Source organism: Brevundimonas bullata (genome assembly GCF_003350205.1).
Lineage (GTDB): Bacteria > Pseudomonadota > Alphaproteobacteria > Caulobacterales > Caulobacteraceae > Brevundimonas > Brevundimonas bullata.
The window spans coordinates 1-43,305 of the sequence record NZ_QLLC01000026.1 but is presented as its reverse complement, the minus strand read 5'-3'; the positions used below and the strand labels follow the sequence as shown (position 1 = coordinate 43,305).

The 43,305-nt window shown below is 67.0% G+C and carries 44 protein-coding genes and 2 tRNA genes; 32 read left to right on the top strand and 14 right to left on the bottom strand.

Annotated elements, in window-relative coordinates; genetic code table 11:
• Positions 1–62 precede the first annotated feature (62 nt).
• On the top strand, positions 63–725 hold the full coding sequence (trhA, locus tag DXK21_RS12425) for a PAQR family membrane homeostasis protein TrhA (protein ID WP_245945212.1): 663 nt from the start codon (positions 63–65) through the stop codon (positions 723–725).
• Between the two features lie 123 nt (positions 726–848).
• Here trhA and DXK21_RS12420 read toward each other — a convergent pair whose 3' ends face one another.
• The 6 genes from DXK21_RS12420 to DXK21_RS12395 form a co-directional block, all read right to left on the bottom strand.
• A complete protein-coding gene (locus DXK21_RS12420; RefSeq protein ID WP_211306028.1) occupies positions 849–2,840 on the bottom strand; it encodes an AsmA family protein in 1,992 nt (663 codons plus the stop codon).
• A gap of 353 nt (positions 2,841–3,193) precedes the next feature.
• Positions 3,194–3,484 (bottom strand): hypothetical protein, encoded by a 291-nt coding sequence (locus tag DXK21_RS12415; RefSeq protein ID WP_114818094.1) that lies wholly within the window; start codon positions 3,482–3,484, stop codon positions 3,194–3,196.
• 113 nt (positions 3,485–3,597) lie between these two features.
• Positions 3,598–4,593: a sensor histidine kinase gene (locus DXK21_RS12410; RefSeq protein ID WP_114818093.1), complete on the bottom strand. Its 996-nt coding sequence runs from the start codon at positions 4,591–4,593 to the stop codon at positions 3,598–3,600.
• 577 nt (positions 4,594–5,170) lie between these two features.
• Positions 5,171–5,245: transfer RNA gene (locus DXK21_RS12405), tRNA-Val, on the bottom strand.
• Positions 5,246–5,331: 86 nt separating this feature from the next.
• Entirely contained in the window at positions 5,332–6,621 is a 1,290-nt protein-coding gene (locus DXK21_RS12400) for a dicarboxylate/amino acid:cation symporter (RefSeq protein WP_114818092.1), read from the bottom strand.
• 254 nt (positions 6,622–6,875) lie between these two features.
• The gene (locus DXK21_RS12395) at positions 6,876–7,565 is read right to left on the bottom strand and encodes an HAD-IA family hydrolase (protein WP_114818091.1); all 690 of its coding nucleotides are present in this window, start codon (positions 7,563–7,565) and stop codon (positions 6,876–6,878) included.
• 72 nt (positions 7,566–7,637) lie between these two features.
• Between DXK21_RS12395 and glmU the strand changes: the two genes are divergently transcribed.
• The 17 genes from glmU (at position 7,638) to DXK21_RS12310 (ending at position 24,383) form a co-directional block, all read left to right on the top strand.
• Positions 7,638–8,987, top strand: a complete 1,350-nt coding sequence (gene glmU / locus DXK21_RS12390; RefSeq protein WP_114818090.1) for a bifunctional UDP-N-acetylglucosamine diphosphorylase/glucosamine-1-phosphate N-acetyltransferase GlmU — start codon at positions 7,638–7,640, stop codon at positions 8,985–8,987.
• Entirely contained in the window at positions 8,984–9,667 is a 684-nt protein-coding gene (gene rpiA / locus DXK21_RS12385; protein ID WP_114818089.1) for a ribose-5-phosphate isomerase RpiA, read from the top strand. The genes glmU and rpiA overlap by 4 nt, the downstream gene beginning before the upstream one ends.
• 252 nt (positions 9,668–9,919) lie before the next feature.
• Positions 9,920–11,305, top strand: a complete 1,386-nt coding sequence (gene gor, locus DXK21_RS12380) for a glutathione-disulfide reductase (protein WP_114818088.1) — start codon at positions 9,920–9,922, stop codon at positions 11,303–11,305.
• A 77-nt stretch (positions 11,306–11,382) separates the two neighbouring features.
• Complete coding sequence (locus DXK21_RS12375; RefSeq protein ID WP_245945211.1) at positions 11,383–12,138, top strand: class I SAM-dependent methyltransferase; 756 nt, start codon at positions 11,383–11,385, stop codon at positions 12,136–12,138.
• Between the two features lie 232 nt (positions 12,139–12,370).
• Positions 12,371–13,270 (top strand): 3-hydroxyisobutyrate dehydrogenase, encoded by a 900-nt coding sequence (gene mmsB, locus DXK21_RS12370; protein WP_114818087.1) that lies wholly within the window; start codon positions 12,371–12,373, stop codon positions 13,268–13,270.
• Positions 13,271–13,659: 389 nt separating this feature from the next.
• A complete protein-coding gene (gene hemA / locus DXK21_RS12365) occupies positions 13,660–14,886 on the top strand; it encodes a 5-aminolevulinate synthase (protein ID WP_245945210.1) in 1,227 nt (408 codons plus the stop codon).
• Entirely contained in the window at positions 14,886–15,068 is a 183-nt protein-coding gene (locus DXK21_RS12360; RefSeq protein ID WP_114818085.1) for a DUF6898 family protein, read from the top strand. The genes hemA and DXK21_RS12360 overlap by 1 nt, the downstream gene beginning before the upstream one ends.
• Before the next feature lie 208 nt (positions 15,069–15,276).
• The gene (gene glyA, locus DXK21_RS12355; protein WP_114818084.1) at positions 15,277–16,560 is read left to right on the top strand and encodes a serine hydroxymethyltransferase; all 1,284 of its coding nucleotides are present in this window, start codon (positions 15,277–15,279) and stop codon (positions 16,558–16,560) included.
• A 12-nt stretch (positions 16,561–16,572) separates the two neighbouring features.
• The gene (nrdR, locus tag DXK21_RS12350; RefSeq protein WP_114818083.1) at positions 16,573–17,052 is read left to right on the top strand and encodes a transcriptional regulator NrdR; all 480 of its coding nucleotides are present in this window, start codon (positions 16,573–16,575) and stop codon (positions 17,050–17,052) included.
• A complete protein-coding gene (locus DXK21_RS12345; protein ID WP_114818082.1) occupies positions 17,052–17,819 on the top strand; it encodes a RibD family protein in 768 nt (255 codons plus the stop codon). The genes nrdR and DXK21_RS12345 overlap by 1 nt, the downstream gene beginning before the upstream one ends.
• A gap of 60 nt (positions 17,820–17,879) precedes the next feature.
• On the top strand, positions 17,880–18,482 hold the full coding sequence (locus DXK21_RS12340) for a riboflavin synthase (protein ID WP_114818081.1): 603 nt from the start codon (positions 17,880–17,882) through the stop codon (positions 18,480–18,482).
• Complete coding sequence (gene ribB, locus DXK21_RS12335) at positions 18,479–19,615, top strand: 3,4-dihydroxy-2-butanone-4-phosphate synthase (protein WP_114818080.1); 1,137 nt, start codon at positions 18,479–18,481, stop codon at positions 19,613–19,615. Before DXK21_RS12340 ends, ribB begins: the two co-directional genes overlap by 4 nt.
• The gene (gene ribH / locus DXK21_RS12330) at positions 19,609–20,073 is read left to right on the top strand and encodes a 6,7-dimethyl-8-ribityllumazine synthase (RefSeq protein WP_370523734.1); all 465 of its coding nucleotides are present in this window, start codon (positions 19,609–19,611) and stop codon (positions 20,071–20,073) included. Before ribB ends, ribH begins: the two co-directional genes overlap by 7 nt.
• A gap of 41 nt (positions 20,074–20,114) precedes the next feature.
• Entirely contained in the window at positions 20,115–20,609 is a 495-nt protein-coding gene (gene nusB, locus DXK21_RS12325; RefSeq protein ID WP_114818098.1) for a transcription antitermination factor NusB, read from the top strand.
• A complete protein-coding gene (thiL, locus tag DXK21_RS12320; RefSeq protein ID WP_114818078.1) occupies positions 20,596–21,585 on the top strand; it encodes a thiamine-phosphate kinase in 990 nt (329 codons plus the stop codon). Before nusB ends, thiL begins: the two co-directional genes overlap by 14 nt.
• 39 nt (positions 21,586–21,624) lie before the next feature.
• The gene (locus tag DXK21_RS12315; RefSeq protein ID WP_114818077.1) at positions 21,625–22,050 is read left to right on the top strand and encodes a hypothetical protein; all 426 of its coding nucleotides are present in this window, start codon (positions 21,625–21,627) and stop codon (positions 22,048–22,050) included.
• 182 nt (positions 22,051–22,232) lie between these two features.
• The gene (locus tag DXK21_RS12310) at positions 22,233–24,383 is read left to right on the top strand and encodes a sodium-translocating pyrophosphatase (protein WP_114818076.1); all 2,151 of its coding nucleotides are present in this window, start codon (positions 22,233–22,235) and stop codon (positions 24,381–24,383) included.
• Positions 24,384–24,440: 57 nt separating this feature from the next.
• On the opposite strand, the gene bamE is transcribed toward DXK21_RS12310, so the two are convergent.
• The gene (gene bamE, locus DXK21_RS12305) at positions 24,441–24,920 is read right to left on the bottom strand and encodes an outer membrane protein assembly factor BamE domain-containing protein (RefSeq protein WP_114818075.1); all 480 of its coding nucleotides are present in this window, start codon (positions 24,918–24,920) and stop codon (positions 24,441–24,443) included.
• 87 nt (positions 24,921–25,007) lie between these two features.
• On the opposite strand from bamE, the gene DXK21_RS12300 reads away from it, so the two are divergent.
• From DXK21_RS12300 to DXK21_RS12270, 7 genes are all read left to right on the top strand, one after another.
• Positions 25,008–25,535: a ubiquinol-cytochrome C chaperone family protein gene (locus tag DXK21_RS12300; RefSeq protein WP_114818074.1), complete on the top strand. Its 528-nt coding sequence runs from the start codon at positions 25,008–25,010 to the stop codon at positions 25,533–25,535.
• Positions 25,532–26,065, top strand: a complete 534-nt coding sequence (locus DXK21_RS12295) for a YceD family protein (protein ID WP_114818073.1) — start codon at positions 25,532–25,534, stop codon at positions 26,063–26,065. The genes DXK21_RS12300 and DXK21_RS12295 overlap by 4 nt, the downstream gene beginning before the upstream one ends.
• Positions 26,066–26,163: 98 nt before the next feature.
• Positions 26,164–27,237, top strand: a complete 1,074-nt coding sequence (plsX, locus tag DXK21_RS12290) for a phosphate acyltransferase PlsX (RefSeq protein ID WP_114818072.1) — start codon at positions 26,164–26,166, stop codon at positions 27,235–27,237.
• Complete coding sequence (locus tag DXK21_RS12285) at positions 27,234–28,211, top strand: beta-ketoacyl-ACP synthase III (RefSeq protein ID WP_114818071.1); 978 nt, start codon at positions 27,234–27,236, stop codon at positions 28,209–28,211. Before plsX ends, DXK21_RS12285 begins: the two co-directional genes overlap by 4 nt.
• Positions 28,212–28,283: 72 nt before the next feature.
• Entirely contained in the window at positions 28,284–28,592 is a 309-nt protein-coding gene (locus DXK21_RS12280) for an integration host factor subunit alpha (protein ID WP_245945209.1), read from the top strand.
• Positions 28,593–28,599: 7 nt separating this feature from the next.
• Positions 28,600–29,016, top strand: coding sequence for a MerR family transcriptional regulator (locus DXK21_RS12275; protein ID WP_114818069.1), 417 nt, complete (start codon positions 28,600–28,602; stop codon positions 29,014–29,016).
• A gap of 71 nt (positions 29,017–29,087) precedes the next feature.
• A tRNA-Pro gene (locus DXK21_RS12270) sits at positions 29,088–29,164 on the top strand.
• Positions 29,165–29,229: 65 nt separating this feature from the next.
• Here the strand turns inward: DXK21_RS12270 and DXK21_RS12265 are convergent.
• Positions 29,230–29,436 carry a DUF2842 domain-containing protein gene (locus DXK21_RS12265; RefSeq protein WP_114818068.1) on the bottom strand — a complete coding sequence of 69 codons (207 nt, stop codon included), beginning with the start codon at positions 29,434–29,436 and terminating at the stop codon, positions 29,230–29,232.
• Positions 29,436–29,690, bottom strand: a complete 255-nt coding sequence (locus DXK21_RS12260) for a transglycosylase (RefSeq protein ID WP_114818067.1) — start codon at positions 29,688–29,690, stop codon at positions 29,436–29,438. Before DXK21_RS12260 ends, DXK21_RS12265 begins: the two co-directional genes overlap by 1 nt.
• 131 nt (positions 29,691–29,821) lie before the next feature.
• Here DXK21_RS12260 and DXK21_RS12255 point away from each other — a divergent pair, with 131 nt between their 5' ends.
• A complete protein-coding gene (locus DXK21_RS12255) occupies positions 29,822–30,889 on the top strand; it encodes a COX15/CtaA family protein (RefSeq protein WP_114818066.1) in 1,068 nt (355 codons plus the stop codon).
• On the opposite strand, the gene DXK21_RS12250 is transcribed toward DXK21_RS12255, so the two are convergent.
• Positions 30,858–32,279: an alkaline phosphatase PhoX gene (locus tag DXK21_RS12250; protein ID WP_114818065.1), complete on the bottom strand. Its 1,422-nt coding sequence runs from the start codon at positions 32,277–32,279 to the stop codon at positions 30,858–30,860. The two genes, DXK21_RS12255 and DXK21_RS12250, sit on opposite strands and share 32 nt — an antisense overlap.
• 200 nt (positions 32,280–32,479) lie before the next feature.
• On the opposite strand from DXK21_RS12250, the gene DXK21_RS12245 reads away from it, so the two are divergent.
• Both DXK21_RS12245 and recO read left to right on the top strand, forming a co-directional pair.
• Positions 32,480–32,965 (top strand): nuclear transport factor 2 family protein, encoded by a 486-nt coding sequence (locus DXK21_RS12245; protein ID WP_245945208.1) that lies wholly within the window; start codon positions 32,480–32,482, stop codon positions 32,963–32,965.
• Positions 32,965–33,696: a DNA repair protein RecO gene (gene recO, locus DXK21_RS12240; protein WP_114818064.1), complete on the top strand. Its 732-nt coding sequence runs from the start codon at positions 32,965–32,967 to the stop codon at positions 33,694–33,696. The genes DXK21_RS12245 and recO overlap by 1 nt, the downstream gene beginning before the upstream one ends.
• Here recO and DXK21_RS12235 read toward each other — a convergent pair whose 3' ends face one another.
• Positions 33,697–35,424 (bottom strand): cytochrome c biogenesis protein DipZ, encoded by a 1,728-nt coding sequence (locus tag DXK21_RS12235; protein WP_114818063.1) that lies wholly within the window; start codon positions 35,422–35,424, stop codon positions 33,697–33,699.
• Positions 35,425–35,489: 65 nt separating this feature from the next.
• Complete coding sequence (locus DXK21_RS12230; RefSeq protein ID WP_114818062.1) at positions 35,490–36,560, bottom strand: NAD(P)H-dependent flavin oxidoreductase; 1,071 nt, start codon at positions 36,558–36,560, stop codon at positions 35,490–35,492.
• A 113-nt stretch (positions 36,561–36,673) separates the two neighbouring features.
• Here DXK21_RS12230 and parC point away from each other — a divergent pair, with 113 nt between their 5' ends.
• From parC to DXK21_RS12215, 3 genes are all read left to right on the top strand, one after another.
• Positions 36,674–38,875 carry a DNA topoisomerase IV subunit A gene (gene parC / locus DXK21_RS12225; RefSeq protein ID WP_114818061.1) on the top strand — a complete coding sequence of 734 codons (2,202 nt, stop codon included), beginning with the start codon at positions 36,674–36,676 and terminating at the stop codon, positions 38,873–38,875.
• 103 nt (positions 38,876–38,978) lie between these two features.
• Complete coding sequence (locus tag DXK21_RS12220; RefSeq protein WP_114818060.1) at positions 38,979–39,548, top strand: LemA family protein; 570 nt, start codon at positions 38,979–38,981, stop codon at positions 39,546–39,548.
• A gap of 6 nt (positions 39,549–39,554) precedes the next feature.
• Positions 39,555–40,577, top strand: coding sequence for a M48 family metallopeptidase (locus DXK21_RS12215; protein ID WP_114818059.1), 1,023 nt, complete (start codon positions 39,555–39,557; stop codon positions 40,575–40,577).
• A gap of 164 nt (positions 40,578–40,741) precedes the next feature.
• Here DXK21_RS12215 and DXK21_RS12210 read toward each other — a convergent pair whose 3' ends face one another.
• Both DXK21_RS12210 and DXK21_RS12205 read right to left on the bottom strand, forming a co-directional pair.
• Positions 40,742–41,479 (bottom strand): arginyltransferase, encoded by a 738-nt coding sequence (locus DXK21_RS12210; protein ID WP_114818058.1) that lies wholly within the window; start codon positions 41,477–41,479, stop codon positions 40,742–40,744.
• Between the two features lie 100 nt (positions 41,480–41,579).
• Positions 41,580–42,479: a flagellar motor protein MotB gene (locus tag DXK21_RS12205; RefSeq protein ID WP_114818057.1), complete on the bottom strand. Its 900-nt coding sequence runs from the start codon at positions 42,477–42,479 to the stop codon at positions 41,580–41,582.
• Between the two features lie 132 nt (positions 42,480–42,611).
• Here DXK21_RS12205 and DXK21_RS12200 point away from each other — a divergent pair, with 132 nt between their 5' ends.
• On the top strand, positions 42,612–43,106 hold the full coding sequence (locus tag DXK21_RS12200) for a flavin reductase family protein (protein WP_114818056.1): 495 nt from the start codon (positions 42,612–42,614) through the stop codon (positions 43,104–43,106).
• Positions 43,107–43,305 lie beyond the last annotated feature (199 nt).

Below are 43,305 nucleotides of genomic sequence, written 5' to 3'. Positions count from 1 at the left end.
CCTCGTCGCTTCAATCCGCTTGTGGGTCAGGCACTTTGTCCACACCACCTAGGCTGACCGCCGTGACCCAACTCGACCTGTCGCCGAAGCACTACCCGACGTCTCGCGCCAAATGCGCGGATCTAGTGGTGCATGTGGTCGGCCTGACCCTGGCCCTGTTCGGCGGCGGCGTCCTCCTCGGTCTTTCCGTCGCCAAGGGGAGTCTCGGTCTCGTCCTCGCCGTTAGCGTCTACACGGTCGGCTTGCTGGCGATGCTCGGCTTTTCGACGGCCTATAATTTCGCCGCGGCGCGGTGGCGTCCGCTGCTGCGTCGCCTGGATCACGCAGGCATTTTTCTGATGATCGCCGGGTCCTATACGCCCTTCACCACGCATAATCTTACGGGTGCCTGGGCGTGGGGCATGACGGCGACTGTCTGGGGACTGGCGGTCCTCGGGGCCTTGGGGAAGCTCTTCCTTCCGGGTGTCGGCCGCCGATTCTGGATACTTCTCTATATTGCCTTGAGCTGGCTCGTGGTGATCGCCTTCAAGCCGATGATCGCCCACGGCTCCTTGATCGCCCTGGTTCTGCTGGCGGCGGGAGGCGTCCTCTACATGTCCGGCGCCGTCTTCTACGTGCGCAAGAAGCTCACCTGGTTCAGAGCCGTCTGGCATGGCCACGTGGTGGCCGCCGCCGGGGTGCATTGGGCCGCTGTCCTGGTCGGCGTGGTGCTGACGAACGCCTGATCGCCGACCGAGCCGACGTGGAATAGCTCACGCGGTGCTCGCGATGCATGCGGCGACGCGACAGGGCCGCGTGCCGCGCCAGGCTCTGGCCTACCTCGTGGGTTCGAACGCGGGTCAAGGCGTTCAACGGGCGCCGGCGATCAGGCTGCCGCAGTCGGCGTCTTCCGCCAGGCCGGGGTCCACGAAGCCCAGCAGAGCGGCGACCGGATTGACCAGGGTCGCCAGGGCGCCGACGATCCCGCCCTGGGTCGCCACGGCCGAAACGTCCACGCCAAGGCTCGGGGAGACGAGCGGGCCCTTGACCGTGATCGGGGCCCAGACCCGCAGGAGACGAGGCTTCTTGGTTTCGCCGTCGATCCTCAGGTTCATCGTCTCGGCCCCCAGGTCGATGGTCCCCGATCCCTGGGCGAGGACCACGTCCGTGTCGATCACAAGGGTGCGCGAGGTCGCCACGCCGCCGGCGACTGTGAAATCCGCCACGGCGCAGCGGATGCCGGACGTGGACTGATCGCCGGACAGCAGCTTGCGCAAGCCGGCGCCGACATTGATGCCCAGCAGTTCGGCGAAGGCCGACCGCATCCGCCCTTGGGGGACGACCAGGCTGATGGTCCCCTTGGAATTGGCCGCCAGATCATGGATGGAGGCCCCAGGCCCTTCCAGCTTCGCCCGACCCAGGGCGCGGCCCGTCACCGTCGGCGCGCCGCCTCGTGCGGGGATGATCGATTCCAGCGGATAGCCGCTCAGGCGGAAATCTACGGCGCTGTAAGGCGTGCTCCGGCGGGCGTCGATCCGCGCTGTCCCGTTGAGTTCGCCGCGATTGAAGGTGAAGGACACCGGGTTGAGCTTCAGTATCCCGTCCTTCAGGTCGGCGCCGAGCCGGACCTGCCGGATGTCGAGGGTGTTGGCCTTCACCGAAGCGGCCCGATAGGACAGGGACCCGTCCATGGCGCGAAGCCTTTCGGTCCGCAGCGGCGCATCGGGCAGGAGCTTGCCCGGCGCGCCAGAGCTGGCCACCGTCCCGCCGCTTGTGACCCTTGGCCGGGCGCCCAGGACGGCCGCGAGATCATCGATGTCTAGCGAGCGAGAGGCCAGTTCCGCATCAACGCGGCGGCGTGCGCCGATCTTATTCACCTCCAGCGTCCCCGACAGGTCTGACGATCCGACCCGTCCGCTGAAATCGGCGAAGCGGAACAGGGTGCCGTCGCGGCTCAGGCGGCCGCTCAATCTGTAGGGCGGCGTGTTCGGCGTGGTGATGCCCGTCAGCAGATAGAGGTCGGCCAGGTCCTGTCCTTCCAGTTCCAGCACGGCGTTGAAACGCCCCAGGTCGAAGGGGCGAGTGACGGCGCCCTCTGCCTTCAGTCTCGACCCGGCCCCTGACAGATCGGCGGTGAAGGCGTAGGGCCGGTCGCGGCGGATATTGACGAAGGGGCCGCCCGTGACGCGAAGGGTGAGCGGCGCGCCGTTCATCGTCCCCTTGCCGTCAAGCTGGAAACCGCTTTCACCCTCCTCGGGAGACCGCGCCTCGCGCGCGGCGACTATGGCGTCGAGCTTCATGCCGCGCCGCTGCTCGTCCAGCGTCAGGCGGCCGCCCTTGATGACCAGGCGCTGGATGACCGGCAGCTTTGCCCCGCGACCGTCGTCCGGTCGATCCGGTTTCAGGTCCCAGCTGCGCCGGCCCTCCGTATCCACGATCAGATGAACCGTCGGGCGCGTCATGGTCAGGGACGATACCTCCATCTGGCCCAGGAACAGCCGACGCAACCGAACCGAGACGTCCAGCTGTTCGACCTCGGCCGTATTCCGACCGCGCGCCCAGGCGGGGCCGCCGACAGTGAGTCTGCGCACCGTGGCTGACGGGGTCCAGCTGAACAGCCTGACATCCAGATCGCCGTTCAGCAGGACCTCGCGGCCGGTCGAGGCCGACGCCGCGCGGCTGATCGGTCCGCGCAGCCAGTTCCAGTCGAACAGAACCAGGAACAACAGAAAACCGACCGCCAGGGCCAGGGTTATCCCCGCCGCGACGGCCTCCGGCTTTCCGGGATGTCGAAACGCCCGCCAGACAGGGTCTTCGGCGACGACGTAGGTCCTTAGCCTGTCCGCCCGAGTTTTCGCCACACGCCAGACGGAGGTCGCGCCCGCCCGCAAGGATTGACGGACTGATTTCGGGCCTGGTCTGTTGATCAAGGTCGCCTCCGGTGAAGCTGATCAACGCCCGAGACGGCAAAGGGCGCCACGGGTTTTAAGCCGGACCAGAAGGCGCGCCAGGGTTGTAGGCGAGAACGGGGCTGGCCGTCGCGCAGATAGCCCGTTTTTGTTTTGATCGCGCTCTGGCTGCTTTTCACGGCCGCCGCCCGGCCAGCAAGCCTTCGGTAATCGAGAACGGTAAGACCGACGACGTGAACGCACGGTCGGATCGCGAGCCTGGTTTTTTGGCCGACTATCGCGAGGTCCTCAGGCGGCTTACGACTTCACGATTTGCCGTCGTCGATGGCCTGCCGCTCCGTCCTGACCGCGCGACGGTTTGCGCGAGCCACTTTTTTGTATCCGATCACACCGGCAAGGAAGCCGACCGCCGTGGCGACGGCGGTCAGCACCAGATGGTCCTCGACGTCATGTCCGTAGAAGCCTGAAACCACGAAGACGCCGAGCAGGCTCACCGTACCGGCGCAGAGGCCGGCCATGGTCGATCCGCCCGTGGGCGCCGGGGCGTAGAGCTCGGCGCGCTCGCCGGCCAACTTCTGCTTGCGTTCATCCGTCATGGATCAGGTGTCGCACAGAGATGAGGCCAGGCCGAGGCCCAGCTTCATTTCATCAGCCCGGCCTTGCGCAAGGCCTCCTCAGTAACCCGGAGGGCGGAGGCGAGTCCGGGTCGTCAGCTCAGGAGTTTCGCGACTTGCACGCGCACTGTGGCGATCAGGCCTTCGGGATTCCATTGATACGCGATGGACCCCCGCAGCTTCCGGGTGACGATCCGGTCGAGAAGACGGCTGCCGAAGCCCAAGGCGTCGTTCGGGGGCGTGACGGCCGGGCCGCCGCGCTCGGTCCAGACCATGACCAATTCGTCGTCTGCTACAGTGCAAGCCACATCGAGCAGCCCGCTCCCGCAGGACAGGGCTCCATACTTCAGGGAATTCGTCGCCAATTCATGGAGGACAAGCGCCAGGTCCGTGGCGGCGCTCTCACCGACGCCCATGCGGGGCGCGGTCACGCGAACGCGTCCGCTGAACGCGCCTAGATCATCATAGGGCGCCAGCAGGATTGAAAGAAGATCCGCCAGAAGGGCGGCGTTTTCCGTCTGGCCGGGTACAGGACGGACAAGGTCGTGCGCGCGGCCCAAGGCGGTGAGACGACTGGTCAGTTCGCTCGCCATTTCCTCCTTGGTGCCCGGCGCCCTGGACGACATGGAGGTGAGGGCGCCGGCGATGGCGATCAAGTTCTTGACCCGGTGGCTCATTTCCCCCGCCAGCAGCTCATGCGCTTCTTCAGCCTGCTTGCGGCCTGTCACGTCAAGGAAGACGCCATACATGACGTCGCCGACTATGCCTTCGTCGTCGCCCCGGCCACGGGCGGAAATCCAGCGCACCTCGTCTTCGATCAAAATCCTGAAATCGATCTCATAGGGTCCGACGATGCCTCGCGTCGCATTGAAGGCCGCCCGGACGCGGTCCCTGTCGGCGGGGTGAATGTGCATGGAGAGGTCTTCGAAAGTCACCCCTGCGTCCTCTGGAAGGTTCCAAAGCGCATACCCGATCGCGTCCATGGTCAGGCGGTCCGTCTCGACGTTCCACGACCATAGAGCGACGCCCGCGGCTCGTATGCCGAGCCGAAGGTGTTTCTCGTGCCATACAGGCGCGTTCGGCTGGTTCATGGCGCGACATCCAGAGTCCCTCAGGACGGTCACGTTCACTGGACCTGATCCATGCCTCAGATCAAGCGCCAAGCCCGGCGTGCGAAAGTGGTCTGACACTGTGGTGGAAGGCTGGCGCCGGCGAAGCAGAGCGGGACAATAGAGGGGAGGGCCGCCGACCTGCTGGGCCGGACATCAGGACGAGGGCGGGGGGACCTCCTTGTCCCGTCTTGCCGCCTCTTCGCGGTAGCGCAGGGCGATCCGGTTGAATCGGTCGCGATCCGCGGCGAAGGGCGAGAGCCTCGCCATCCTCTCGGCCTCCTGTTCTAGAACGCGAAGAGAGGCCGAGGTGTCGGTGGGACGGTTCATGCGTGTCTACTCGGGAACTGAGGTATGTCGCTCGCGCGAGAACGCGCGGCTCTACAGACCTTCAAAGGGGGCGGGAGCCCGGAATGGTTCCGGCCGCCGGCAGCCGCAGGTCCTTAAACCTGTAGCCGCTGATCTTCCCAATGCCCCATCCATCGCTTCAGGCCAGACGTGAGCCATCCGGCCGCGCGCAGCAGGGCGCTTGCATGGGCGTGAAAATATTCAAGGAAAGTGGTGGACGCGACAGGGATTGAACCTGTGACCCCCTCGGTGTGAACGAGGTGCTCTCCCGCTGAGCTACGCGTCCAGCGCAGTAACGACCAAATCAGAATGGCTTGGGCCGTCGGGAGGCGCGATGTAGCCCGCGATTCCGACGACGGCAAGCCTCTTTGATCAAATACCGGCGGCGCGGACCCCTTCCGGCGTTTCCGCCTCGGGATCGCCCGGCAGCCAGGCGACATGACCGTTGTAGATGTCCTCGTTCAGGATGCCTTCCTCCTTGGCGACCAGGACGGGGACCAGCATCTGGCCGGTGACATTGGTGGCCGTCCGCATCATGTCGATGATCCGGTCGATGGCGACGATATAGCCGATGCCTTCCAGCGGCAGGCCCGCCGTCGACAGGGTCAGTGTCAGCATAACGATGCTGGTGCCGGGCACCCCCGCCGTCCCCAGCGAGCCCAGAACCGCCGTCAGGCCGATCAGCACGTACTGGGTCAGCGACAGGTCGATGCTGAAATACTGGGCGATGAAGATCGAGGCGATGGCCGGATAAATCGCCCCGCAGCCGTCCATCTTCACATTGGCCCCCAGCGGCACCGCGAAGGCGGCATAGGCTTGCGGCACGCCCAAACGCTCGACCGTCTGGCGCAGGGTGATGGGCAGGGTGCCCAGCGAAGACGATGTGGCGAAGGCCGTCTGCTGGGCCGCGAACGCGCCGCGGAAGAAGCTGGTGATCTTCAGCCCGTGCAGCTTCAGCAGACCCGAATAGACGATCAGGATATGGAACAGGCAGGCCGCGTAGATGGCGAAGATGAACTTGCCCAGCGGCAGCAGCGCTTCCCAGCCATAGCCGCCGACGACCGAGCCGATCAGGCCGAACACCCCGAACGGCGTCAGCTGGATCACCCAGCGGGTGATGCGAAACACCAAAGCCGCGCCTTCATCCACCAGCCGCCGCGCCGTCTGCGCCCGGTCGCCCAGCGCCACCAGCGCCGCGCCCATCAGTGCCGAGAAGAAGATGATCTGCAGCACCTTGCCCTCGCTCAGCGCCGCAAAGGGGTTGGTCGGCACGATGCCCAGCAGGACGTCCAGCGGCGTCGGGATCACCCGTTCCTTCACCTCGCCCAGCGGCAGGTTGGACAGGCCGACGCCCGGATTGATCAGATGCCCGAACGCAAACCCGACCAGCACCGCCAGCAGCGAGGTGATCGCGAACCAGACCAGGGTCCGCACCCCCAGCCGCACCGCCCCGACCCCTTCGCCCAGCTTGGCGATCGAACTGGCGATGGTGAACAGCACCAGGGGCGCCACCACCATGCGGATCAAGTTCAGATAGACGTCGCCGATCGGCTGCAACCAGACCACGGCCTGCTCGCGCAGGATCAGTCCGGCGATGATGCCCAGGGCGAAACCGGCGGCGGTGCGCTGCCAGAGCGGGATAGCGAAGAAGCGACGAAACATGACGACCTTTGGGGAGGAGCGGTCGATCTATGTGTTTCCCACGCGCGCAGACGGCAACCGCGACGGGCGCAGATAGGGCGTAGAAGTTCTGTCGGATCGTTTAGTTTTATTGCGCATTATTCGTCATCCCGGCCAAGTCTCTCGTCAGAGAGACGCAGAGCCGGGACCGCCCAAGGCTCGACGGTCGGCGCTTCCTGCGGTCCCGGATAGCGGCTGCGCCGCTTCCGGGATGACGTCAGATGGGCATGAGGGGTCTACCCTGGCATCACTTCAGCCAGCGCCGCCTCGAACCCGTCGTAGTGGTCGATCACCACATCTCCGCCCAGCTCTTCGCGCGGCACGTCGTTGTAGCCGAAGCCGACGACGATGCAGGCCACGCCCGCGTCTTTCGCAGCCTTAGTGTCCGTCGTGCTGTCGCCGACCATGACGCAGCGCGCAGGATCGCCGCCCGCCTTCTGCACCGCCTCATGAATATGCGCCCCGCTCGGCTTGCGCGCCGACACCGCATCCGGCCCGGCGATGAAGGCGAAATGCTTGGTCAGGTCCAGCGCCTCGATCAACGCGACCGCCAGGTCTGTGCGCTTGTTAGTCGCCACGCATAGGATGGCCCCCCGCGCGGCCAACCGCTCCAGCGCCGGGACCACGCCGTCAAACACGGTGCTCTCGTCGGCGATGTGGGCCAGGTAGTCCTCGATGAAGCGGTCGAACAGGCCGGGCGCATGGGCCTCGTCCCAGGCGGCGCCCGCCTCCATGAAGCCGTGGCGCAGCAGGGCCATGGCCCCATGCCCGACCAGATGCCGGGCCGAGGACAGGGGCGTCGGCGGCAGTTCGTACTGCGCCAGCATCCGGTTCAGCGTGCCGATCAGATCGGGCGCCGAGTCCACGAGGGTCCCGTCCAGGTCGAAGGCGATGGTCCAGCCCTGCAGATCGCGTTCAGTGCTCATGTCGTCTCCCGGCTCGCGCAGGCCCCGGCAATGGGCTAGATCGCGCTAGACGACAAGCCGCCGGATCGATTCATGACCGCACACCATCCTCGCGCCGCCATCATCCTTGCCGCAGGCCAAGGCACGCGGATGAAGTCGCCGCTGCCCAAGGTTCTGCACCCGGTCGGCCAGCGCGCCATGCTGGATCACGCCATTGACGCCGCCGAGGCTCTGGGCTGCGAACGCATCGTCGTCGTCGTCGGCGCCCATTCGCCGGAAGTCCGCGACCACGTCGTGCGCCGTCTGGGCGAGGACTCCATCGCCGTTCAGGACCCGCCGCTCGGCACCGGCCACGCAGTCCGCGCCGCCGAGGCCGTGCTGGGCGACTTCATCGGCCATGTGGTCGTGACCTACGGCGATGTCCCCCTGCTGAAGGCCGCTGACATCGAGCCGGTCTTCGCTGATGTGCATGAAGGCGTCACCGTCATCGGCTTCGAGGCCCGCGACCCCGGCGCCTACGGCCGTCTGATCCTGCAAGGCGACGACCTGCTGGCCATCACCGAGGCCAAGGAGGCGTCCGAGGATGTTCTGGCCATCACCGCCTGCAACTCCGGCGTCATGGCCGCCCCCGTGGGCCTGCTCTTCGACCTGCTGGCCCAGGTGAAGAACGACAACGCCAAGGGCGAATACTACCTGACCGACGTGGTCGAGCTAGCCCGCAAGCGCGGCGCCCCGACCCGCGCGGTCTTCGCTGCCGAGGACTCGGTCATGGGCGTCAACGCCCAGTCCGAACTGGCCCAGGCCGAGGCCCTGTTCCAGTCGGTGCAGCGCGAGCATTTCCTAGCCGAGGGCGTGACCATGTCGGCCCCCGACACCGTCCACTTCGCCTGGGATACTGAAGTCGGCGCCGGCACGACCATCGAGCCCTTCGTCGTCTTCGGCCCCGGCGCGGTTGTGGCCGAGGGCGCGCGCATCCGCAGCTTCAGCCATATCGAAGGCGCCCGCGTCGCGACCAAGGCCGAGGTCGGCCCCTACGCCCGCCTGCGCCCCGGCGCGGATCTGGGCGAGGGCGTCAAGGTCGGCAACTTCGTCGAGGTCAAGAACGTCCGCATGGACGCGGGGGCCAAGGCCAACCATCTGGCCTACCTCGGCGACGGCCATGTGGGGGCGAAAGCCAACATCGGCGCCGGCACCATCTTCTGTAACTACGACGGCTTCTTCAAACACCGGACCACGGTGGGCGAGGGGGCCTTCGTCGGGTCGAACTCGTCGCTGGTGGCCCCTGTCGTCATCGGCGCGGGCGCCATGGTCGGCTCCGGCTCGGTGGTGACGAAGGACGTCGCGCCCGGCGATCTGGCGCTCGGCCGCGCCGAACAGACGACCAAGTCGGGCTGGGCCGCCCGCTTTATGCAAACGATGCGCGCAAAGAAGGCTGCGAAATGAGCGACCTGCAGAAGAAGAACGCCGGCGAAGCCGCCGCCGCCCATGTGGAGGCCGGCATGGTCGTCGGTCTGGGCACCGGCTCCACCGCCGCCTGGTTCGTCAAGGCGCTGGCGGCGCGCAACCTGCCCGACCTGCGGTGCGTCCCGACGTCGGAACGCACGGCCGATCTGGCGCGCGAGCTGGGCCTGACCCTGTCGACGCTGGAAGACACCCCGCGCATCGACCTGACCGTCGACGGCGCCGACGAGATCGGCCCAGGCCTCGCCCTGATCAAGGGCGGCGGCGCGGCCCTGCTGCGCGAGAAACTGGTGTGGGAGGCGTCTGAACGCTGCATCTGCATCGCCGACGCGGCCAAGGTGGTGCCGGTGCTGGGGACCTTCCCCCTGCCGATCGAGGTCGTCGCCTTCGGTCACAAAACCACCGCCAACCGCATCGCCGACGTCCTGGCCGACCACGACATCCCCATGCCTGCCCGCGTCCGTCAGGCCGACCGAGGCCTGATCCGCACCGACGGCGGCAACCTGATCTACGACGCCGCCTGCAAGGTCATCGCTGACCCGGCCCGCCTCGCCGCCGACCTCAAGAGCCTGACCGGCGTGGTCGAACACGGCCTCTTCCTCGACCTGACCGACCTGGCCATCATCGGCACGGACGCCGGGTTCGAGACGATCAATCCCTAAGCCCTCCGTCATCCCGGCCGAAGCCTCGCTTCGCGAGGCGCAGAGCCGGGACCGCCACAAACACAACCTTCAGCGTTTCTTGCGGTCCCGGATAGCGGCTGCGCCGCTTCCGGGATGACGGAAGCGCGGGATCGCCTTGCCCCCTCGCGCCCCGGCGCCTAAGTCGGGTCAGCGCTGCGGTTCAGCCGCACAGATTTCAGACGATTCAGACGAATTGGACTCATCTTTTCGAGTCCATTCCCGGAGCCCTCGATGACCCAGTACGACTACGACCTCTTCGTCATCGGCGCCGGCTCCGGCGGAGTGCGCGCCGCGCGGCTGACCGCCTTGGGCGGCAAGAAGGTGGCCGTGGCCGAGGAGTATCGCGTCGGCGGCACCTGCGTCATTCGCGGCTGCGTGCCCAAGAAGTTCATGGTCATGGCCTCGGAGGTCAGCCACGCGCTGGAGATCGCCGAGGGCTATGGCTGGTCCTTCGATAACGCGAAGTTCGACTGGCCGACCTTCCTGCAAGCCAAGGACGTCGAGATCGCCCGCCTATCGGGCATTTACGCCGCCAACCTGGGCAAGGCGGGCGTCGATCTGGTCCACGGTCGCGCCGTGATGAAGGACGCCCACACCGTCGAGATTGTCGGCAAGAATCAGACCTTCACCGCCGAGAAGATCCTGATCGCCACCGGCGGCCGTCCGTGGAAGCCCGAGGACCTGCCGGGCATCGAACACGCCATCACCTCCGAAGAAGCCTTCCACCTGCCGGAACTGCCGAAACGCATCCTGATCGCAGGCGGCGGCTATATCGCGGTTGAGTTCGCGGGCATCTTCGCCGGTCTGGGCGTCGAGACGACCCTGATCTATCGCGGCCCCAACATCCTGCGCGGTTTCGACGACGACGTGCGCGCCCATCTGGCGGGCGAGATCGAGAAACGCGGCGTCAAGGTCATCCTGGGCTGTCAGCACGCCTCGATCGAGAAGACCGAGACCGGCCTGGTCAACCATCTGGAAAACGGCATGACGCTGGAAACCGACGTGGTCATGTTCGCCACCGGCCGCGTCCCCCACGTCAAGGATCTGGGGCTGGAGAAGGCGGGCGTCGAACTGAACGAACAGGGCGCGATCAAGGTCGATGACTATTCGAAGACCTCGGCCGACAACATCTGGGCCATCGGCGACGTGACCGACCGCATGAACCTGACCCCCGTCGCCATTCGCGAAGCCGTCGCCTTCCACGAGACGGTCTACAAGAACAATCCTCAGCACTTCGACTACGAAGCCGTCGCCAGCGCGGTCTTCAGCCAGCCCCCGGTCGGCGTCGTCGGCCTGACCGAGCATGACGCGCGCCGCGCCTGTTCCGGCGAAGTGGACGTCTATGTGACCCGCTTCCGCCCGATGAAGTACGCCTTCACCGGCTCGGACGAGCGGGTGCTGATGAAGCTGGTGGTCGACGCCGACAGCCAGCGCGTCGTCGGCGTTCACATCGTCGGCCCGGAAAGCCCGGAGATGATCCAGTTGGCCGCCATCGCCGTGAAGGCCGGCCTGACCAAGGCTCAGTGGGACGCCACCTGCGCCGTACACCCGACCATGGCCGAGGAACTGGTCACGCTGAAAGAAAAGCAGTCCCCGGCGTCGATGTCGGCGGGCTGATCATTAAGGCTAGAGGCGGCTTGTCAGTCGCCTCCAGCTCACGCCTTATGCAGCCCAGCTTTTTCGGAGGTCGTCTCATGAAGTCCGCCCTGCTCGCCGCCGCCCTGTCCGCCCTGATGCTCGCCGGTTCGCCGGTTCTCGCCCAAAGCACAGACCAGACCATCCCGTCGTCTCTGGTTCAGAGCGCGCTCGCCGACACCCTGCGCCCCGCTGACGAGGTCGCCCGCGATCCGCTGCGTCACCCGGCTGAAATCCTCGCCTTCGCTCAGCTTCAGCCGGGTCAGCGCGTCGCCGACATCCGTCCCGGCGCGGGCTATTTCACCCGCCTGTTCGCTCGCGTGGTGGGCGAGGGCGGTCACGTCTACGCCTTCGTGCCGAACAAGACCGCCGAGCGCGAGAACCCGCGCGCCGACGCCCTGGTCGCCGCCTATCCCAACGTCAGCCGCGTCAACGGCGACCTGGACGCCATGACCTTCGACCAGCCGCTGGACGTGGTCTTCATGAGCCAGGAATATCACGACTTCCACATCCCCCGGTTCGGCGTGGATGTGACCAAGATGAACGCCGACATCTTCAAGGCGCTGAAGCCCGGCGGACTGTTCGTGGTCATCGACCACCAGGCCGCGCCCGGCGCCGGCAACACCGCCGTCGAGACCCTGCACCGCATCGAGGGCGCGCAACTGCGCAAGGAGGTCGAGGCCGCCGGCTTCGTCTTCGACGGTGAAACCGCCGCCGTCGCCAACCCGGCGGACGACCACAGCCTGAACGTCTTTGACGAGGCCATTCGCGGCAAGACCGACCAGTTCGTCTATCGCTTCCGTAAGCCGGGCTGACGTCATCCCCGCTGCGTCATTCTCGGCCTTGTGCCGAGAATCCAGAGACGCGGCTTTTCCGGTCTGGACGGAACGCCTAGCTGCCGTTGGTGGAGTTTCTGGATCCCCGGCACAAGGCCGGGGATGACGGTTGAGGCAGGGGCATCGAGATGATCTCTGTCTCGAACTGGTGACTGGCGAAGCGGGGCAGGGGGCGCTAACCCTGCCGCAAAATCCATAAGGGAACGCTCAGATGACTCGCATCGCCTTCATCGGTCTCGGCAACATGGGCGGCGGCATGGCCGCCAATCAGGCCAAGGCCGGGCATGACGTCGCCGCCTTCGACCTGTCGCCCGCCGCGCTGGAACGCGCCGCCGAGGCCGGGTGCCGCACGGTCAGCTCGGTCGCCGAGGCCGTCAAGGACGCCGAGATCGTCATCACCATGCTGCCCGCCGGCCCGCACGTGCTGAGCGTCTATTCCGAACAGATCATCGGCGCGGCGCCCTCCAGCGCCCTGCTGCTGGACTGCTCGACCATCGACGTAGAGACGGCGCGCAAGGTCGCAGGCCTGGCCAAGGAGGCCGGCTACGCCTTCGCCGACGCCCCCGTCTCGGGCGGCACAGCCGCTGCCGACGCCGGCACCCTGGCCTTCATGGTCGGCTGCGACGAGGCCGATTTCGCCCGCGTCGAACCCGCCCTCGATCCCATGAGCCGCATCACCATCCGCGCGGGCGACCATGGCGCCGGCCAGGCCGCCAAGATCTGCAACAACATGCTGCTGGGCATCAGCATGGTCGGGACCTGCGAGGCCATCGCCCTGGCCGAGAAGCTGGGTCTGGAGCCGGAACGCTTCTTCGAGATCGCGTCCAAGTCTTCGGGCCAATGCTGGAGCGTCAGCAACTACTATCCCTGGGCCGGTCCGGTGCCGACCGCGCCGTCGAATCGCGACTACGAAGGCGGCTTCGCCACCGCCATGATGCTGAAGGATCTAAAGCTGGCCCAGGACGCCGCCGCCAAGGCCGGCGCCACCACCCCGCTCGGCGCCCAGGCCGAGGCCCTCTACGCCCTGTTCAACGGCCTCGGCTACGGCGGCAAGGACTTCTCCGCCATGGTCCAGATGCTGCGTGGACGCCTCGATACGCTGGCGAACTGACATCTGCCTGGGATGACGGCGGCGCGAATCCCGCGCCGTCATCCCGGCCGTAGCGGAGCGGAGAGCCGGGACCCAGGCGTTTGATTTTGGCTGGACGGCGACTGTGATCCACCGCTTGGGTCCCGGGTTCGGCTACGCCGCCCCGGGATGACGGCAGGCTGTGCCAGCCCGCGTCGGGTCGAAAAGGCGGAGCGTTTTGACCGCGGGCACACTCACCCAGCCCGCGTCGGGTCGGGAGGTCCCGCAGGGCCGACGACCGCGGGCAACTCAAAATGAGAACCGTTATCAATTAAGGGGTTGGGACGTTTTGTCCGGCTCTGAACATGGACAACGCTGAGCGGCGAGCGCAATTAGGCGCGGAAAGCTGTATAAGCGAAAGAACTAGCGCCTTGTTCGACTATAAGTCTGCCTTTCAAAGCTCTGTCGAGCAGGTCCGCAGCGAAGGTCGCTATCGCGTCTTCGCCGATCTGAAACGCGTGCGCGGCCAGTTCCCGCAGGCGGTTCGCCGCCGAGACGACGGCTCCGAACAGAATGTCGTGGTCTGGTGCTCCAACGACTATCTGGGCATGGGCCAGCATCCCCTGGTGCTGGACGCCATGAAGGCCGAGATCGACGCCGTGGGCGCCGGCGCCGGCGGCACGCGCAATATCTCGGGCACCACCCGTTCGGCGGTCGATCTGGAAGCCGAGCTGGCCAGCTGGCACCAGAAGGAAGCAGCCCTGCTGTTCACCTCGGGCTATGTGGCCAATGAGGCGACGCTGGCGACCCTGCAGAAGATTCTGCCCGGCCTGATCATCTTCTCGGACGCCCTGAACCACGCCTCGATGATCGAGGGCATCCGCCACGGCGGCGGCCCGCGCCACATCTTCCGCCACAACGATCTGGAACACCTTGAAGAACTGCTGGCCGCAGCCCCGCTGGGCGCGCCCAAGCTGGTCGCCTTCGAGAGCGTCTATTCGATGGACGGCGACATCGCCGACATCGCCGGCACCATCGCCCTGGCCAAGAAGTACGGCGCCATGACCTATCTGGACGAGGTCCATGCGGTCGGCCTGTATGGCGCGACCGGCGCCGGCGTCGCCGAGCGCGACGGCCTGCTGGACGGCATCGACATCGTCGAATGCACCCTGGGCAAGGCGATCGGCGTCATGGGCGGCTATATCGCCGCCGACGCCGTGATCGTGGACGCCGTGCGCAGCTGGGCCTCGGGCTTCATCTTCACTACCAGCCTGCCGCCCGCCCTGACCGCCGGGGCCCTGGCCTCGGTGCGTCACCTGAAGGCCCACTCCGAACTGCGCGACGCCCATCAGGAACGCGCCGAGACCCTGAAACGCCGCCTGACCCAGGCCGGCATCCCGGTCCTGCCCAGCGTCAGCCACATCGTCCCGGTCCATGTCGGCAACCCGGTCCACTGCAAGCTGATCTCGGACATGCTGCTGGAGGACTTCGGCATCTACGTCCAGCCGATCAACTACCCGACGGTGCCCAAGGGCACCGAGCGCCTGCGCTTCACCCCGTCGCCGAACCATGACGACGGCATGATCGACCAACTGGTCGACGCGATGGACAAGCTCTGGTCGCGCTGCAACGTGGCCCGACAGCCGGTCGCCGCCTGATGCAGGACGGTGAACTTGGCGAAGTCATCGTCGAGTTCGTGCGCAACGGGACCTATGTGAAGTGCAACGCCGTCCACACGGCGACGGGCATTGAGGTCTCCGCCATGGGCCCCGCGCTGGAGCCGCGCGCTGTCGAACGCGTGGCCATCGCCAAACTGAAGCGGGCTTTGTCACAGCGCTGACCATCGCCGTCATCCCGGCCGAAGCGCAGCGAGAGCCGGGACCGCCCAAGACGCCGCGTTTGTGCTTCCTGCGGTCCCGGATAGCGGCTGCGCCGCTTCCGGGATGACGGGGATGAGCGGCATCCTACCCCCTAGATGTTGTGGTGTTCGGCGGCGCGGCCTAGATAGGTCCCGCCGTTTCAGCCTTCAGCCTTCGGGATGCCCGCCAGTGACCGCCTTCACCCACGAATCGTACTTCTCCAAGAGCCTTGCTGACGCCGATCCGGCGATCTTCAAGGGCATTCAGGGCGAGCTTGGCCGCCAGAAGGAGCAGATCGAGCTGATCGCTTCTGAAAACATCGTCTCCCAGGCGGTGCTGGACGCGCAAGGCTCCGTCCTGACCAACAAGTACGCCGAGGGCTATCCGGGCCGTCGCTATTATGGCGGCTGCGAGTTCGTGGACGTGATCGAGGACCTGGCCCGCGAGCGCGCCAAGGAGTTGTTCGGCGCCGCCTTCGCCAACGTCCAGCCCCACTCGGGCGCCCAGGCCAACCAGGCGGTCTTCTTCACCCTGCTGCAGCCCGGCGACACCTTCCTGGGCATGGACCTGGCCTGCGGCGGGCACCTGACCCACGGTTCGCCCGCCAACCAGTCGGGCAAGTGGTTCCGCCCCGTCACCTACAAGGTGTCGGAAGACACCCACCTGATCGACTATGACCACGTCGCCGAAATGGCCCAGAAGGAGAAGCCCAAGCTGATCCTGGCCGGCGCCTCGGCCTACAGCCGCCACATTGACTTCAAGCGTTTCCGCGAGATCGCAGATTCGGTCGGCGCCTATCTGATGGTCGACATGGCCCACTATGCCGGCCTGATCGCCGGCGGCGCCTATCCCGACCCGGTGCCGCACGCCCACGTCGTCACCACCACGACGCACAAGACCCTGCGCGGTCCGCGCGGCGGCATGATCCTGTCCAACGACGTCGATCTGGGCAAGAAGATCAACTCGGCCGTCTTCCCCGGCCTGCAGGGCGGCCCGCTGGAGCACGTCATCGCCGCCAAGGCCGTGGCCTTCGGCGAGGCGCTGAAGCCCGAGTTCAAGGGCTACGCCCAACAGGTCGTGAAGAACGCCCAGGCCCTGTCCGGCGTCCTGATCGAGCGCGGCCTGGCCATCGTCTCGGGCGGCACCGACAGCCACCTGGCCCTGGTGGACCTGCGTCCCAAGGGCGTGACCGGCAAGGCCACCGAGCATGAGCTCGAAAAGGCGCTGATGACCTGCAACAAGAACGGCGTGCCGTTCGACACCGCGCCCTTCACCGTCACCTCGGGCGTCCGTCTGGGCACCCCGGCGGGCACGACGCGCGGCTTCTGCGAGGAAGAGTTCAAGCAGATCGGCCACTGGATCGCCGACGTCGTCTCGTCGATGAACGGCGGCGATGAAGCCGATCCGGCCGTCGTCGCGGGCGTCGCCGCCCAGGTGCGCGAACTGACCGCGCGCTTCCCGATCTACCGTTAAGGGACCGACTGGATGAAGTGCCCCTTCTGCGGCAACGCCGACACCCAGGTGAAGGACAGCCGCCCGTCTGACGACGGCGCGGCCATCCGCCGCCGTCGGTCCTGCCCGCAGTGCAACGGGCGCTTCACCACCTTCGAGCGGGTGCAGCTGCGCGAACTTGTCATCCTGAAACGGAACGGCCGCCGCACCCCCTTCGACCGCGACAAGCTGGAACGCTCGCTGGGCATCGCCCTGAGGAAACGTCCCGTGCAGCCCGATCAGGTCGAGCTGCTGGTCAGCCGCATCGTGCGCCAGCTGGAAAGCCTGGGCGAGACCGAGATCCCGTCCAGCATCGTCGGCGACTTCATCATGAAGGCGCTGAAGTCGGTCGATGAGGTCGCCTACGTCCGCTACGCCTCGGTCTACAAGGACTTCCGCCATACCGACGACTTCGCCAAATTCCTCGGCGCTGAGGGTTTTGACGGGAGCTCCGACGACTCCGGCAAGGCCTGATGCGCCCGCGCGTCACCTTGAAGCTGGCGACCTCGCTGGACGGCCGTATCGCCACGGCCTCGGGCGAGAGCCAGTGGATCACCGGGCCTGAAGCCCGCCAACAGGGCCACCGCCTGCGCGCGACCCATGACGCCATCCTGGTCGGCGTCGAGACGGTGCTGGCCGACGATCCCGAACTGACGGTCCGTCTTTCCCCTTCTCCCCTCGGGGGAGAAGGTGTCATGCGGAGCATGACGGATGAGGGGGCGGGTTCAGCGCACTCATCGTCCGACGAGGCTGCTGGAGCCATGGTCCCCCTCATCCGAGCGGCTTCGCCGCCCACCTTCTCCCCCGAGGGGAGAAGGAATCCCCTTCGCGTGGTCCTCGACAGCCGCCTTCGCACCCCTGCGACGGCCAAGGTCGCCAGCGGCCACACCCTGATCCTGACGACCGCCGCGCCCCACCCCATCGGCCAGGCTGACGTCGTCGCGGTCGCCGCCGACGACGGCCGCCCCGCCATATCGGCTGTGCTGGAGGTCCTGACCGCGCGCGGCGTCGGCTCCCTGCTGATCGAGGGCGGGGGGCGTGTCGCCGCCTCCTTTCTGCAGGCGGGCGTGGTGGACGCCATCGAGTGGTTCCGCGCCCCGATCCTGCTGGGCGGGGAGGGGCGGCCCTGCGTCGCCTCCCTGGCGCTTGCAAAGCTGGCCGACGCCCCCAAGTTCCGTCGTCTGGGCGTCGAGCCTGTCGGAGACGACCTGTGGGAACGCTACGCGCGCTTCGACGGCTGATTTCAGACGAATTAGACTAATTAGACTCTGTTTTTTGGGTCCGAAGGGACCGGAGCTTTTATGTTCACCGGCATCGTCACCGACATCGGCCGCGTCCGCAGCGTCCGCCACACCGACCGCGACCGTCGCTATGAGATCGAAACCGTTTGGGACACGGCGACCATCGACCTGGGCGCCTCCATCAGCCACGCGGGCTGCTGCCTGACCGTGACGGAGAAGGGCCATGACGAGCGGGGAGGCTGGTTCGCCGTCGAGGTCTCGGGCGAGACCCTGTCCAAGACCAAGCTGGGCGACTGGACTGAGAACACCCGCGTCAATCTGGAACGCGCCGCGAAACTGGGCGACGAACTGGGCGGCCACATCGTCTCGGGCCACGTCGACGGTCTGGGCGAGGTGATCTCGATCACACCCGAGGGCGGATCGCACCGCATCGTGGTCGAGGCGCCGGCGCCTCTGCACCGTTTTATCGCGCCGAAGGGCTCAATCACTGTCGATGGGGTTTCCCTGACGGTGAATGGGGTGCAAGAGCGCCGCTTCGACTTGAACATCATTCCGCATACGTGGGATGCGACCACGCTCGGCGGCCTGAAGGTCGGCGACAAGGTCAACCTGGAGATCGACATGCTGGCGCGCTACCTCGCGCGGTGGCAGGAGACCGCATGATGAAACTGGCCGTCCATAATACCGACAGTCCGATCAGCCCGATCGAGGACATTCTCGAGGACGCCCGCAACGGCCGCCCCTACATCCTGGTGGACGCCGAGGATCGCGAGAACGAGGGCGACATCGTCATTCCGGCTCAGTTCGCCACGCCGGATCAGATCAACTTCATGATCCGCTATGCGCGCGGCCTGGTTTGCCTGGCCGTGACCGGCGACCGCGCTCGGCAGCTGCGCCTGCCGCCGATGGCCGCTGACAATCGTGAGAGCATGAAGACCGCCTTCACCGTCTCGATCGAGGCCAAGGAAGGCGTAACCACGGGCATCTCCGCCGCTGACCGTTCGCATACGATCCAGGTTGCGACCGACCCGACGCGCGGCGTGGACGACATCGTCTCGCCGGGTCACATCTTCCCCTTGGTCGCACGCGACGGCGGCGTTCTGGTCCGCGCCGGCCACACCGAGGCCGCCGTCGATATCAGCCGCATGGCCGGCCTGAATCCGTCAGGCGTGATCTGCGAGATCATCAAGGATGATGGCGAGATGGCGCGGATGCCCGATCTCATCGCCTTCGCCCAACTGCACGGCTTGAAAATCGGCACCATCGCCGACCTGATCGCCTATCGCCGCCGCACCGAGCGCTTTGTCGAGCGGGTGCTGGAGACGCCGTTCGAGAGCGTCCACGGCGGGCCGTTCAAGCTGATCCTCTACCGCAACACCATCGAGGGCGCCGAACACATCGCCCTGGTACGCGGCGACATCGACCCGACCAAGCCGACCGTGGTGCGCATGCACCAGATCGACTTCGCCGCCGACCTGCTGGGCCATGTCGAGGCGCGCCAGAACTATATTCCCAAGGCGATGCAGGCCCTGGCCGCCAGCGACGGTCCCGGCGTCGTCGTCTTCCTGCGCGACCCTGGCCTGCATGGCCTGGCCGAGCGCCTGGGCGGGGCGGACAAACCGACCGCGGTGGATCGTTCGCTGAAAGCCTATGGCGTCGGCGCCCAGATTCTGCTCGACCTCGGCGTCAAAGATATGATCGTGATGAGCTCGACGCGGCCCAATCCGACGGCGCTTGAAGGCTACGGCCTGCGCATCGTGGGCTGGCGCGACATGGACGGAGAAGACCAATCCTGAACGACCCCACCCGCGTCCTGATCGTCGAGGCGCGTTACTACGACGATCTGGCCGACGCCCTTCTGGAAGGGGCCAAGGACGCCCTGCGTGCGCAAGGCGTGCAGTTCGACGTCGTCACCGTGCCCGGCGCCCTGGAGGTTCCGACCGCCATCGCCCTGGCCGAGGAAGCCGGTCGCTACCCGACCGCGCCGCGCTATGACGGCTATGTCGCGCTCGGCTGCATCATCCGCGGCGAGACCTATCACTTCGAGATCGTCTCGGATCAGTCGGCTGCCGGCTTGATGCACCTGGGCCTCAAGGGTCTGGCCATCGGCAACGGCATCCTGACGACCGAGGACGAAGAACAGACCTGGGCGCGCGCCCGGATGAGCGAAGGCGACAAGGGCGGCGGCGCCGCTCGCGCCTGTCTGGACCTGATCGCGCTGCGCAAGCGCCTGCGCGGAGGACTGGCCTCGTGACCGAATCGATCAAACCCACCCCGGCGACTGTCGCCGAAGTCATGGCTCAGCTGGCCGAGGCCGACAAAGCCCGCGCCGAGCCGCAACTGACCAGCCGTCAGCGTCGCGCCCGCACGGTTGCCCGTCTGGCCGCCGTCCAGGCCCTGTATCAGATGGAGCTGGCGGGCGAGGGCGTGGACGTCATCGTCAAGGAATTCCGCGATCACCGCTTCGACGGCGACATCGACGGCGCCCCCCTGGCCGAGGCCGACGAGCAATGGTTCTCGGACATCGTCCACGGCGTGGTCGAGGACCAGCGCGACATCGACGAGGCGGTCAAGGCGCGTCTGGCCTCCAACTGGCGGCTGGAACGTCTGGACGCCACGCTTCGCGCCCTGCTGCGTTGCGGCGCCTGGGAGTTGAAGTCCAAGCCCGACGTGCCGCGTGAGATCGTCATCGACGAGTATGTCGAGCTGGCCAAGGCCTTCTTCGACGAGGCAGAGGCGAAGTTCGTGAACGCGGCGCTCGACGGCGTGGCGCGCGATGCCCGCGATTGACGTCGTTGGCGAATTCGAGACCATCCAGCGGCTTCTGAAGCCGCTGGCGCACCCGGAATGGGCGAGGGGGCTGGCCGACGACGTGGCCGTGCTGCCCTCGCGACCGGGTTATGACCTGATCCTGACCAAGGACGCCATCATCGAGGGCGTCCATTTCCTGCCCGACGACCCGCTGGACACGGTGGCGCAGAAGCTGCTGCGGGTGAACCTGTCCGACCTGGCCGCCAAGGGGGCTGAGCCCTTCGGCTATCTGCTGGCCTGCCACTGGTCCGAACGCTGCGGCTGGCCCGAGCGCGAGGCCTTTGTCGCCGGGTTGCGGCGCGACCAGGCCATCTTCGACATTTCCCTGCTGGGCGGCGACACGGTCAAGACGCCGGGACCGGCCAGCTTCTCCGCCACCCTGCTGGGCTGGGCGCCGTCCTCCTCGACTGTCAGCCGGGGCGGGGCGAGACCGGGCGACCTGGTCTTCGTGACGGGCACCATCGGCGACGGCTGGCTGGGGCTTCAGGCCGCGCAAGGCGCCCTGTCGCTGGAGCCCGAGCGCATGGACGCGCTGGAGGCCGCCTATCGCACCCCCATGCCGCGTGTCGAGTTCGCCCCCGTCGTGCGCGGCCTGGCCACCGCCAGCGCCGACGTCTCCGACGGCCTGCTCGCCGACGCCGGCCATATCGCCGAGGCCAGCGGCGTGGGCATGGAGCTCGACCTGGAGGTCCTGCCTCTGTCGGCGGCGGCCCAGGCCTGGCTGGACAGTCGCGTGGACCCGCAAGGCGCGCTTGAGCTGCTGGCCACGGGCGGCGACGACTATGAGATCGTCCTGACCGTTCCGGCGGGCGCCGAGAAAGCCCTGCGCCGCGAGGCGGAACGCCGCCACCTGCGTCTGACCCGTATCGGCCGTGTCGTCGAGGGCAAGGGGGTGATCGTGCGTCACCTCGGACAGGAAATCACGCCGACCCGGATCGGCTGGACCCACGACTAGGCAACGGAATCCTAACCGGAACCGGGCAGGGTGAGTCTCATGCAACGTCGCGCCCTGATCCAGGCTGGAGCCCTTCTGACCGCAACAGCCGTTGCGGGGACGGCCGGCGCGTCGGACAAGGCGGAGCCCGGCGCCGCCGTCCTGAACCTGCCCGGCATGGGACTGCCGATTATCACCGATGGCAGGGTGCGCAACTACGTCTTCATCGTGCTGAAGCTGCATCTGGGGGCGGGCCATACGGTTGAGGCGGTGCGGGCCAAGGAGGCCCATCTGCGGGACGTCCTGGTCCGCGCGGGGCATCGTACGCCCTTCATCCTGCCGGACACCTGGGTGGCGCTGGATACGGCGGCCCTGAGCGCCAGCCTGATCCGATCGGCGGCGACCCTGGTCGGGCGCGGCTCCGTGACCCGCGTCGAGGTCGTCAGCCAGACGCCGCGCCGCCGCACGGGCATGCAGGGCGTCTGAAATCAGGCTTTAGAAACCGCTGTTGCTTCACGGCGAGGCTTTTGACACAGTTGAGCCGCAATTCCCGGGGGACGTAAGGTTGCGTTCGTAGGCGCACGGGGGGACCGGAAGGCGGAGACGAGGCGAAACGCCCGCCCGCGCCAAGGATCCGTGTGCTTGTTGCACAAGGGCTTGGAAACGCCATGACGAACTATCTATGGCTGGTCATTGCGGCCGGCGTACTGGGGGTGCTCTACGGCGCCGTCCAGACTGCGGTCCTGATGAAGGCCGGAACAGGTAACGACAGGATGCGAGAGATCGCCGCGGCGATCCAGGAAGGGGCGTCAGCCTATCTGAAGCGTCAGTACATAACGATTGGTATGGTGGGGGTCGTGATCTTGGTCGCGGCCTTTTTGCTTATCGGGCCCTGGGCTGCGCTCGGGTTCCTGATCGGGGCGGTGCTGTCAGGCGCGGCCGGTTTCGCCGGGATGCTGATTTCGGTGCGGGCCAATGTACGCACGGCCCAGGCGGCGTCTGAAAGTCTGGCCAAGGGGCTGGACCTGGCCTTCCGTTCCGGCGCCATCACCGGGATGTTCGTGGCGGGCGGCGCCCTCTTGGGCGTGTCGGGCTACTACGCCTTCATGACCCAGGGCATGGGGTTTGAATCCACCAGCCGCACGGTCGTCGACGGCCTGGTGGCCCTTGGCTTCGGCGCCTCGCTGATCTCCATCTTCGCGCGACTGGGCGGCGGCATCTTCACCAAGGGCGCCGACGTGGGCGGCGACATGGTGGGCAAGGTCGAGGCGGGCATCCCCGAGGACGATCCCCGCAACGCCGCCACCATCGCCGACAACGTGGGCGACAACGTCGGCGACTGCGCCGGCATGGCCGCCGACCTGTTCGAGACCTATGCCGTCACGACCGTGGCGACGATGGTCCTGGCGGCCATCTTCTTCCGCGATCAGCCCTATGTCGAAGTGATGATGCTGCTGCCGCTGGCGATCTGCGGCATCTGCATCGTGACCTCGATCATCGGCTCCTTCTTTGTCCGACTGGGCAAGGGCGGCAACATCATGGGGGCCCTGTATCAGGGCCTGATCGTCACGGGGGTCCTGTCTGTCATCGCCGTCTGGTGGGTCATCAACCAACTGGTGCCGGGCGCGGTAGAGACCTCTAGCGGGCTGCTGATCCAGCCCATGAACCTGTTCTGGGCCGGCGTCGTCGGCTTGCTGGTCACGGCGGCCATCGTGGTCGTCACCGAATACTACACCGGCACCGGCTTCCGCCCGGTGAAGTCGGTGGCCAACGCCTCGGTCTCGGGGCACGGCACCAATGTGATCCAGGGTCTGGCGGTGTCGCTCGAGTCCACGGCCCTGCCGGCGCTGACCATCATCGTCGGCATCATCGCGGCCTTCCAGCTGGCGGGCCTGTTCGGCATCGCCATCGCCACCACGACCATGCTGGGCGTGGCGGGGATGATCGTGGCGCTGGACGCCTTTGGACCTGTCACCGACAATGCGGGCGGCATCGCTGAGATGGCGGGTCTGCCGTCCGAAGTCCGCGTCTCGACCGATGCCCTGGACGCGGTGGGCAACACCACCAAGGCCGTGACCAAGGGCTACGCCATCGGTTCGGCGGGGCTGGGCGCGCTGGTCCTGTTCGCCGCCTATGTTGAAGACCTGAAGCACTTTGCGGCCGAGGCGACGCCGGGCAGCTTCTTCTACGGACTGGGGGCGGTCGCCTTTGACCTGTCCAACCCCTATGTCGTCGTCGGCCTGCTGTTCGGGGGGGCGCTGCCCTTCCTGTTCGGCGGGATGTCGATGACGGCGGTGGGACGCGCCGCCGAGGCCGTCGTGGCCGAGGTGCGCCGTCAGTTCCGCGAGAACCCAGGCATCATGACGTTCGAGACCAAGCCCGAATACGGCAAGGCCGTGGACATCCTGACCAGTGCGGCCATCCGCGAGATGATCGTGCCAAGCCTGTTGCCGGTGCTGTCGCCGATCGTCCTGTTCGTGGTGGTGCTGTTCATCCAGCCGGACAAGGCCAACGCCTTCGCCGCCCTGGGCGCCATGCTGATGGGGGTGATCGTGACCGGCCTGTTCGTGGCCATCTCGATGACCTCCGGCGGCGGGGCCTGGGACAACGCCAAGAAGCTGATCGAGGAAGGCTTCACCGACAAGAACGGCGTGGTCCACGGTAAGGGCTCGGAAGCGCACAAGGCCGCCGTCACCGGCGACACTGTGGGCGATCCCTACAAGGACACCTCTGGTCCGGCGGTGAACCCGATGATCAAGATCACCAACATCGTGGCGCTTCTGCTGCTGGCGGTGCTGGCGAGCGGGAAGATCGTCTAACGATAAAGGCCCCGGAGATTGCTCTCCGGGGCCTGATCTTTTGTGGCCGCTGAGGCCTTAGTCCGGGCGGCGCTGGCCGGGGACGTCGTCTTCGGTGCGCGGCAGCTGGCCACGGCCGACGTTGCCCAGCAACTGCTCCAGAATCGTCAGTTGGCGACCGCGCGTCGGGGTCTCGCGACGCTCCATGGCGACTTCGCGACCGTCGGCCAGGCTGAGGGTGCGCACGGCGGCGACCTTGCCGTCCGCCTTGTCAAAGGTGATCTCAGTCACCGTCCGCTGCGACACCTGCGGCTTGTTGTAGGTGTAACGCTCGGTCGTCTGGGTCAGGTAGTACCAGACGGTCTCGGGCTCGAAGGTCGAGGTGGTCGAGGGCGACCCCAGTCGCGCCAGGACGGTTTCCCGAGTGTCGGTTCCAGCCACGACATCCTGAGGCTTGGCGTCGATCGCCTGGAAGCCCTGGGTGGCGACGGTCGGCGCACAGGCGCCTGCAGCGGCGGCCAGCGCAACAGCAGCGAAGATCGGTGTAATTCGGGGCATCCGCGTCCGCCTCAGCATAACAAGGTCTTTGACCTAACCGGCGCTGCGTCCTAGTGCAACGGCGCGGCGAAAAAGGGGCTGTTGCTCATGCTTAGAAATCTCTTCCGACAACGACCCGATGAGCGCCAGGGCGACGCCCTGTATGCCGTTGCGGTCGAACAGGCCCGTCAGCCGGCTTTTTACACCGCCCTGGGCGTGGCGGACCGGATCGACGCCCGTTTCGAGCTCTACACCCTGCACGTGCTGATTCTGTTTCTCCGGCTCAAGCAGGACGGCGAGCGCGGCGAGGTCGCGGCCCAGAAGCTGTTCGACACCTATATCTCTTCGCTGGACAACACTCTGCGCGAACTGGGCGTCGGCGACGTCTCGGTCGGCAAGAAGATGCGCAAGCTGGGCGAGTCCCTGTATGGGCGCATGAACGCCTATGAAGGCCCGCTGCGCGCCGAGGACGTCGACGCCCTGGCCGCCTCCCTGGCCAAGAACATCTATGAAAGCGCCGACGCGGAGACCGGACGCGCCCTGGCGCGTTACGCCGTGGCCTCGCGTCAGAACCTGACGGCGCAGTCGTTTGAAACCGTGTCCAAGGCTCCGGCCTGGGCGGAGATCACCGCATGAACGACCTTCCCCCCTTGCCCTATAGCGAGCCGCTGAGGCTTCACCACATCGGCGCCGGCGTGCAGCGCCGCCTGAAGCCGGATGCGGAGGCGATCAAACGAATCGTCCGCGCCCTGGACCTTCAGGCGCTCGATATGTTCGAGGTCGATATCAACCTGGTCCCGACCGTGTCCGGCTGGCGTCTGGACGGGCGGGTCATAGCCGACGCGGTTCAGACGTGCGGGCTGACGCTGGAGCCGCTGCCAGTCCGCATCGATCGCAAGTTCTCGGTTCAGATGGTCGAGGCGACTGAACACGAAGCCGACGAGAATGCTGAAATCGATCTGGAGCTGGACGACGATTCGGCGGATCAGATCGAAGGCGGCAGCCTCGACCTGGGCCAATACGCCGTTGAGCAGCTGGCGCTGAGCCTGGACCCCTTCCCGCGCAAGCCGGGCGCGGTCTTCGAGCAGCCGCCGGAACCCGGCGAAATCTCGCCTTTCGCCGTGCTGAAGGGTCTGCGTCCGACGGACGGTTCCGGTGAAGGTTGACCTCGCGTTGACCTGGTAGCATCCCATGGGTGCGACATTTGCGTCCCGCATCCCTATATGAAGCGCCGCGACAAGACGGCGACGGAGTCCATTTCCACTTGGCATCCCCAACACTGATCTCGCTTGACGCCATGGGCGGGGACCACGGTCCCTCGGTCGTGGTCGGCGGCGTGAAAGACTATCTCTCGCGGCATGACGGCGAGGGCGTGCGTTTCCTGCTGCATGGCGACGAGGCGGCGATTCGCGCCGAGATGGCGCGCTGCGCCCTGACCGACGCCGTCTGCGACGTGCGCCACACCGACAAGGTCGTGGCCATGGACGAAAAGCCGGCCCAGGCCATGCGTCGGGGCAAGGGCTCCAGCCTGTGGAACGCCATCGAGGCGGTGAAGACGGGCGAGGCCAAAGCGGCTGTGTCCGCCGGCAACACCGGCGCCCTGATGGCCATCTCAAAACTGCTGCTGCGCATGGCGGCGCCCGGCCTGGAACGCCCGGCCATCGTCGCCAGCTGGCCAACGACGCGCGGCTATACGGCGGTGCTGGATGTCGGCGCCAACATCGGCAGCGACGCCAAGCAGTTGATCGAATTCGCCATCATGGGCGAGGCCTTCCAGTCGGCGGTGCATGGCGTGGCCAAGCCTACGGTCGGTCTTCTGAACGTCGGCTCCGAGGACATGAAGGGCCACGACGAGGTGCGCGAGGCCCACGCCATCCTGCGCGAGGGCGGCATTCCTTTGAACTATCACGGCTTTGTCGAAGGCGATGACATCGCCAAGGGCACGGTGGACGTGGTCGTCACCGACGGTTTCACCGGCAATATCGCCCTGAAGACCGCCGAAGGCACGGCGCGCTTCATTTCGGGTCTGCTGAAAGAGGCGCTGACCTCGGGGCCGGTCGCCAAGCTGGGCGCCCTGATCGCCATGCCGGCGCTGAAGCGCATGGCCGCCAGGATCGACCCCAACGCCATCAACGGCGGGCCTTTGCTGGGGCTGAACGGAATTGTCGTGAAAAGCCACGGCGGCGCCACGCCGCGCGGCTATGGAAACGCCATCCGCATCGCCGTCGATCTGGCGCGCAGCGACTACATGGCCAAGGTCGGGGCCAACCTGGGACGGCTCGCCGCCCTGGAGCAGCCCGCGCCGGCCGCCGAAACCCTTGGGGAGACCCACCAGTGAGCGTCATCCGTAGCGCCGTGACCGGCGTCGGCTCCTTCCTGCCGGAGAAGGTCGTCACCAACGCCGACCTGGCCAAGTTCGTTGATACCTCTGACGAGTGGATCGTCGAGCGCACCGGCATCCATCAACGCCATCAGGCCCGCGACGACGAGCCGACCAGCGACCTGGCGGTCGAGGCCGCGCGCCGCGCCCTGGCCGACGCCGGCAAGACGGCGGCTGACGTCGACCTGATCATCGTCGCCACCACCACTCCGGATCAGACCTTCCCGGCCACCGCCGCCATCGTTCAGGCCAAGCTGGGCGCGCCGGTCGGCATCGCCTTTGACGTTCAGGCGGTCTGCTCGGGCTTCGTCTACGCCATGAGCGTGGCCGACGGCTTCGTCGCGCGCGGCATGGCCAGGTGCGCCCTGGTCATCGGCGCCGAGGAAATGACCCGCTTGATGGACTGGAACGACCGGACCACCTGCGTCCTGTTCGGCGACGGCGCCGGCGCCTTCGTGCTGGAACCGCGCGAAGGGCAGGGGACCAAGGCTGATCAGGGCGTGCTGGGCTTCGCCCTGCGCTGCGACGGCACGAAGACCGACATGCTCTATGTCGATGGCGGTCCGTCCACGACGGGCACGGTCGGCCATCTGAAAATGCTGGGCAATCAGGTCTTCCGCCACGCGGTCGTCAACATCGCCGAAGCGATTGTCGGTGCGACCGAGGCGGCGGGCGTCGAGATCCCCGAGATCGACTGGTTCGTGCCTCATCAGGCCAACCAGCGCATCATTCGCGGGGTCGGTGAACGTCTGGGGCTGGACGAAAACAAGGTCGTCTCGACCGTGGCCCTGCATGCCAACACCTCGGCGGCGTCCATCCCTCTGGCCATGGATGCGGCCATCAAGGACGGGCGGATCAAGCGCGGCGATCTGGTGGTGATCGAGGCCATGGGCGGCGGTCTGACGTGGGGCGCCTGCGCCTTCCGTCTCTAGATTTGCATTCAGGGCTTTGATTCGGGGCGACTTTGCCCTTCTATGCGTGCGAATTGGCAGCGGAGAGACGCAGTGACGGGACAAGAGACCCTGACCCGGGCGGATTTGTGCGATGCGGTGCATGACGAGGTGGGGCTTTCCCGCCAGGAATGCTCCGGTCTGGTCGAGCGCACGCTCGAACTGGTCGTCGAATCGCTCGAGCGCGGCGAGACAGTCAAACTGTCGGGATTCGGCGTCTTCCAGGTGCGCGAGAAGCGCGCCCGGATGGGCCGCAACCCCAAGACCGGCGAACCGGCGGCGATCAACCCACGTCGGGTGATCAGCTTCCGCGCCTCGCAAATCATGAAGAGCCGGGTCCACGACGCGGTCGTCGAGGACTGAATAGACTGTGGCCAAAAGCCCGAACGCCTTCCGCACCATTTCCGAGGCCGCTGACGAAGTCGGCGCGCAGCAGCACGTGCTGCGCTTCTGGGAAACCAAGCTGGACTTCATCGTCCCGGTGAAGCGCGCGGGCGGCCGTCGTTTCTATCGGCCCGAGGACATCACGGTGCTGAAGGCCGTGCGGCGTCTGCTGCACGACGAGGGGCTGACCATTCGCGGCGTCCAGCGTCTGCACAAGGAGCAGGGGCTGGCCCGTCTGGCCGCCTACGGCGATCCGGCCACGGCGCTGGAGATCGACGCCGACGTGGAGCGTGAACCCGTCGCTTCGGCCGCCGCCGCGCCGTTCGAGGCCGCCCGTTTGGGCGCTGTTTTGGCCGACCTGGAGTCGGCGAAGGCGCGTCTGGACGCTGTTCTGCAGCGCTGAGGCGAACTTGTTGTTCAAAGAGCGTTTTAGGGTTTGCGGACTGCGGAATCGCCCTCTATAGGGAGCGTCTTCGGAGCGTGGCGCAGCCTGGTAGCGCACTTGACTGGGGGTCAAGGGGTCGCAGGTTCGAATCCTGTCGCTCCGACCATTTCCTCAGGGAAATCGGTTGGTTAAAGGGGTCGCTTTCGAGCGGCCCCTTTTGCAATTCCAGCTCTATTTCGCGCCGGGCTCGCGCTCGGCCCAGCGGAGCATCGGGATCAGGGGGATGCCCCAGCCGATGCCTGCGACGGCGAAGAAGATCAGGTCCAGCCACCAGATGTCGGGCAGGCGGTCGTTGATCGACACCGCGCCCCAGACCCAGAAGGTCAGGAACAGCACAACGCCGACCGTGGCGACGAAGCGGCGGGTCCGGGCGCCCATCAGCGCTTGCTCCGGAACAGGAAGAAGGCGACCAGGCAGACCACGGCGGCGATCATCGACCAGACGACCCAGGTCCAGTCGCTGAGCGTGGCCACGGCGAAGACGCGGATGGCCAGGAAGGCGCCACAACCGGCGCCGACGGCGGCGACCAGGATGGTTCCGCCGAGACCCCGGCGGCCGGTCAGCAGGTCGGCGATCCAGGCCAGAACCAGGGCGCCGACGACGGCGATGGCGATATCCGCATATGGCGCCACGGGCGCTCCTTCAGAATGGTGCGACGCCTTGGCGTCGAAAGCGACTCGATCTTGCCGCGCTGGGGGGGCATACCGCCCCGGTCGCCCGACTTGTAAGGCGACAGTGTATCGGGGCGAACGGCAGGCGTCGAATGAAGCGTTTCGTGAATCAGGATCAAAGCCGCGCGGTCGCGCTGTGGCTGTTCTTCAGCGCGGCGATGGTCTTCGCCATGGTGGTGATCGGGGGCGTGACGCGCCTGACGGGCTCGGGTCTGTCGATCACCGAGTGGAAGCCCATCATGGGCGCCATCCCGCCGATGAACGCGGCCGACTGGGCCGAGGCCTTCGACAAGTACAAGGCTATCCCGCAGTACGCCCAGGTCAACGCCGGCATGAGCCTGGGCGAGTTCCAGGGCATCTTCTGGTGGGAGTGGCTGCACCGTCTGTTCGGGCGGCTGATCGGGGTGGTCTTCGCGGTTCCCTTCGTCGTCTTCCTGGTGATGCGGCGGCTGCCTAAGCGGCTGATCGGGCGTTGTCTGATCCTGCTGGGACTGGGCGGGATTCAGGGCCTGATCGGCTGGTGGATGGTGTCCAGCGGCCTGTCGGAGCGGGTCGATGTGGCGCCGGAGCGGCTGGCGACCCACCTGGGTCTGGCGTTTTTGATCTTCGCCGGTCTGATCTGGACCGGGCTGGAGGCCTGGAGCGGATCGGACCATTCGCGGTCGCCGCGCGGCTGGACCTGGGGCGCAGGGCTGCTGCTCGGGGCGATCTTCGTTCAGTGCCTGCTGGGCGGGCTGGTGGCCGGGGCCAAAGCGGGGCTGATCTACACCGACTGGCCGATGATGAATGGGGCGGTCTTCCCGCCGGTGGAGTGGGGCAAGGGGGCGATCGCCTTCCTGCACGATCAGGGACTGGTGCAGTTCAATCACCGCATCGGCGCCTATCTGCTGCTGGCGGGCGGCACGGCCTATGCGATCCACGCCTGGCGCTGGCGGCTGGCCGAGGGGCTGGGACTGTCGGCCTTTGTGCTGGCGGCCTTGCTGTGGCTTCAGGCGGGGCTGGGCATTGTGACGCTGATGCACGCGGTGCCGATCACCCTGGGCGCGCTGCACCAGGCGTTGGCGGCGCTGGTGCTGGGCGCGGCGACGATCAACCTGTGGCTGGTTCGCCGCTCGCGCCCGCGCCTGTTCATGAGCGGACCGCGTTCCACGGGCCTCTGATCGCCAGGGTCAGACCGGGGTACATGATGTTCACGAACAGGACGGCGCCGTCCGGCGAGAACACGGCCCCGGCGAACTCCGAGTTCCCGGTGAAGACGTTGCGAGCGATGGTGTAGAGGCGGCCGTCGGGCGTCACGCCCTTGATATGGTTGCGCACCTCGTCGGAATAGTTGTCCTCGCAGACGATCAGGTGGCCCCAGGGCGCGATGCACAGGTTGTCGCCCATGTTCATGGTGCGCAGGTCGGTGCTTTCGACAAACAGCTGGATGCGGCCGGGGTTGCGGGCTTCGTCCGCGCCGCCTTCGTCGGGGGATGGGACGTAGCGCATGATCTGGCCCCGGCGCAGCGGTCCGCCCGAGGTGGCGGTCAGGTAGAGCTCGTTCTCGCCCCAGAAGACGCCTTCGCCGCGCGCCACCTTGACGGCGCCCGCCGCATGACCGCGATGGCGCAGGTCGCCCGCCGGGTCCTCGACGTCGTCCATGTCGACCCACTCGACCTCGCGCCAGTCGTTGACCGACCAGATGCGGGCCTCGTGGTTGGAACTGTCGGCGCCGGCTTGCCCCTTGAAGGCCATGGCTTGCAGCCGTCCGCCGCGCGCCAACTGGCCCGGAACCGTGGGAATGAAGCGATAGAAGAGGCCGTCGCCCTGATCCTCGGTCAGGTAGGCGATGCCGGTGCGCGGGTCGATGCAGACGGCCTCGTGATCGAAGCGGCCCATGGCTTTCAGCGGCACGGGGTCGACCAGGCCGGTCGCGGCGGCAGGCACTTCGAACACCCAGCCGTGGGCCTTGGTCACGTCGGCGTCGGCGGGGGTCTCGACCGTCTCCTCGCAGGTCAGCCAGCTGCCCCAGGGCGTGTGGCCGCCGCAGCAGTTGGTCGAGGTGCCGATCAGCGACAGGTGCTGACGCACCGTCTGACGGGTTTCGAGGTCGTAGATCAGTGTTGTCGTGCCGCCGGGCAGGGCGCGGCCGTCCTTGTAGGTGTCGTAGGCCTTGGAGGCGTCCAGCAGGCCGAGGCGTTCGTGGTGGAAGCCGCCGGGTCCCATGTTGCGGTGAAGCGCCTTTGACCCCTTCAGCTCGTGGTTGCGCACCAGGGCGACCGTGGTCGGCGTCAGGGGGAAGCAGCCCATGCCGTCCGGCTGGCCGGGGACCAGCAGGCCGTCGTCCATGGTCTCGCCGCTCTGGGAGATGACCTGATAGGAAAACCCTTCCGGCAGGTCGAGCAGGCCGTTGGGGTCGGCCTTCAGCGGGCCGTAGCCCTCGACCTGATTGACGTAGCTTTCTTCGCTCGCCGCCGATTCCCGTCCTTGGGCGTGGACGTTGCGGGCGAAGCCGGCGAAGGCGAAGGCCGCAGCCCCGGTCGAGATCAGTTGGCGGCGTTGCAGGCGCATGGGAGGACTCCGTTTGATGGCCGAGCTTAGACCGTCTGCGGACGACAGGGGCGATACGGTCGTGTGACGGTTGCGTGGCTGCGACGATTTGGGCGGGGCGTTCGGCCTTCTCCCGCAAGGGAAGAAGGAAGCGCGGTCTGCTGTTTGGGGGAGAAGGAAGGTGAGAGGTGCTTTCACCTGTGGGAGAACAGGACTAGAACATGGCCATGATCACCGCCGCTCTGATGATGCTCCAAGTTTTAGCTGCTCCGGTTCAGGCCGCGCCTGTCGCTGAGGCCGAGACCGCCTCGGTGGAGCGCGTGCTGGACGCCATGCACGCCGCGGCCTCGAAGGCCGACGGCGAGGCCTATTTCGCGAGCTTTACGGCGGACGGTCGGTTCATCGGCACGGATGCGACCGAGCGGTGGAGCCTGCCGGACTTCAGGGCCTACGCCATGCCCTATTTCTCGCAAGGCAAGGGCTGGACCTATCGGCCGACCGCGCGGACCGTGACCATCGCACCCGTGGATTGCCGCTGCGTGGCCTGGTTCGACGAGGTGCTGGACAACGACGCCTATGGGACCACGCGCGGGTCGGGCGTGTTGCGGCTGACCGACGACGGCTGGAAGATCGAGCAATATGTCCTCAGCTTCGCCGTGCCGAACGACAGGGCGCGCGCCGTCGTTGATGCGATCAAGGCCGACTGATGGAGGTTCAGGACGACGCCTTTGTCCTGTCGGCGCGGGCGCATGGGGATACCGGGGCCGTGGTCGAACTGCTGACCGAGCGGCACGGACGCCGCGCGGCCTATGTCGCGGGCGGGGCGTCGCGGAAGATGCGGCCCTTCTTGCAGGCGGGGGCGCGGGTGGTGGCCGATCTGAGGTCGCGGACCTCGGACCAGCTGGGATCTGCAAGGCTGGAGCCTGTGGGCGAGGGGCCGGCGGCCCTGTTTGACGATCCTCTGGCCCTGGTCGGCCTGAACGCTGCGGCGGCGGTGGCGCAAGGGGCCTTGCCCGAGCGCGAGCCGCATCCGGGGGCCTTTCTGGCCTTCGAAGCCATGATGGGGGCGTTCGCCTTGCCCGAGGTCTGGCCCGCCATCTTCGTGCGGTTCGAGGCGGGGTTGCTGGAAGACCTGGGCTTTGGTCTGGATCTGTCGCGGTGTCCGGCCACAGGGTCGATGGATGACCTGATCTACGTCAGCCCGCGCACGGGCCGCGCCGTCAGCCGCGAGGCGGGTGCGCCCTATGCCGACAAGCTGCTGAACCTGCCGCCCTTCATGCTGGGCGCGCAGGCGGGGCTGGGCGAAGGCGACGTGAAGGCGGGGCTGGACCTGACCGGGCACTTCCTGGAACAGTTCGTCTTCCACGCCCTGAACAAGCCGCTGCCGCCCGCCCGCGTCTGGATGATCGAGCGGCTGGCCGAGGCCGGACGGCTCTAGTCAGCCGAAGGTGAAGGCGAAGACCTGAACGCCGGGGTCGAGGAACTCGATCTCGAAGGTCCGTTCGCGCGCGCCGCCGGACTGACGCACCAACTGATACAGGCGCTGGCTGTCGATCCGGCCCAGTCCCTGCGCGTCGATGTCCACGCCGGCGTCGGCGCCCGGCGCCTGACCATCGATGCGAACGCGGAAGCGCACGGGCTGCCCCAGGGTGCTCGGCCCCATGACCAGATGCAGGTCGCGGGCCTTGAAACGGAAGGCGAGGCGTCCGCCCGGCGCCTGAAGGTCGGCGTGTTCGGGCCGCACGATCCAGTCGCCGGACAGGCTCCAGTCGTTCAGTTTCAGCGGCGCGGCCGCATAGGTCTTGCGCACGTCAAAGCCGAAGCCGCCGGGCGAGACGAAGTGCTTGGCGCGGGCGTAGCCGACATAGGTTTCGGGTGAGGCGACCTCGGCGGTGGCGGCGGCCTCGGCGCCCTGGGCGCGGACCTGGACCACGGCCTGGTCGACATTGGCGGCGCCGGCCTCTTTCAGCAGTTGCTGGATGACCCGCTCGGAGTGTTCGTAGTCGCCCTCGCCGAAGTGGTGGTAGCGGATGTTTCCCTTGGCATCGATGAAGTAGTGGGCGGGCCAGTAGCGGTTGTCGAAGGCGCGCCAGATGGCGAAGGCGTTGTCCATGGCCACGGGGTAGGTGACGCCGAAGCGGCGCACGGCGTCGCGGACGTTGGCGGGCGACTTCTCGAAGGCGAACTCGGGCGTATGGACGCCGATCACCACCAGGCCCTGTTCGCGGTACTTCTCGGCCCAGGCGCGGACATAGGGGATGGTGCGCACGCAGTTGATGCAGGAGTAGGTCCAGAAATCGACCAGCACGACCTTGCCGCGCAGCTGTTCCGTGGTCAGGGTCGGGCTGTTGATCCACTCGGTCGCGCCGGTCAGGGGCGGCATGGCCCCTTCGATGGGCAGGGCGTTCAGCGGGGCGCGGGCGGCGTTCATGGGCTGGGCGGCGCCGAAGCGGCTGAGCAGGCTCTGTTCGATGCGGTTGGTCCCGCCGCTGGACAGGCGGGTCAGCAGGCCGGTGTCGAGGCCAAGCGCAATGGCCGCGACGCCGATCAGGACCAGAACGCCCAGACCCTTTCGCACCCATTCGCCGACGCCCAGAGACTTCTTCATCGTCTGGAAGACCTTGCCGCCGATCAACAGGGCCAGGGCCAGGGAGGTGGCGGCCCCGGCGGCGTAGGCGGCCAGCAGCAGGGTGGTGCCGGCGCTGGCGCCTTGCAGCGCGGCGCCGGTCAGGATCAGACCCAGGATCGGCCCCGCGCAGGGCGCCCACAGCAGGCCGGTGGCCACGCCCAGCAGGAAGGAGGGCCAGACGCCGCCGCCGGATTGCTGCTCCGCGCTGGCCTTCTCGGTCAGGCGCGAGCCGAGCGCCACCAGAGGTCTGGTCAGCCGGTCCGCCAGCGAGGGCATGATCAGGGTCAGACCCAGCACCGCCATGACGGCGAGCGCGATCCAGCGTCCGACCTGATTGGCCTGCACCGCCCAGCCGCCGCCGACCGCCGCCAACGTCGCCACGCCCGCAAAAGTCAGGGCCATGCCCAGCAGCAGGGGCAGGCCGCTTTTCATGAAAGGCTGGCCCGCGCGGGCGAAGACAAAGGGCAGGACCGGCAGGATGCAGGGGCTGAGAATGGTCAGCGCCCCGGCGAGGTAGGACAGCAGGATCAGGAGCATCGTGTCAGTCCTTTGGCCTCAGACCCTGATGTTACGCAGCCCGGAACGCGTCGGATGGCGTGGAGTTACAAAAGGCTCTGCAGGTCGCGGATGGCGGCGCGGGTTTCCTGCGCCAGAGCCTCGACCAGTTCGGCGGCGGGCAAGGCGCGGGTCAGGGGCGCGGCCTGACCGGCCCATTGCGGGGCGTAGCCGTCGTCGCCCTGTGCGCTGGCGGCGGCGTTCAGCGCCTTGCCGAGGTCGTAGGCGTAGGGATAGCCGGCAGTCAGGGCTTCGTCGGCGCGCTGCATGAAGGCGTTTTCGACGCCGCGCGCGGGGCGGCCCGAGATGACCGGGCTGACCCGGGTGCGTTCGGCGCGCGGGCTGGCGAGCGCCGCGCGATAGGCGGGGTTGGCGGCGGACTCGGGGCAGGAGACGAAGGCGGTGCCCAGCTGCGCGCCTGCTGCGCCCAGCGCCAGCGCGGCTACGATCCCGGCGCCGTCCATGATGCCGCCCGCCGCGATGACCGGGATGTCCAGCTCCCGCGCCAGAAGCCGCGTCAGGGGCAGGGTGGCGAAGCGTGGATCGTCAGCCGGATCGAAGACCCCGCGATGGCCCCCGGCCTCGAAGCCTTGGGCCACCACCATGTCGACGCCCGCCGCCTGGGCCTGTCGGCCTTCCTCCGGCGTGGTGGCGCTGGCGATCAGGAGACAGCCGGCGGATTTCAGGACGGCGATCTTTTCAGGCTGCGGCAGACCGAAATGGAAGCTGACCACGGCGGGCTTCTCGTCCAGCAGGACCGCCAGCTTGGCGTCGTCGGTCAGGAAGCTCTGATAGATTTCCGTCAGCGTCTCGGGCGGGGCGGCGCCGAACTGAGCGAAAAGTGGGCGCAGGCTGTCGATCCAGACGCGGTCGCGCGCCGGATCGGGCGGCGTCGGCGCATGGCAGAACAGGTTCACGTTGAACGGCCGCGTCGTCAGGGCCCTCAGCGCCTGAATCTGACGCCGTCCCTCGACCGCATCGACCGAGGCGATGGAGATGGAGCCCAGCGCCCCGGCGTTCGACACGGCCGCCGCCAGGTTGGGCGTGGAGGTCCCGGCCATCGGGGCCTGAATGATCGGCAGATCGAGGCCCAGGCGGTCGGTGAGGGCGGTCTTCATGGCGGGTTCCTGACCTGTTCGGCGGCGGCGCTCCACAGATAGGCGCGGATCGTCCCCGCGTCAGCCGCAGGCTGCGCTAGACTTTGTCGTTCAGATCACCGATTCGAAAACACATGACCATCCACACCCCGACGCCTGAAGGCGGCCGCATCGTCGAAGAGCCGATGAGCGAGGCGCTGTCGAAGCGCTATCTCGCCTACGCCCTGTCCACGATCACCAACCGGGCCCTGCCCGACGTGCGCGACGGCTTCAAGCCGGTGCACCGCCGCATCATGTACGCCATGCACCAGATGCGGCTGAACCCGCAGGCGGCGGCGCGCAAATGCGCCAAGGTCGTCGGCGAGGTCATGGGCGGCTATCACCCGCACGGCGACGCCTCGATCTATGAGGCCCTGGTCCGTCTGGCCCAGGATTTCGCCCAGCGTTATCCGCTGGTCGACGGACAGGGGAACTTCGGCAACATCGACGGCGATAGCGCCGCGGCCATGCGCTACACCGAGTGCAAGCTGACGCCCGCCGCCGTCCTGTTGCTGGACGGCATCGACCAGGACTCGGTCGACTTCCGCGCCACCTATGACGATCAGGACGAAGAGCCGGTGGTGTTGCCGGCCGGCTTCCCCAACCTGCTGGCCAACGGGTCGTCGGGCATCGCCGTGGGCATGGCGACCTCCATCCCGCCGCACAACGTCGGCGAGCTGATCGACGCCTGTCAGCTGCTGCTGGAGCGTCCCGAGGCGACCACCGAGGAACTGGTGCAGATCGTGCCGGGGCCGGACTTCCCGACCGGCGGGGTGTCGGTCGAGGGCCATGCCTCGATCCTGGACGCCTATGAGACAGGTCGGGGCGGGGTGCGCCTGCGCGCGCGCTGGGAGACCGAGGACCTGGGGCGCGGCGTCTGGCGCATCATCGTCACCGAGATGCCCTATCAGGTGCAGAAGAGCCGCCTGATCGAGGCCCTGGCCGACCTGATCGAGAACAAGAAGGCGCCTCTGCTGGGCGATGTGCGCGACGAGTCGGCGGAAGACATCCGCCTGATCCTGGAGCCCAAGAACCGCACCATCGAGCCTGAAATGCTGATGGAGAGCCTGTTCAAGCTGTCAGATCTGGAGGTGCGCTTCCCGATCAACATGAACGTGCTGGACGCCACGGGCACGCCGCGCGTCATGGGCTTGAAGGACTGCCTGCAAGCCTTCCTGGATCACCGCCGCGTGGTGCTGAACCGCCGGTCGCAATGGCGGATCGAGCGGGTCGAGAAGCGACTGCACCTGTTGGAAGGCCTGCGCATCGTCTTCCTCAACCTGGACGAGGTGATCCGCATCGTTCGCGAGGAGGAGCAGCCGAAGGCGGTCCTGATCGCGCGCTTCGGTCTGAGCGAGCCGCAAGCCGACTACATCCTCGACACCCGCCTGCGTCAGCTGGCGCGGATCGAGGAAATGGCGATCGAAAAAGAATTCAATGCTCTGTCGGAAGAACTTGCGGCGCTGAAGGCGCTGACGTCTTCGGAAGGCAAGCAGTGGAAGGCCATTTCCAAGGAGCTGGAGGTCGTGCGCAAGGCGCTGATCTCGCCGCGTCGAACGACCATCGGCGAGGCGGTGGACGCCTCGGCCTTCGTGGCGCCGGAAGCCTTCATCCCGCGCGAGGCCATTACGGTCATCCTGTCGGAACGCGGCTGGATTCGCGCCGCCAAGGGCAAGGTCGAGGACCCGTCGGAACTGAAGTTCAAGGAGGGCGACAGCCTGGCCTTCCTGGTGCCGACCTTCACCACGGACAAGCTGCTGGTAGGCGCCTCGGACGGACGCATCTTCACCATCGGGGCCGATAAGCTGGCCTCCGGCCGGGGGCACGGCGAACCGCTGCGTCTGATGATCGATCTTGATGAAAAAGCTGAAATTATCAATGTCCTGGCGCACGAACCGAATGCGAAACTTCTGGTCGCATCCAAGGCCGGTTACGGCTTCGTCGCGCCAGAGAACGAGCTTCTGGCGCAGAAGCGCGGCGGCAAGCAGGTGCTGAACGGCGAGATGCTGGCCATGCTGCGCGTGACGGGCGACCACGTCGCGACCATAGGCGAGAACATCAAGGCGCTGATCTTCCCCATCGCCGAACTGCCCGAAATGGGCCGTGGCAAGGGGGTCAAGCTGCAGGGCTACAAGCAGGGCGGTCTGGCCGACGTGGCGGTGTTCAACGCCGAGACGGGGCCGGAATGGGCCGACGGCGGCGGTCGTCGCCGCAACTGGCCTGACTGGAAGGACTGGCTGGGCAAGCGCGCCAGCGCCGGTCGCCAGGGTCCGCGCGGGATGCGCAAGTTCCGTTAATTTCAAGCCCTCTCCCGGCGGGAGAGGGAAGGGTGACGCCGAATTCATTGGTTGCCGGGGCTGCGGCCCCGCATATTCCTCCCGAAATGCTGGAGGAGGCTCAATGATCACCTGGATCATCATCGGCGTCATCGTCGTCGTTCTGCTGTTCGTCGTCGTCGGGGCCTACAACAAGCTTGTGGCGCTGGATCAGGCGGCCAATCAGTCGTTTGCCGACATCGACGTGCAGTTGAAGCAGCGTCAGGATCTGATCCCCAATCTGGTCGAGACGGTGAAGGGCTACGCCACGCACGAGCGCGGCACCCTTGACGCCGTGACCCAGGCTAGAGCCGCCGCCGCCGGGGCGCGCACTGTCGATGAGAAGGTGCAGGCCGAGAACATGCTGACGGGGGCTCTGGGGCGTCTGTTCGCCGTGTCCGAGGCCTACCCGGACCTGAAGGCCAACGCCAACTTCCAGCAGTTGCAGATGGACTTGTCGGACATCGAGAACAAGCTGGCCGCCGCGCGCCGGTTCTTCAACAATGCGGTCAGCGAGTTCAACGCCCTGCGCCGTCAGTTCCCGACTGTCCTGTTCGCCGGCATGTTCGGCTTTGCGTCGGACAAGCCCTTCTTTGATGTGGGCGAGGGTGAACGCGCGGCTCTGAATGCGGCGCCGCCGACGGTGAAGTTCTAAGCCCCAATGGCGGTTTTCGGTCAGGCCGTCGGCCTCAAGACCCACATCTGGCAGAACAACACCCGGTCGGCGATCCTGCTGGCCGGGTTCCCGGTCCTGCTGGTGCTGATCCTGTTCGGCATTCAGGTGCTGATGATGGGGTTTGGTCTGCTGCCCAACTCGGGCGGCGACCTGGGGCAGGATCTGGCGCTGGCGGCGTCCATGCTGGGCTGGACCGTGCCGACGGCCCTGATCGTGGCCGTGATCTGGTTCGTCATCGCCTATTTCGGCAATCAGGTGATGATCGACGCCATGACCGGCGCGAGGAAGGTGGAGCGGCGGGTGGAGCCGGAGCTCTACAACCTGCTGGAAAACCTGGCGATCTCGCGCGGGTTGCGGACGCCGACACTGCGGATCATCGAGAGCCCGTCGCTGAACGCCTATGCGTCAGGGCTGCATGAAGGGAACTACAGCGTCACCGTCACGCGGGGCCTGATGCAAGCCCTGAGCCGCGACGAGATGGAGTGCGTCCTGGCCCATGAACTGACCCACGTCATCAACAAGGACGTGCGGACCATGGTGATCGCCTCGATCTTTGCGGGGATCATCAGCGTGGTCGCCGAACTGGTCTTCCGCAGCCTGTTCTATGTGCGCGGCGGTCGTGGCGGGAACAACAAGAACGCCCTGCCCTTGATCCTGATCGGCCTGGCCATCGGGGTGATCGGCTTCGGCCTGGCGGCGGTCATCCGCATGACCCTGTCGCGGACGCGGGAATATGTGGCCGATGCGGGGGCGGTCGAGCTGACCAAGAACCCGGACGCCATGATCTCGGCGCTGAGGAAGGTGTCGGGCCAGTCGAAGCTGCGGGCGCCGGATGAGCTGCGCGGCATGTTTTTGGACAATACGGCGGACAAGGCGGGCTTCGCTGGCCTTTTCGCCACACACCCGCCGATCGAGAAGCGGATCGTGGCACTGGTGAAGTTCGCCGGCGGGCGAGACGAGGGGCCGACGCCGTCGGTCACGTCGGGGACGGCGGTTCCGACGACCTGAGGCATCTTCTCCCTCCCCTTCATGGGGAGGGTGGTCGCGAAGCGACCGGGTGGGGAGGGCGCGCTGGTCCTGGGTAATGCGCTTGAATAGCCGGGCCGCCCCCACCCGGCTTCGGCCTTCAGCCTCAGCCACCCTCCCCATGAAGGGGAGGGAGAGGCGCGGTGCTAGTCTTCCAGCCGTTCCCAGCCCAGAGGGCGCAGGGCTTCCATCGGGCGGAACCTGGCCTTGTAGTCCATCTTGGGCGAGCCTTGGACCCAGTAGCCGAGATAGACGAAAGGCAGGCCGACCAGGGCGGCCTGGCGCAGGTGATCCATGATGGCGAACTGGCCCAGGCTGCGGCGCTCCAGATCGGGGTCGAAGAAGCTGTAGACCATCGACAGGCCGTCGTGGAGCAGGTCGGTCAGGCAGACGCCGACCAGATCGCCGGGGCCGTCGTTGTCGGCGGGCAGACGGTACTCGATCAGGTGGGTTCGGACCGCCGTATCCTCGACCATCGACACATAGTCGGACCAGCCCATGTCGCTCATGCCGCCGCCGGGATGGCGGGCGGTGAGGTAGCGGCGCAGCAGGTCGAACTGCTCCATCGTCGCCTCGGCCTCGACCAGGTCGCGCGACAGGTCGGCGTTGCGGTTCAGGATCTTGCGCTGGGAGCGGGAGAAGGCGAACTCGCCCACCGGAATACGAACGGAGACGCAGGCGGCGCAGGCCTCGCAGGCGGGGCGATAGGCGATGTTCTGGCTGCGGCGGAAACCCGCCTGGGTCAGGGCGTCGTTGACGTCGGCGCCGTCGCTGAAGGGCAGGTTGGCGAAGACCTTCCGCTCGTACTGACCGGGCAGGTAGGGGCAGGGGGCATTGGCGGTCATGAAGAACCGCAGCTGCCGGGTCGGGAAATGCTGGCTCACGGCCTCAGGTCCGTTTCGGTGCTCGCCGGGCTGATCTTCATGTGCCGATTTGGCGCGCAACCGGGGGATTTCGCAAGCGCCGTGAGAGCGGCGCTTGCGGTCACAGGCTGGTGTCCGTGGGCAGGACCGGCGCCTCACGCAGCAGGACGATGGCGATGCGGCGGTTGCCGGCCAGCGAGGGATCGTCGGGATAGAGGGGGTCGGAGCCCGCCTTGCCCGCGACCGAATAGACCCGGTCGGCGTTCACGCCCGCGCCTTGCAGCGTCAGGCGCGAGGCGTCGGCGCGGGCCGACGACAGCGACCAGTCGCCCGCGCCGCTGGCGCGGCTGGAGCCGGCGACGGCGCTGGTGTGGCCGGTGATGGAGATACGGTTGGGCAGCTGGTTGATGACCTTGGCGATGGCCCGCAGCAGCATCTGGGCGCGCGGGTTGGGGCGCGAGGAGCCGTTTTCGAACATCGAGCGGCCTTCCTGATCGACCAGCTGGATACGCAGACCCTCGGGCGTCTGGTCGATGATCAGCTGTTTCGACAGCTCGGCCAATTCGGGCATGGCCTGCATGGCCTGACGCAGGGATTCGGCGGCGCTGGCGAAGTCGGCGGCCTCGCGCCGGGCGATCTCGGCGCGCAGGGCGGATTCGCTGGCGGCGGACAGGTTGGTGTTCTGGCCGGCCTCTTCGGGCGACTCAGGGGCTTCGGGGGCCAGTTGCTCGACCATGGCCATGGAGCCGGAGCTCTTGGCGCCGTCGTCGCCCAGAGCGGTGCCTCCCAGGATGCCGCCGGAGCCCGAGGTCGAGGCCGAGACGTTGGCCGGGGCGAAATACTCGGCGATGCCGCGCTTCTGCTCCGGGTCCGTCGTGTTGATCAGCCACATCAGCAGGAAGAAGGCCATCATGGCCGTCACGAAGTCGGCGTAGGCGACTTTCCACGCGCCGCCGTGGTGGCCGCCGGCGACCACCTTCTTCACCTTCTTGATGAGGATCGGGCGATCGCTCACGGACATGGGCAGGCCAATCTTAACGTCGTCTGTTAGCCGTGAATCCCACGCTGCCCGTTAAGAAGCGGTTGCGGCGCGAACGTTTCCGGGTGCGACCTTGCCGCGCAGCGACCCACGGCTTAGGTCAGGCCTGTGACCATGACCTCATCTTCTTCCGAATTCGACGCCAAGGCCTATCGCAAGGCGCTGGGCGGTTTCGCCACCGGCGTCTGCGTGGTGACGGCCCATACGGCTGAGGGGCCGCTGGGCATTACGGTGAACAGCTTCACCTCGGTGTCGCTGGACCCGCCGCTGGTGCTGTGGTGCATGGATGTGAAGTCGGATCGCCATGACGCCTTCGCCGGGGCCGAGCGGTTCGCGGTTCATGTCTTGCCGGTCGAGGACCAGGCCATGTCGGACCGCTTCGCCTGGGGCGTCTGCACCCTGTCGGAGGACGAGTTCGAGGTCGGCGATCCCGCTCCGCCGCGCCTGCGAAACGCCGTGACGCGGCTGGACTGCACGACCCACGACCGCATCGTCATGGGGGATCACCTGGTGATCGTTGGCCGGGTGGCGGCGTTCGACACCCATCCAAGCGACGCCCTGACCTATTTCCGTGGCAAGTACGGGCAGGCGGTCGATCCGGGGGCGTGAACATGTCCTTCTCCCCTTGAGGGAGAAGGTGGCTTGCGGAGCAAGACGGATGAGGGTTGCGAGGAAAATCCCTCGCGGCCTCATGGTCTGGTGCCGCGCTGACACCCCTCATCCGAGCCCTGCGGGCCCACCTTCTCCCTCAAGGGAACCGTTGCATTACGGCCCAGCTGTTAGCTTGGGGCGGTGAGGCGGGGCCGCA

Excerpts from the sequence above, each read along its gene's own strand:
- DXK21_RS12415 (WP_114818094.1), bottom strand. The coding sequence starts at position 3,484 with ATGACGGATGAACGCAAGCAGAAGTTGGCCGGCGAGCGCGCCGAGCTC.
- DXK21_RS12410 (WP_114818093.1), bottom strand. The coding sequence starts at position 4,593 with ATGAACCAGCCGAACGCGCCTGTATGGCACGAGAAACACCTTCGGCTC.
- DXK21_RS12400 (WP_114818092.1), bottom strand. The coding sequence starts at position 6,621 with ATGTTTCGTCGCTTCTTCGCTATCCCGCTCTGGCAGCGCACCGCCGCC.
- DXK21_RS12395 (WP_114818091.1), bottom strand. The coding sequence starts at position 7,565 with ATGAGCACTGAACGCGATCTGCAGGGCTGGACCATCGCCTTCGACCTG.
- glmU (WP_114818090.1), top strand. The coding sequence starts at position 7,638 with ATGACCGCACACCATCCTCGCGCCGCCATCATCCTTGCCGCAGGCCAA.
- rpiA (WP_114818089.1), top strand. The coding sequence starts at position 8,984 with ATGAGCGACCTGCAGAAGAAGAACGCCGGCGAAGCCGCCGCCGCCCAT.
- gor (WP_114818088.1), top strand. The coding sequence starts at position 9,920 with ATGACCCAGTACGACTACGACCTCTTCGTCATCGGCGCCGGCTCCGGC.
- DXK21_RS12375 (WP_245945211.1), top strand. The coding sequence starts at position 11,383 with ATGAAGTCCGCCCTGCTCGCCGCCGCCCTGTCCGCCCTGATGCTCGCC.
- mmsB (WP_114818087.1), top strand. The coding sequence starts at position 12,371 with ATGACTCGCATCGCCTTCATCGGTCTCGGCAACATGGGCGGCGGCATG.
- DXK21_RS12360 (WP_114818085.1), top strand. The coding sequence starts at position 14,886 with ATGCAGGACGGTGAACTTGGCGAAGTCATCGTCGAGTTCGTGCGCAAC.
- nrdR (WP_114818083.1), top strand. The coding sequence starts at position 16,573 with ATGAAGTGCCCCTTCTGCGGCAACGCCGACACCCAGGTGAAGGACAGC.
- DXK21_RS12345 (WP_114818082.1), top strand. The coding sequence starts at position 17,052 with ATGCGCCCGCGCGTCACCTTGAAGCTGGCGACCTCGCTGGACGGCCGT.
- DXK21_RS12340 (WP_114818081.1), top strand. The coding sequence starts at position 17,880 with ATGTTCACCGGCATCGTCACCGACATCGGCCGCGTCCGCAGCGTCCGC.
- ribB (WP_114818080.1), top strand. The coding sequence starts at position 18,479 with ATGATGAAACTGGCCGTCCATAATACCGACAGTCCGATCAGCCCGATC.
- nusB (WP_114818098.1), top strand. The coding sequence starts at position 20,115 with ATGGCTCAGCTGGCCGAGGCCGACAAAGCCCGCGCCGAGCCGCAACTG.
- thiL (WP_114818078.1), top strand. The coding sequence starts at position 20,596 with ATGCCCGCGATTGACGTCGTTGGCGAATTCGAGACCATCCAGCGGCTT.
- DXK21_RS12315 (WP_114818077.1), top strand. The coding sequence starts at position 21,625 with ATGCAACGTCGCGCCCTGATCCAGGCTGGAGCCCTTCTGACCGCAACA.
- DXK21_RS12310 (WP_114818076.1), top strand. The coding sequence starts at position 22,233 with ATGACGAACTATCTATGGCTGGTCATTGCGGCCGGCGTACTGGGGGTG.
- bamE (WP_114818075.1), bottom strand. The coding sequence starts at position 24,920 with ATGCCCCGAATTACACCGATCTTCGCTGCTGTTGCGCTGGCCGCCGCT.
- DXK21_RS12300 (WP_114818074.1), top strand. The coding sequence starts at position 25,008 with ATGCTTAGAAATCTCTTCCGACAACGACCCGATGAGCGCCAGGGCGAC.
- DXK21_RS12295 (WP_114818073.1), top strand. The coding sequence starts at position 25,532 with ATGAACGACCTTCCCCCCTTGCCCTATAGCGAGCCGCTGAGGCTTCAC.
- DXK21_RS12265 (WP_114818068.1), bottom strand. The coding sequence starts at position 29,436 with ATGGGCGCCCGGACCCGCCGCTTCGTCGCCACGGTCGGCGTTGTGCTG.
- DXK21_RS12255 (WP_114818066.1), top strand. The coding sequence starts at position 29,822 with ATGAAGCGTTTCGTGAATCAGGATCAAAGCCGCGCGGTCGCGCTGTGG.
- DXK21_RS12250 (WP_114818065.1), bottom strand. The coding sequence starts at position 32,279 with ATGCGCCTGCAACGCCGCCAACTGATCTCGACCGGGGCTGCGGCCTTC.
- DXK21_RS12245 (WP_245945208.1), top strand. The coding sequence starts at position 32,480 with ATGGCCATGATCACCGCCGCTCTGATGATGCTCCAAGTTTTAGCTGCT.
- recO (WP_114818064.1), top strand. The coding sequence starts at position 32,965 with ATGGAGGTTCAGGACGACGCCTTTGTCCTGTCGGCGCGGGCGCATGGG.
- DXK21_RS12235 (WP_114818063.1), bottom strand. The coding sequence starts at position 35,424 with ATGCTCCTGATCCTGCTGTCCTACCTCGCCGGGGCGCTGACCATTCTC.
- DXK21_RS12230 (WP_114818062.1), bottom strand. The coding sequence starts at position 36,560 with ATGAAGACCGCCCTCACCGACCGCCTGGGCCTCGATCTGCCGATCATT.
- parC (WP_114818061.1), top strand. The coding sequence starts at position 36,674 with ATGACCATCCACACCCCGACGCCTGAAGGCGGCCGCATCGTCGAAGAG.
- DXK21_RS12220 (WP_114818060.1), top strand. The coding sequence starts at position 38,979 with ATGATCACCTGGATCATCATCGGCGTCATCGTCGTCGTTCTGCTGTTC.
- DXK21_RS12215 (WP_114818059.1), top strand. The coding sequence starts at position 39,555 with ATGGCGGTTTTCGGTCAGGCCGTCGGCCTCAAGACCCACATCTGGCAG.
- DXK21_RS12205 (WP_114818057.1), bottom strand. The coding sequence starts at position 42,479 with ATGTCCGTGAGCGATCGCCCGATCCTCATCAAGAAGGTGAAGAAGGTG.
- DXK21_RS12200 (WP_114818056.1), top strand. The coding sequence starts at position 42,612 with ATGACCTCATCTTCTTCCGAATTCGACGCCAAGGCCTATCGCAAGGCG.